Below are 44,232 nucleotides of genomic sequence, written 5' to 3' on the forward strand. Positions count from 1 at the left end.
CTGCTTGCAGTCTGCCCACTCTGCCTTGCTGCGAGTTAGCCGAAAACGACCTGCCCATAGGTATTAAGGCCACTGGTACGCCTTCAAATCTCCTCGGTGTACAGCACCACCGTCACATAGAAATAGCAACCCTGGAAATGCCGGGCGCCGCTGGCCGGATCGAAGGCGTTGCGCGCGTGCAGGGTGCGGCGGTTGTCGAAGCACCAGAGCTGGCCTGGATCCAGGCGGCGAATCACCTGGAACCTGGCCTCACGGGTCATGGCGATAAAGCGCCGGTAGGCGCGATACAGCACGGGCATCTGTTCCACCGAGGTGTCGAACGGGCCGCGCAGGAAGTTGGCCATGCGGATTTCTGCAACCTGGCCCTGGGCGTCCAGGGCGATGATCGGCGCCAGGCAGCGATAGTCGCTGTGGCGGTCCTTGTTGCGAAATTCCACGGGGATCTCGCACAACGCGCGAAACGCCTCTGGATTCTCCCGGCGCAGGGCATCGGCAATGGCAAAGCCGTCGACGAAAATGCTTTCGCCGCCCACCGCGTCATTCACCAGGCAGTGTAGAAACTGCAATCCCGGTTGCAGCTCGCGGGTGGGCAGGTCGCTATGCAAGGGCAGGTTGAAGGCGGTGTAGGCATTGCTGTCGGCATCGGCCTTGGATTGCACGTTGAACAGCACGCCGAAATTGCTTTCACGGATGAACGAGATGCGCCGGGCGATCAGGGCCAGGGAGCCGGGCTCGGTAGGCGCGCCGCGGACCTGGGTCAGTCCGGTGTCGCGCAGGGCTCGCAGCCACGCCAGGAGTACCGTGGGATCGTCCATCAGTGCCTGATAGTCGAATACCGGTAGTTGCAGGTTGCTGTCCCACAGCCGACTTTGCGCCTTGTTGGCGCGGCGCTCCTCGCGGGACTGCTGGTCATAGGCGTGGGCCCGCAGCCAGCCGGGATCGAAGCGGCTGCGGTGGCCGTCCGACCAGGTGAGGCTCAGGCAGCCGTGATCATCGATACGCGCCTCGTGGCAGTCGATGTCCTCGGCTACGTCGACGATTTCCAGCACTTGTTCACGGGTCACGCTGTAGACGCATTCCGCGCAGGGGCAGTTGTCCCGCAGCCACTGATGATGAAAGGGGCTGAGGCGAGCATCAGCCCAGTGCACCTGAACCCGGTCCGGCAGTACCTGGGCGGCGGTCAACGCGCTGATCAACGGGTAACGGCGATAGTCGGCAAAGGCGGCGGTGTTCACGGTGGTCTCCTTTTTCGGGCGGGTGGTTATTTTTCCGCTGGCAGGCCAATGACTCGGCCGAGGTACGTCGGACGTGGCAGGTCTGTCTGCGTGGCCGCGATGGCCTGCAGGCGTTGCAGCACCGGTTCGCTGAACGGCGCCGAGCGAGGGCCGGCCAGGTCGACGTGGAGCAGCATCTGTTCATTGCCGGCCAGCTCCTGCGGGTCGCCGATCTTGTGCAGGCGGTGATACAGGTGCAGCCGTTTGTGGTCATGGCCGATGATCTGGGTGTGCACTTCGACCTCGGTGTCGAGCTTCACCTCGTGCAGGTAATTGAGGTGCAACTCCAGGGTGAACAGCGAGTGACCGCTGGCCTCGCGGTTGTCGCTGTCCAGGCCCAGTCGGTCCATCAGTGCATCAGTGGCATAGCTGAAGATCAGCAGGTAGAAGGCATCGCGCAGATGGCCGTTGTAGTCGACCCAGTCGTTGATGATGCGGGTGCTGTAGGTGGTCAGGGCAGGCATAGGCTCACCAGATGTATGTAGGAGCCGGCTTGCCGGCGAAGGCGTCCTTCAGGGCGCGGCAGGGCTTGGCCGCCTGTTCGCCTGTTCGCTGGCAAGCCAGCTCCTACAGTGATTGGGGTTAGTCGTGAAAGTGCATGCCGTGCTTGGCCTTGGTGGTTTGCACCGCCTCTAGCACCGCCAGCAGGCAGTCATCACGATAGCGCTCCAGGGCCGCAATGCTGTGGCTGCCCAGTTGCTCGGCGGTGCCTTCGACTACATCATCGATCAGCTTGTCGGTCAGCTCCGGTGCTGGCAGGTAGGTCCAGGGCAGTTGCAGCGCCGGGCCGAACTGGGCCATGAAGTGGCGCATGCCGGCGTCGCCCCCCGCCAGCGTATAGGTGAGGAAGGTGCCCATGAACGACCAGCGCAAACCGGCGCCGAAGCGGATCGCATCGTCGATTTCCCCGGTGGTCGCCACGCCGTCATTCACCAGATGCAGGGCTTCGCGCCACAGGGCTTCGAGCAGTCGGTCGGCGATGAACCCCGGGACTTCCTTGCGCACGTGCAGTGGCCGCATGCCCAGGGATTCATAGACCTTGATCGCAGCCTGCACCGCTTGTGGCGCAGTGCGCTTGCCGCCCACCACTTCCACCAGGGGCAACAGGTACACCGGGTTGAACGGATGACCAACCACGCAGCGTTCCGGGTGAGTCGAGCCTTCGTAGAATTCGCTGGGCAGCAGGCCCGAAGTGCTGGAGCCGATCAGGGCATCGGGCTTGGCCGCGGCGCTGATCTTGCTGTGCAGTTCAAGCTTCAGTTCCAGGCGTTCCGGAGCGCTTTCCTGGATGAAGTCGGCATCCTTCACGCATTCTTCGATGGTGCTGACAAAGCGCAGGCGCTGTTGCGAGGCGCCGGGGGCCAGCCCTTGTTGCTCCAGGGCGCCCCAGGCGTTGGCGACACGTTTGCGCAGGGCCACTTCGGCGCCGGGGGCCGGGTCCCAGGCCACTACGTCCAGGCCGTGGGCCAGGGCACGGGCTACCCAGCCGCTGCCGATCACGCCGCTGCCCAGAGCGGCGAAGGTTTTGATGTTGGTGATAAAAGTCATCGCGTCTTCCTGGAAAAAGAGTCTGTAGAAGCGGGCTTGCCAGCGAAGCGGTTGGCGGCCTTGCGGGCCTCTTCGCCGGCAAGCCGGCTCCTACGGGGAGGGTGGGTTCGGCTTAGCCGCGTTGCTTCAGGCCCATTTTCTGGCGGCCCTCGGCCGGGGTCAGAACCCGGGCCCCCAGGCGGCTGAGGATCTCCGTGGCTCGTTCCACCAGTTGCCCATTGGTGGCGAGCACGCCGCGATCCAGCCACAGGTTGTCTTCCAGGCCGACTCGCACGTTGCCCCCTAGCAGCACCGCTTGCGCGGCCATCGGCATCTGCATGCGACCGATACCGAAACCGGCCCAGACCGCACCATCCGGCAGGTTGTCGACCATGGCCTTCATGGTGGTGGTATCGGCCGGGGCGCCCCAGGGAATGCCCAGGCACAGCTGGAACAGCGGGTTGTCCAGCAGGCCTTCCTTGATCATCTGTTTGGCGAACCACAGGTGGCCGGTGTCGAAGATTTCCAGCTCGGCTTTCACTCCCAGTTCCTGGATGCGTTTGGCGCCGGCGCGTAACTGGGCCGGGGTGGACACGTAAATGGTGTCGCCATCACCGAAGTTCAGGGTGCCGCAGTCCAGGGTGCAGATCTCCGGCAGCAGCTCCTCGACGTGGGCCAGGCGGGTCAGCGGGCCCACCAGGTCGGTGTTGGGACCGAACTCCATGGGGTTTTCGCCGCCACCGATCTCCAGGTCGCCGCCCATCCCGGCGGTGAGGTTGACGATGATGTCGACGTCCGCCTCGCGGATGCGCTCCATCACCTCTCGGTACAGCGCCACGTCGCGGCTGAACTTGCCGGTCTGTGGGTCGCGCACATGGCAATGGACCACGGTGGCCCCGGCTTTGGCGGCTTCCACCGCGGCGGCGGCAATCTGTTTCGGAGTGACCGGCACGTGGGGGCTCCTGGCGGTCGTGTCGCCAGCACCGGTGAGTGCGCAGGTGATGATGACGTCGTGGTTCATGGTGCGGGTTCCTTACAGGCGTGGTGAGCCACTGCGCAGCCGGTTGGCGCTGCGCAGATGCGTTCGAGGTGGTTATTTGCTGGTCAGTTTCAGGTGTTCAGCGGCGGGCTTGCCGTCGAAGGTAGTCACCCCTTCGAGCCAGCGCTCCTGGTCTTGCGGATGGTCGGCAAGCCATTGCCTGGCGGACTCCAGGGCGTCCTTGTGGTCGAGCAGCGGTTGCATCATGCGGCTCTCGTCCTCGGCGCTGAAGGTCATGTTGCTCAGCAGCCGGCTCACATTCGGGCACTGTTCGGCATAGTTCGGAGCGGTGACGGTCCACACCGTGGCCATGCCTTCATTCGGCCCCAGGGCGTCATCGCTGCCGGTGAGGTAGCTCATCTGTACGTTGACGTTCATCGGGTGCGGCGCCCAGCCGAAGAACACCACGGCCTCCTTGCGGCGCACGGCGCGATCCACCGCGGCGAGCATGCCGGCTTCACTGGATTCCACCAGCTGGAATTTGCCCAGGCCGAACTGGTTCTTGGCGATCATCGCCTTGATCTGGGTATTGGCGCCCGAACCGGGTTCGATGCCGTAGATCTTGCCGCCCAGCTCTTTCTCGAACTTGGCGATGTCGGCAAAGGTTTTCAGGCCCTTGTCGGCCAGGTAGGTCGGCACGGCGAGGGTCGCTCGGGCGTCCTTGAGGCTCGGCTCGGCCAGCACCTTGACCTGCTTGGCATTGATGAACGGGGTGATGGTCTGGGTCATCAACGGATTCCAGTAGCCGAGGAACAGGTCCAGGCGCTGATCACGGATGCCGGCGAAAATGATCTGCTGCGAGGCGCTGGTCTGCTTGGTCTTGTAGCCGAGGCCGTCGAGCAGTACTTGGGCCATGGCACTGGTGGCGATCACATCGGTCCAGTTGACCACGCCCAGACGCACGTTCTGGCAACTGGCGGCGTCGGCGGCCATGGCTGCGGGGGTGAGCAAGACGGTACCGCTGAGTGCAAGAACACAGCTGCTGATCAGTCGTTTCATGGGGGTTCCTCGGCAGGTCGTTATTGTCGGTCCCGGCGTCTTTGTGCGTCGGTGATGCCAAGGTACGCAGGCATCGCGCCAGGCAAACGCACAGCGGCGACCGACTCTTGCACTGCAGCGACCCCGACCCTTGTGAGGACCGGGCATTTGGCGTATCAAAGGCCCCACGCTGGCCGTCATGCGAGTGCGTTCCATGTCCCAGGATTTCTACTTTCTGCTGATGCCGGGGTTCTCGGCCATCGGCTTCATTTCCGCTATCGAGCCGCTGCGAGTGGCCAATCGCTTTCGCGGTGAGCTGTACCGCTGGCACGTGCTGAGTGCCGACGGCGGTCCGGTACTGGCCAGTAATGGCATGTCGGTCAATGTCGATGCGGCTCTGGAGCCGTTGAAGAAGGGCGCGACCCTGTGGGTGGTCGCCGGCTTCGAACCGTTGAAACTCCTCACTCCGGCCCTGGAGCACTGGTTGCGCCGGCTGGACCATGAGGGCGTGACGTTGGGCGCGATTGATACCGGCAGTGTGCTGCTGGCCGAGACCGGTTTGCTGGAGGGGCACCGGGTGACCCTGCACTGGGAAGCCATCGACGCCTTCAAGGAGTCTTATCCACAGCTGGGCGTGACCCAGGAGCTGTTCGAGATCGATCGGCGGCGCATTACCTGTGCCGGCGGCACAGCGTCCATCGACATGATGCTCGACCTGATCGCCCAGGCCCACGGCCCGGAGCTGGCGATCCAGGTCAGCGAGCAGTTTGTGCTGGGGCGCATCCGTCCGCGCAAGGACCACCAGCGCATGGAAGTCGCCAGTCGCTATGGCATCAGCAACAAGAAGCTGGTGCAGGTGATCGGCGAGATGGAGCAGCACAGCGAGCCACCCCTGAGCACCCTGGCCCTGGCCGAATCGATCAAGGTCACTCGGCGCCAACTGGAGCGGTTGTTCCGTCTGCACCTCAATGACACGCCGAGCAACTTCTACCTGGGGCTGCGCCTGGAGAAGGCCCGACAGTTGCTGCGCCAGACCGACATGAGCGTGCTGGAGGTGAGCATTGCCTGTGGATTCGAGTCGCCGTCCTACTTCACCCGCAGCTATCGAGCACGATTCGTGCACTGCCCACGGCAAGACCGGCGCCTTCTGGGAGGCGGCCGGGAGCTGGTTTGACAGGGTTTTACAGTCAATTATACTCGCCGCTATAAATTATAGTCCTGGCAATAATTGAGTATAAAACCATGTCGAAAAACACCGGCTTCGTGTTTCGTCGTCCTGCACTGGCGCTCAATATTGCCGATGGCCTGGTGGGCTCGGGGATTCAGGACTACAGCTCGGGGCTGTTCCTGGCGGCGCCACGGCGCACGGGTAAAAGTACCTTTCTGCGCGAAGACCTGCTGCCCGAGTGCCAGCGTCGCGGTTGGCTGGCGGTGTATGTCGACCTGTGGGCCAGTCGCGAAAAAGACCCTGCCGAGTTGATCGCCGGTGCCATCGCCGGTGCCCTGGTGCCCTTCGAGAAGGGCATTCGCAAACTGGCAAAATCCCTGGGGGTGGAGAAGCTCAGCTTCCTGCGCACCTTGTCCTGGGATTTCAGCAAGTCCCAGTTGCCCGAAGGCGCGACCCTGACCCAAGCCCTGGAGTTGCTGCACAGCGCGGCCGGCAAGACCGTGGTGCTGGTGATCGACGAAGCCCAGCATGCCTTGAGTTCCGAGGCCGGGTTGAATGCCATGTTTGCCCTCAAGGCCGCCCGGGACCAGCTCAACCAGGGGCGCGACATGGACACCCACGGCCTGCGCCTGGTGTTCACCGGGTCCAATCGCGACAAGCTGGCGCACCTGGTGTTGAACCGCAACCAACCTTTTTTCGGTTCGAGCATCACGCCTTTCCCGCTGCTGGGACGCGATTTCACCAAGGCCTATACCGCCCATCTGAACGCCCACCTGGCGTCCACCAACCAGTTCGACGCCGACGACCTCGACCAGGCGTTCGAATGGGTTGGCCGGCGCCCGGAAATGCTCCGCAGCATCATCGGCCAGGTGGCCCTGGAGTTGGGTGAGGCGAGCCAGCTCAACGAACTGCTGCGCAGCAGCGCCGAGATTCTTCGGGCCGGGGTCTGGAGCGAGTTCGAAAGCGCCTGGAATGGTTTGACCGCAGCGCAGCGGGCGGTGCTGGAAGTGATGGTGGCGCGCTCCAACAACAACCTGCCCTTCGCGCCCTTTACCGATGACACCCTGGCGGCGGTCGGCGAAGCGCTGAAGGCCTCCGGCAGCCATTCGACGCCCGGCACCCAGACCATCCAGGCCTGTATCGACGCCTTGCGGGAAAAGGAGTTGGTGTGGAAATCCAGCCGTGGCGCCTATGCCCTGGAAGACAACTCGTTCGCCGACTGGCTCCAGCACTACCGGCGTAAAGCCGCTGAATAGCGCTGGTCGGTAGCGGTTCGCAGGCTCCGATCACGGGCGGACAACAGGTCGGCAGGACCTTGCCCGTGACCCGCTAGCGGGGTCAAGGCAGGTGCCTCCAGCAGAGGAGGGATGTGGGGCAAGCGCAAGTTGCAATCTCTCGATGGGCCAGTGGTGACACCGGTCCATCGAGGGGCTTGGCGCCTTACCAGCTGTAGGCGACCGTCGCGGTCAGTGCCCGTGGGTTGCCATAGTTGCAGCGGAACTCGCCGTTCTGGCAGGTGGCGTAGCTGTTGTTGAGCAGGTTGCTGCCGTTGAGTTGCAGGCGCCAGCTTTCCAGGTCATAGCGGGCCATCGCATCGAACAAGGTGTAGCCGGGAACCCGCAGGGTGTTGGCGTCATCGCCGAAGCTGGAACCGACATAACGCGCACCGGCGCCGAACCCCAGTCCTTTCAATTCACCGCTCTTGAAGCTGTAGTCGGCCCAGAGGGAGGCGGTGTGTTCCGGCACGTTGAAGGGCCGGTTGCCTTCAAAGTTGGTATCCCTGGTGACCTTGACCCGGGTGTAAGCGAAGTTGGCGATCAGGTTCAGTTCTTCGCTGAGGCCGGCGATGCCTTCCAGTTCGATGCCCCGCGAGCGTACCTCGCCGATCTGGATCTGGTTGACGCCGCTCGGGTCGTTCGGGTCGGTGGTGGGAACGTTCTGCTTGCGCAGGTCGAACGCCGACAGGGTCACTGAACTGTTGCTGCCGGGTGGCTGGTACTTGAGGCCGACCTCATGCTGCTTACCGGTGGACGGCTGCATGATCTTGCTGGTCAGGGCGACGGTCGGCACGAAGGATTCGGAGTAGCTGTAGTAGGGCGCCAGGCCGTTGTCGGCCAGGTACACCACGCCCGCGCGCCAGGTTGGCTTGCGATCACTGCGCTGGCTGTTGCCCGCCGGATTGCCGGCTGCGTAGACGCCACTGCCGCCATCATTGTTCTGATTGATCCGTGCCCAGTCGACCCGGCCACCCAGGGTGAATGCCCAGTGCTCGTATTTCATCTGGTCCTGAACATAAGCCCCTAGCTGACGCACCTTGCTGACCACCTCGTTGGTGGTTTGCAGGTCGCTCGGCACCCAGCCGTAATTCGGGGTGAAGTAGTTGAAGGCATTCGGATCACCGTTCGGGCTGCCCTGGTTGAAGATGTCATAGGTGGTGTATTGCAGGTCGCCGCCCAGCAGGACTTTGTGTTCGAGGGCGCCGGTGTTGAAGTCGGCCTGCACCTGGTTGTCCAGCGCCCAGCCGGTGAGGGTGGTGGCCGAGGTCAGCGCACCGCGAAAGCCTTCAGCGTAGTCCGAGGGTTTCGATGGATAAGGGTAGGCCGAGTAGCCCAGGCCGTAGACGGTTTCGTAGTCGAGCTTGAGGTGCCGATAGCGGAAATTCTGGCGTGCGCTCCAGGTGTCGTCGAAGCGATGTTCGAACTGATAGCCGACGCTGTCCTGATCGCGGTTGAAATGATCGAAGTCCGGCTCGCCGGCAAACAGGCTGTCCTGGTAACGCCCCAGCGGGTTGCTTTTTACCGTGCCGTAATACGGCAGGTACTGGAACACCGAGCCGTAGCGCTCACGCTGGGTCTGCGCCAGGAGCGTCAGGGAGGTGTCGTCGTCGATGTTCCAGGTCAGGGACGGGGCAATGAACCAGCTGCTTTCGTCGACGTGGTCGATCTGCGTGGAGCCGTCCTTGACCTGTGCGGTCAGGCGACCCAGCCACTGGCCTTGCTCATCCAGCTTGCCGCCGACGTCGATGGCCGCGATCTTGCGATCGTAGCTGCCGTATTGCAGTTTCACTTCCTGGCGCATGTCCGCAGCCGGACGCTTGCTCACCTGGTTGACCAGGCCGCCGGGCGAACTCTGGCCAAACAGCACCGAACTTGGGCCGCGGATCACGTCGACCTGTTCCAGGCTGTAGGGGTCGACACGCCACATGGCGTAGTTGCGGTTGAGCAGGTTCAGGCCGTCGAGAAACAGGCCGTCGTTGGATTGATCGAAACCACGGATATAGATGTAGTCGTTGCGGTTGTCGGCACCGAACGGCTCGGAGTTGACGCCGGTGGTGTAGCGCAGCGCTTCGCTGAGGTTCTGCACGTTCTGCGTGTCGAGTTGCTCGCGGGTGACCACGGAGATCGACTGCGGGACCTCATGGATCGCGGTGTCGGTCTTGGTGGCGGTATTGCTGCGGCTGGCGAGATAACCCACGGGCTGGCTGGTGTTGCTGCCCTGGGACCGACCATTGATGGTGGTGGTGTCGAGGTTCAGCACATCGGCGGGCAGTTGCTCCAGGGTCAGGGTGCCTTGTGGCGTGACCCGGGCTACCAGGCCGGTGCCCGCCAAGGCCCGCTGCAGGGCCTGCTCGGTGCTCAGCTCGCCATGGATCTCGGGGGCTGTCAGGCCTTTGACCAGGCTCGGTACGTAGATGATCTCGCGTCCGCCCTGACGGGCAATACCGCTGAGCGTGGTCGCGAGGCTGGCGGCGGGCAGGTTGAATGTCCGGGGCGCCTGGTTGGCGTTGCCTGGCGCGGCCTGGGCCGCGACGGGCAGCGAACCGAGTAGCAGAGCGAGGCACAAAGGCGTGAGTTCAAAGCACGAGCGACGGGGCATGAGGGGCTCCAGTGGTCTTGGCAAGGCCGCATTTGCGAGCGGTTCATGGGCTATGTGCGATGAAGTCGGAAAAGCGATACAGGGCCGCGAAAATAAATTCAGCGCAGCTCGATGCGGGTCCACCAATCCAGGTAGCGAGTCACGCGCAGTGGCAGGGTCTGCTCCAGCGCCTGCAACGCCCGGTTGCTGTCATCCAGTGAAATCAACGCGGAAACCCGCAGTTCGGCGGCTTGTGGGCTGAGCCGCAGAATGCCCTGGCGATAGGGCCGCAGGGCATTGATCACGTCACCCAGGGGCCAGTCCTCGACATTCAGCCAGCCGTCGGCCCAGGAGCTTTCGCCTTGGCGGTTGGCGGCGAGCCGTTCGATCGCATGGGCGAAACGCGCGCCCTGGCCGGTTTGCAGCACGCGCTGGCTGCCGCTCAGGGTGTCGACGCGCACGCTCGATTCCAGCACCCAGACGTGGCTGGCCGCGGGCTGCTGAGCCACCATGAAGCGCGTGCCCAGGGCGCGCACGCTGCCGAATGGGGTGTGCACCGTCAGTGGGCGCGGATCGTGGCTGACCTGTATCAGCAACTTGCCGGCACGCAAGGTGATGCGGCGTTCGTTGCCGCTGAAGTCGATGTCCACTGCGCTTTGCGCGTCGAGGGTCAACTGGCTGCCGTCTGCCAGCCTGCGCTGCAGGCGCTGGCCAGTGCCGCTGCGCAGGTCCGCACCGAGTTGCGCCAGGGGCAGGCCCGGCTGGCTCAGCAAGGTGGCGCCCACGCCGGCACCGGCCAGTAGCAAGGCCCCCCGCAAAACCTGTCGGCGCCCGGGGTGCGCCGCCTGCAGAGCATGGCGTGCCGGGAGGCTGGAGCGATCGGCCAGGGGCGCCAGGGTCCGCTGCAAGTGATGCTGGACTGTGTCCCAGGCCTGTCGATTGGCCGGGTCAGCTTCCAGCCAGGCTGCGAATGCCTGCCATTCCGGATCATCGGATGAGGTGTCGCGCAGGTTGGCGGTCCACTCGATCGCCTGTTCGAGGCGCTGGCGTTCGATGTTCATTCGCTCAGCAGTTCCTGGCAGCAAAGCTTCAGGCCCTTGGCGACGTACTGGCGGACTCGGATCGTCGAGACGCCGAGCAACGCGGCGATGTCGGCGTACTTCATGCCGTCCAGTTGGCTGCACAGAAAGGCCGTGCGTGCTCGTGGCGACAAGCCGTCGAGCAAGGCGTCGATGGCCAGCAGGCTCTCCATCACCAATGCCCGTTCTTCCGGCGAAGGTTCCAGGGGCACGGGTTGTTGCGCCAGGGCCTGAAGGTAGGCTTGTTCCAGATCACGCCGGCGCCAACCGTCGTACATCAAGCGCTTGGCGATCGTGGTCAACAGCGCACGGGGTTCGCGAATGCCCTGCGGGGAGGGCAGGGCAACCACCTGGACAAAGGTTTCGGCGGCCAGGTCGGCGGCGTTGTGCCGGCAACCCAGGCGCGCCCGCAAACGGTCCAGCAGCCAGCCATGATGCTCGCCAAACAACTGGCTCAACACCTGTTGGCGCAACTCGAAGCTGGCTGGCGCGGAGTCCATGACGGCATTGGCTGAGGGCATGATCGAAGGAACTAGTAAGGTTAATGAAAACCATTATCAATAATTCGCTCGACCGAAACAACTCCTGACAGTTGCCCCAGAGGCACTCCCGGGCTTGTTTCATCTACCGAGGATTGAGTGCTTGCCGCGCGTGGGTCGGCTTACTTCTTCATCAGCGCCGAGCACGCTGCTTTGAACGCCTCATGCTGATACTTGTTCAGCGTCGCCGGCAGGGCGAAGTTGTGCTTCTTGTTCTGCGCATTGATGGTTTGCGGCGACAGCAAGGTCACCTCGCAATGCTCCAGCAACTGCAATACACCTTCGATCTTGAAGGTGGTCGGTCCGCCGGCAAATTCACCTTTCTTGCTGCGCTTCTTGATTGCGATGCGCTGGATGCCGTTGGCCTGGACAAAAGCGCCGACCTGAGCGGCAAAGGCCTTGACGTTGGCGGCCTCGTCGTCCTCTTCAAGGGCGATTTTCTTGGTGGTGATAGCCCGGTGCTGGGGCGTGCCGTCTTCCAGGGTGGCGATGGCGAAGATGGCTTCGCTGCCTTTGATTTCGATACCGCAGATGCTCATGTGCAGGCCTTTTCAATCAGTGAATGAAGCGCAGCTTACAGCTCCAGTTGGTCGGCGCGAATACCAAAGGCGGCGGCGATCTTTTCCCGAGTGGCCTTGCGCGGTTTGGCCACGCTTTCCTGCTGGGCGAAGGCCGGCTGGGAAACTCCCAGGCGCCGGGCGACTTCGTCCTGGGTCAGGTGCAGGTGCTCGCGCCAGGCGCGGATAGGGGTGGCCCCATCGACGATGCGGCTGACCACGGCATGGGGGATCAGGTCAGGCGCCTTCTGCTGCGCAAGGTACTGCGCGTAGGGAATCACCACGAACGCCGGCTTGCCGTCCGGGCCATGGATGATCTGGATGTCAGTAGGTGCGTTCATCACGTTTCTTGACCTCTTGAACACTGGCGATGTGGATAACGCCGTCCCAGTCGAACAGCACGCGGTACTGGCCAACCCGCAGGCTAGGCATAGGTGTGGCCGGACAGGGCTTTGACGTTGCCCCTGGCGGGCATGTCGGCCAGCAGGGAGATCGCGTCGCGAACCTGGATCTGGTGTTCGCTGTGCAATCGCAGCCGTTGCTTGACCGCTTTTCTACTTCAGAGGATCTCGTTCATGGCTGGCTGTATAAGTCTTTTATAAGGAACTCCAATCCTTGCTTATATTTTTCCCGCCGCCAACGCAAAAACCTTATCCCTTTGTTGCCTGAATACGGCTACCAGGTGGTGGATTGCCCGCGTCGGTCCACTTCATGCACCTTGTGCTGCAGCAGGCGTTCCTTGAGCCAGCGTTCGGCCTTGCCCATCACCCGCTGCCGCGCCCAGAGCAGGTCCACGCCCACCAGCCAGTCGGTGTGCGGGTAGGCATCCAGTTGCAGTTCCACCAGTTCGCCGCTGGCCAGTTCGCGCTGGATCAGTTGCCTGGGCAGGGTTGCCCAGCCCAGGCCCGCGCGGACCATCTCCAGCAGCGCCAGGTAGTTTTCCGCCTGCCACAACTGCGTGGCCCGCAGGTACTCGCTGCTGGGCAGTTTTTCCGCGTGGGCGCTGAAGGCCAGGCGCCGGTGCACATGCAGGTCGTCGAAGGTCACAGTGTCCAGGCGGGCCAGTGGATGGTCCGGATGACACACGTGCAACATGATCAGCTTGCCCAGTTGGCGGAACTCCAGTTCCTGGGGATAGCCCGGCTGGGAAAAGGCGATCCCCAGCACCGCCTCGCCCCGGGCCACCAGCTCGCTGGCGTCCCCCGAAAACGGGTGGCGGATTATCAGGTCGACGTAGGGAAAGGCCTGTTCGAACTCGCGCAACACCGGCACCAGTGGGCCGTAGGGCGTCTCGATGACCAACGACAGGCGCGGCTCGACAACTTCTGACAGGCACTCGGCATGGGCCTGCAAGGTCAGGCAGCGCTCCATCACTGCTTCGGCCTGCAGCAGCATCTTCTGCCCGGCGGCGGTCAGCACCGGAGTACGCGCCGAGCGGTCGAACAACTCCACCCCGAGGTCGGTTTCCAGGTTGCCGATGGCCACGCTGACCGTGGATTGGGTCTTGCCCAGCTTGCGTGCGGCCGCCGAGAACGAGCCGCTTTGCGCCGCTTGTACGAACATCTGCAGTTGATCCAGTGAAAAGCGCATCGGTTCGTCATCCCTGGGCGGCGGATTTATCCATCGCTAAAAACGATGGCTGCTCATTTGTTTCATCGTATTCAAGCACAGATTATCCGCTCCAGCGTCCGTACTTCCTGCCTTGGGGCTGATCCCCCGATACCTGCCAGAACAACAACAAAAGCTGCGCCTTCAGGAGACACACGACATGAGCCATAAGCGCGTTCACCCGGTGGACGAAATCCTGCCCTTGCGGCAACTCTTCACCTTTGGCCTGCAGCACGTGCTGGTGATGTACGCCGGCGCGGTGGCGGTGCCGTTGATCCTCGGCAGTGCCTTGGGGCTGACCTCGGCCCAGGTGGTGATGTTGATCAACGCCAACCTGCTGACCTCCGGTATTGCCACTCTGATCCAGACCCTGGGTTTCTGGCGCTTCGGCGCTCGCTTGCCGATGATCCAGGGCTGCTCGTTCATTGCCCTGGCGCCGATGATCATGATCGGCAAAGAGTTCGGCCTGACTGAAGTGTTTGGCGCGGTGATCGCCGCCGGGGCCATCACCATCGCCCTGGCGCCGGTGTTCAGTCGCCTGTTGCGTTTCTTTCCACCGGTGGTGATCGGCAGCCTGATCACCATCATCGGCATCTCGCTGATGCCCGCCGCAGCGATCTGGCTGGGAGGCGGGAATCCCTCGGCAGAAAATTTCGGCGCTCCGGCCAACCTGTTGCTGGGGCTGGCCACGGTGACGGTGACCCTGGTGATCTACGCCAAGTTCTCCGGTTTCATCGGCAACCTCAGCGTGCTCATCGGCCTGTTCGTCGGCAGCCTGATCGCCGCGGCCTTCGGCATGACCCACTTTGCCCAGGTGGGCAGTGCTGCCTGGTTTGAGCTGAGCCCGCCGATGGCCTTCGGTGCGCCGCAGTTCTCGTTGATGCCGATCCTGGTGATGACCCTGGCGATGCTGGTGATCATGGCCGAGACCACCGGCAACTGCCTGGCGATCGGCAAGCTCACCGGTAAACCCACCACCCAGTGCACCCTGGGCGATGCGTTTCGCGCCGACGGCCTGTCCACCATGCTCGGCGGCCTGTTCAACAGTTTTCCCTACAACGCCTTCACCCAGAACACCGGGCTGATTGCACTTTCCAACGTACGCAGCCGCTTCGTGGTGGCGGCTGCGGGGGCGATCATGGTGCTCATGGGCTTGTTTCCCAAGCTCGGGGCGTTGATTGCCGCGGTGCCGACACCGGTGCTCGGCGGCTGCGCCATCGTCATGTTCGGCATGACCACCGTGGCCGGGATCCAGGAGCTGTCGCGGGTGACTTTCGAAGGCACCCGCAACGGCATCATCGTCGCGGTGTCGGTGAGTGTCGGGGTCTTGCCGATGTCCTATCCGGCATTGTTCGAGCATGCCGGCGGGGCGCTGAAGCTGGTGCTCGAAAGCGGCATCTTCCTCGGCGCGATCACCGCCATCGTGCTCAATGTTCTGCTCAACCCCCAAGCCCGGGGCCCGCTTGCGGCTGCCGCGGAACTCAACGACTGAAAACTTTTATCTGCGGCCCTGATCGGGGGCGGGATTGTTGTGCAAACCCATAAGGAGGTCGACATGACCCGTTTCACTTCCCTTGTACCTGCCGGTGTCACCGAACTGGACTTGCAACTGCTGCGCCAGAGCATCGAACTGGCCGAAGCGGCCAAGGCCCGGGGCCGCCACCCGTTCGCCGCACTGGTGGCCGACCGTGATGGCCAGATCATCGCCAGCGCCGGCAACAACTCGATGCCTCCGGAAGGCGATCCCACCCAGCATGCCGAGCTTTCTGCGGCGGCCATGGCGGCCCAGGTCCTCAGCCCCGAGGCCCTGGGCCAATGCACCCTCTACACCAGTGCCGAACCCTGCTGCATGTGTTCCGGAGCGATCTACTGGACCGGCATTGGCCGGGTGGTCTATGCGCTATCGGAACATGCCTTGCTGGGCCTGACCGGTGATCACCCGGAGAACCCGACCTTTTCCCTGCCGTGCCGCGAAGTGTTCGCTCGTGGTCAACGGCAGATCCCGGTTTTCGGCCCGATGCTCGAAGAGGAGGCGGCCAAGGCCCATGTGGGGTTCTGGCAGTGAGCGGGGGGATTTCCATCCACGTGGTGGACGTAGCCAGTGGCAAAGTGGCCGAAGGCATGCGGGTGCAGGTACGTCGTCTGGGCGGGGAGGTGCTCTGTGCAGGACGCATCGCCGGCAATGGCTTGCTGACCGAGTTGAGCGGGTTGCTGGCGAGCTTCAGCCAGGACGTCTACGAGGTAGAGCTGGAAGTGGCGGCATTCTATCGAGAGCAGGGGCAGGCTACGGTGCAGGTGCCCTTTCTCGATGTGCTGGTGTACCGCTTTGGCCTGGATGATCCGCACCAGCATTACCACCTGCCGTTCAAGCTCACCGCCTGGGGCGTTTCCTGTTTCCGTGGCGGTGCCTGACCTGGCTCTGTAGGCGTGGGATTGTTGGCGAAGACGTGAGAGCGTCTTCGCAGACAAAACCGCTCCTGCAAGAGCTGGGTTATTGCTGGGCAATCGACTCGATGAACTCCGACCGTTCGTCGCTCATCCGTGCCAGGCAATCATGGGTGGCGATGGTGTAGGCCTTGCTGCCGGGCTTGGCCGGGAAGGACTCCACCGCGCAGTCGGCGTCACGTTGCTTCTGCCACAACTGCTGGGCGTTCTTGACCTTGGCGGTGATGTCACTCAACTGCGCCTTGTCGTTGCCATACAGAGTGCCCAGGCGCTCCAGCAGGCTCTGCACGTTGTCGCTCAGCAACTGTTCGGCGGTGGTCTTGTTGAAGGTTGCACACTCCAGGGTCTGCACGTCGTTCTCGACCGCATCGCAGGGGGAGCTGTCGGCCTGTTCGGCGGCTTGTACGCCAGCCGTCAGCAGTAGCAAGGCCAGGAAGATCGGTTTCATTGCGGCGCCGCCCTCAATCCAGTGAAGCATCCAGTAAAGCGGCGAATTCTGGCGTAAGCCTCGGGTTCTGAACAGAGGCCCCGGTTGCCCTTCATCGGGCCCTTTGTCGTCGCTTGACGCTTTCGGCAAACCCCCTGTCGTTTTTGCACCGAGGCGCCCTGGCCCTCAGGCATATGCTGGCCCCAAAGCGCCGGCAGACGATTCGGCGCATGAATCGCCAATAAGGGGACAGCCTGATGAGCCCAGCCGAATTACACGCCGACAGCATCGTTATCGACGGGCTGATCATTGCCAAGTGGAACCGCGAGCTGTTCGAGGACATGCGCAAGGGCGGCCTGACCGCTGCCAACTGCACCGTGTCGGTGTGGGAAGGGTTTCAGGCCACGGTCAACAACATTGCCACCAGCCAGAAACTGATCCGTGAAAACAGCGACCTGGTGATGCCGGTGCGGACCACCGCCGACATTCGCAAGGCCAAGGAAGTGGGCAAGACCGGCATCCTCTTCGGCTTCCAGAATGCCCACGCCTTCGAGGACCAGATCGGCTATGTCGAGGTCTTCAAGCAGCTGGGCGTAGGCATCGTACAGATGTGCTACAACACCCAGAATCTGGTGGGCACCGGCTGCTACGAGCGCGATGGCGGCCTGTCGGGGTTCGGTCGCGAGATCGTCGCCGAGATGAACCGCGTCGGGGTGATGTGCGACCTGTCCCATGTCGGTTCAAAAACCTCGGAAGAGGTGATCCTCGAATCGAAGAAGCCGGTCTGCTATTCCCACTGCCTGCCTTCGGGCCTCAAGGAACACCCACGTAACAAGTCCGATGCCGAGCTGAAGTTCATCGCCGACCACGGCGGTTTCGTCGGCGTGACCATGTTCGCGCCGTTCCTGGCCAAAGGCATCGACTCGACCATCGACGACTACGCCGAAGCCATCGAATACACCATGAATATCGTGGGTGAGGACTCCATCGGCATCGGTACCGACTTCACTCAGGGTCATGGCCAGGACTTCTTCGAATACCTGACCCACGACAAGGGCTACGCCCGGCGCCTGACCAGCTTCGGCAAGATCATCAACCCTTTGGGGATCCGCACCGTCGGCGAGTTCCCCAACCTCACCGAGACCCTGCTCAAGCGCGGCCACCCCGAGCGTGTGGTGCGCAAGATCATGGGCGAGAACTGGGTCAATGTCCTGAAGGATGTCTGGGGCGAATAAGCCTGCTTATCACACCTTATCCGATACCCCCTGCCGTCCTCGCAGGGGCACTCAACGTGTTTTCCGGAGTTAAGTTTCCATGGCCAAGATCGCCCCGCAATTGCCTATCGAAGTCGACAGCGAAACCGGTGTCTGGACCTCCGACGCCTTGCCGATGCTCTATGTGCCACGGCACTTTTTCGTCAACAACCACATGGGCATCGAGGAAGTACTGGGCGCTGAGGCTTATGCCGAGATCCTCTACAAGGCCGGCTACAAGTCCGCCTGGCACTGGTGCGAGAAGGAAGCCGAATGCCACGGCCTGGAAGGCGTGGCGGTGTTCGAACACTACATGAAGCGCCTGTCCCAGCGTGGCTGGGGCCTGTTCAAGATCCAGGACATCGACCTGGATAAAGGCACCGCCAGCGTCAAGCTCGAGCACTCGGCGTTCGTCTACGTGTACGGCAAGGTCGGGCGCAAGGTCGACTACATGTTCACCGGCTGGTTCGCCGGCGCCATGGACCAGATCCTGGGCGCCCGTGGCAGCAAGGTCCGCACCGTGGCAGAGCAGGTTTACGGTGGTTCCGAAGAAGGCCACGACGATGGCCTGTTCGTCGTCAAACCGTTGTAAGCGGAGTTAAGAAAAATGGCTTTCGAAGCGATGTTCCAGCCGATCCAGATCGGCAAACTGACCATCCGCAACCGTGTGCTCAGTACCGCGCACGCCGAGGTCTACGCCACCGACGGCGGCATGACGACTGAACGGTATGTGAAGTACTACGAAGAAAAGGCCAAGGGCGGCATCGGCCTGGCGATCTGCGGCGGCTCCTCGGTGGTGGCCATCGACAGCCCCCAGGAATGGTGGAGCTCGGTGAACCTGTCCACCGACCGCATCATCCCGCACTTCCAGAACCTGGCCGACGCCATGCACAAGCATGGCGCCAAGATCATGATCCAGATTACCCACATGGGCCGGCGCTCGCGCTGGGACGGTTTCAACTGGCCGACCCTGATGTCGCCGTCGGGTGTGCGCGAGCCAGTGCACCGCGCCACCTGCAAGACCATCGAGCCGGAAGAGATCTGGCGAGTGATCGGCAACTACGCCCAGGCTGCGCGCCGGGCCAAGGCCGGTGGCCTGGACGGGGTGGAACTGTCGGCGGTGCACCAGCACATGATCGACCAGTTCTGGAGCCCGCGGGTCAACAAGCGCACCGACGAATGGGGCGGCACCTTCGAGAAGCGCATGCGTTTCGGCCTGGAAGTGCTCAAGGCGGTGCGTGCCGAAGTGGGTGACGATTTCTGCGTGGGCATGCGCCTGTGCGGCGACGAATTTCACCCGGACGGCCTGTCCCACGAGGACATGAAGCAGATCGCCAAGTACTACGACGACACCGGCATGCTGGACTTCATCGGTGTGGTGGGCTCGGGTTGCGACACCCACAACACCCTGGCCAACGTGATCCCCAACATGAGCTTCCCGCCGGAGCCGTTCCTGCACCTGGCGGCGGGCATCAAGGAAGTGGTCAAGGTCCCGGTGCTGCACGCGCAGAACATCAAGGACCCGAACCAGGCCACGCGGATTCTCGAAGGCGGTTACGTCGACATGGTCGGCATGACCCGTGCGCACATGGCCGACCCGCACCTGATCGCCAAGATCAAGATGGGCCAGATCGACCAGATCAAGCAGTGCGTCGGCGCCAACTACTGCATCGACCGCCAGTACCAGGGCCTGGACGTGCTGTGCATCCAGAACGCCGCCACTTCCCGTGAGTACATGGGGGTGCCGCACATCATCGAGAAAACCACCGGCAGCAAGCGCAAGGTGGTGGTGGTCGGTGCCGGCCCTGCCGGCATGGAAGCCGCCCGCGTAGCCGCCGAACGTGGCCACGAGGTGACCCTGTTCGAGAAAAAAGAAGCCATTGGCGGGCAGATCACCACGGCTTCCAAAGCCCCGCAACGGGACCAGATTGCCGGTATCACCCGCTGGTACCAGCTGGAGCTGGCGCGGCTGAAAGTCGACCTGCGCCTGGGCACCGCAGCGGACACCGCGACCATTCTCGATCTGCGCCCCGACGTGGTGGTGCTGGCGGTGGGCGGTCATCCGTTCATCGAGCAGAACGAACACTGGGGCGCCGCCGAAGGCTTGGTGGTCAGCAGTTGGGACATCCTCGACGGCAAGGTCGCGCCGGGCAAGAACGTGCTGGTCTACGACACCATCTGTGAGTTCCCCGGCATGTCGGTCGCCGACTTTATCGCCGACAAAGGTTCGCAAGTCGAGATCGTCACCGACGACATCAAGCCGGGCATCGCTGTAGGTGGTACGTCGTTCCCCACCTACTACCGCAGCCTGTATCCGAAGGAAGTGATCATGACCGGGGACCTGACCCTGGAGAAGGTCTACCGCGAAGGCGACAAGCTGGTGGCGGTGCTGGAGAACGAATACACCGGCGCCCGGGAAGAGCGGGTGGTGGACCAGGTGGTGGTGGAGAACGGCGTGCGTCCTGACGAGGAACTCTATTACGGGCTCAAGGAAGGTTCGCGCAACAAGGGCCAGATGGACATCGAGGCGTTGTTCGCGATCAAGCCGCAGCCGTGCCTGAGCGAGGCCGGGGAGGGCTACCTGTTGTTCCGCATCGGCGACTGCGTGTCCCAGCGCAACACCCATGCCGCGATCTATGACGCACTGCGCCTGTGCAAGGATTTCTAAGCCACTTCCTGTAGGAGCCGGCTTGCCGGCGATCGGCACTGGCGAGATACCGCGTCCTGCCTGATCGCTGGCAAGCCAGCTCCTACAAGGCCCCAGGTCTTTGGGAGCTCCACCATGTTGAACACCCTTCTTCCCATTCTGTTGTTCGCCGCCGTCGGCCTTGCGGTCCTCGGCGCGCTGCGACGCGTGGCCATGTGGCGCCGCGGACGAGCCTCCAAGGTCGACCTGATCGGCGGCCTGCTGGCCATGCCCAAGCGCTACATGGTGGACCTGCACCATGTGGTGGCCCGGGACAAGTACATGGCCAACACCCACGTGGCCACGGCGGGCGGTTTCGTCCTGGCCGCGGTGCTGGCGATCCTGGTGCACGGCTTCGGCCTGCATAACCGCATCCTCGGCTACGCCCTGCTGCTGGCCACCACGCTGATGTTCGTCGGCGCGCTGTTCGTCGCCCTGCGTCGGCGCAATCCTCCTGCGCGGCTCTCGAAAGGCCCGTGGATGCGCCTGCCGAAAAGCTTGCTGGCGTTCTCCGTGAGCTTCTTCCTGGTGACCTTGCCGGTGGCCGGGATCCTTCCGGAAAACTTCGGTGGCTGGCTGCTGGCGACGATCCTTGCGGTCGGTGTGCTGTGGGGTGTGTCCGAGTTGTTCTTCGGCATGACTTGGGGCGGGCCGATGAAGCACGCCTTCGCTGGCGCCTTGCACCTGGCCTGGCACCGCCGTGCCGAACGTTTTGGTGGTGGCCGTTCCACCGGCCTCAAACCCCTGGACCTGGAAGACCCGAGCGCGCCCCTGGGGGTGGAAAAGCCCAAGGACTTCACTTGGAACCAGCTGCTGGGCTTTGATGCTTGCGTGCAGTGCGGCAAGTGCGAAGCCGTGTGCCCGGCGTTTGCCGCCGGGCAACCGTTGAACCCGAAAAAGCTGATTCAGGACATGGTGGTTGGCCTGGCCGGCGGCACCGACGCGCAGTTCGCCGGCAGCCCTTACCCATCCCTTGACGGCGGGGGCAAGGCCATCGGCGAACACGGCGGCAACCCGCACCAGCCTATCGTCAATGGCCTGGTGGATGCCGAGACCCTGTGGTCCTGCACCACCTGCCGTGCGTGTGTCGAGGAGTGCCCGATGATGATCGAGCACGTCGATGCCATCGTCGACATGCGCCGTTACCTGACCCTGGAAAAAGGCGCCACGCCGAACAAGGGCGCGGAAGTCCTGGAGAACCTGATTGCCACCGACAACCCCGGCGGTTTCAACCCGGGCGGGCGGATGAACTGGGCGGCGGACCTGAACCTGTCCCTGCTCAGCGAGAAGCAAACCACCGACGTGCTGTTCTGGGTCGGCGACGGCGCCTTCGACATGCGCAACCAGCGCACCTTGCGGGCCATGGTCAAAGTGCTCAAGGCGGCCAAGGTCGACTTCGCCGTACTCGGCCTGGAAGAACGCGACAGTGGCGATGTGGCTCGGCGGCTGGGTGACGAAGCAACCTTCCAACTGTTGGCCAAGCGCAATATCCAGACCCTGGCCAAGTACAGTTTCAAGCGCATCGTCACCTGCGATCCCCACAGCTTCCACGTCCTGAAAAACGAATACGGCGCCTTCGACGGCAACTATCAGGTACAGCACCACAGCACCTACCTGGCTGAACTGATCGGCGCCGGCGCGCTGAATCTTGGCCAGCACAAGGGCAGCAGCGTGACCTATCACGACCCGTGCTACCTCGGCCGCTACAACGGTGAATACGAGGCTCCTCGAGACGTACTGCGAGCCTTGGGTATCGAGATCAAGGAAATGCAGCGCTCGGGCTTTCGCTCCCGTTGCTGCGGCGGTGGCGGCGGGGCACCGATCACCGACATCCCGGGCAAGCAGCGGATTCCCGACATGCGCATGGAAGACATCCGCGAGACCGGCGCCGAGCTGGTGGCCGTGGGTTGTCCTCAGTGCACGGCGATGCTCGAAGGGGTCGTGGAGCCGCGGCCGATGATCAAGGACATCGCTGAACTGGTGGCCGACGCGCTGCTCGAAGACGCAACGCCGGACAAAGCGCCAGCGTCGGTGAAACCTGAACCTGCGGAGGTGCACTGATGAGCGAAATTATCCGCCGCGATCCTCGCGCCGAATGGATCGCCCGTAACCGCCTGCACCCGTTGCATGCCGCCATGCAGCCGGCGCAACACAGCTGGATGGGCCCCAATGGCCTGATCCGCAAGAATCCCCATGGCGTCGGTTTCATCGGTCCCAACGGCCTCAAGCGCATCGACCGCAGTGGCGCCCAGCAGGGCGGCAGCGCCAAGCGCACGGCGGCGGCCGAGGTGCAATTGCCGCTGCATCAAGTGGCGCAGCCGGCGTTCTACATCAGCGTGGTGCCGGACATGGTCGGCGGTCGCCTGAGTAGCCACGACCGCGACCTGCTGGGCCTGGCCCACCAGTTGGCGGGCGAGGACGGTGCGGTACTGGCGGTGGTGTTTGGCGAACACAAGGAATCGGCCTTTGCCACGGCTGGCGTCGATCGCTTGCTGGTGCTGCAAGGTGTGGAGTTCGACGGTTATGCACCGGAACAACGGGTGCAGGGCCTGCGGGCTGTGGATAACCAGTTCAGCCCACGCCACTGGCTGCTGCCTGACAGCCGCACCGGTGGTGGCGAACTGGGCCGGCGCTTTGCCGCGGCCCTGGGCGAACGCCCGGCGACGCGGGTCTGGCAGGTCAAGGACGGGCAGTGCATTGGCCGTGCCGGTGCCGGTTTGCAGGACCTGGCGCGGCCGGTGGCACGCTTGATCCTGGCCGCCGCTGAATGCGCCGAGCCGGTCAGCGACACCCGCCATGAAGCCTTGCCGGTGGAGTTATCCACAAGCATGGCGCGCAGTCTGGCGCGGATCGACGATTTGGGCGCGGTGGCGGTGGACCCCGCGGCAATTCCCATGGCCGAGGCGGAGTTCATCTTTTCCGGGGGCAACGGGGTCAAGGACTGGCCACTGTTTCACCAGGCCGCCGTGGCCCTGGGCGCGACTGAAGGCGCCTCGCGAGTGGCGGTGGACGACGGCTTCATGGCCCGTGACCGGCAAGTGGGGGCCAGCGGTATCTGGGTCACTGCGCGGGTCTATGTGGCCGTGGGGATTTCCGGGGCGATCCAGCACCTGCAGGGCATTGGTGCCTGCGACAAGGTGGTGGCGATCAACCTCGATCCGGGTTGCGACATGATCAAACGGGCCGACCTGTCGGTGATTGGCGACAGCGCCGAGATTCTCAAGGCCTTGATCGCGGCGGTAGCGGCTTACCGTGACGGCGCCAAGCGCGATGCGGCTTAAGGAACACGTGTTATGAACAGCAATGTGATCAGCCTGGTATCGATTGGTGCACACCCCACTTCCGGCCGCCCGCGACGGGCCGAGCAGGATGCCCGGGCCGTGGAACTGGGCCTGCAACTGGCCGGCGAGCAGCTGCAGGTGCTGCATGCCGGCGACGTCGCCGAACCGGCCTTGCGCGCCTACCTGGGCATGGGCCTGGAACAGTTGCACGTGCTCGAGCAACCGGCGGGCGCCGATGCGCTGCCGGCCTTGACCCAGTACCTGCGGCAGGCCGGCGCCCAAGTGGTGCTCACTGGCAGCCAGGCGGAAACCGGCGAAGGTTCGGGCATGCTGCCGTTCCTGCTGGCGGAGAACCTGGGCTGGCCATTGGTGGTGGGGCTGGCACAAGTGGAGTCCCTGGCCGATGGCGTGGCCCTGGTCCTGCAGGCCTTGCCCCGGGGGCAACGGCGTCGGCTGAAGGTGCGCCTGCCGTTCCTCGCCACTGTGGATAACGCCGCGCCCAAGCCGCGCCAAAGTGCCTATGGCCCGGCACGTCGCGGGGAGTTGCAGGCAGACCAGGTCGTGGTGGTGGAAGACGAGTTATTCACAGCCAGCAGCCTGCAACCGGCCAAGCCCCGGCCCAAGCGCCTGAAAGTGATCAAGGCCAAGAGCGGTGCGGATCGCATGAAGGCCGCCACCGCCAAGGCCAGCGGCGGCACCGGCCAGGTACTCAAGGGCGTCAGCCCGGAAGCCGGCGCCGAAGCCATTCTCAAATTGCTCATCGAAGAAGGCGTCGTTCGCTGAACTCAGGTTCATGCAAAGACCTCGAGCCGCGCACCCAGCGTAGGAGCCGGCTTGCCGGCGAAGGGGACGCCAAGGTTTTGCACCGCTCGGCGGCGCTGTTCGCTGGCAAGCCAGCTCCTACAAGGGAAATCGCGCTTGCACCCAGCGTAGGAGCCGGCTTGCCGGCGAAGGGGACGCCAAGGTTTTGCACCGCTCGGCGGCGCTGTTCGCTGGCAAGCCAGCTCCTACAAGGGAAATCGCGCTTGCACCCAGCGTAGGAGCCGGCTTGCCGGCGAAGGGGACGCCAAGGTTTTGCACCGCTCGGCGGCGCTGTTCGCTGGCAAGCCAGCTCCTACAAGGGAAATCGCGCTTGCACCCAGCGTAGGAGCCGGCTTGCCGGCGAAGGGGACGCCAAGGTTTTGCACAGCTCGGTAGCGCTGTTCGCTGGCAAGCCAGCTCCTACAAGGGAAATCGTGCTTGCACCCAGCGTAGGAGCCGGCTTGCCGGCGAAGGGGACGCCAAGGTTTTGCACCGCTCGGCGGCGCTGTTCGCTGGCAAGCCAGCTCCTACAAGGGAAATCGCGGCTGCACCCAGCGTAGGAGCCGGCTTGCCGGCGAAGGGGCCGCCAAGGTTTTGCACAGCTCGGTAGCGCTGTTCGCTGGCAAGCCAGCTCCTACAAGGGAAATCGCGCTTGCACCCAGCGTAGGAGCCGGCTTGCCGGCGAAGGGGCCGCCAAGGTTTTGCACAGCTCGGTAGCGCCGTTCGCTGGCAAGCCCGCTTTCGCAAGAGTAGCGCTGGGGTTACTCACAATCCCTGTGTGCGTACCTGTGGATAAGGTGTTCGCGCCTTGCTCAAGCCCATGTGGAACAAGCCCTGCAGCCATCTGTACGAAATTTGAACAGCCTAAGCTGGCGATTTTTATGGCTTTTTTTCCAGGGTAGAGAAATATCCGAAAGGACTTTTGCACAACACTTGCCCCCAAAGTCTGTTGGTGCTTCTGTGGATAAGATGTTCGCTTAGCGCTGCAGGCCTTGCAGATCGGGTGTTTCATAGGGTTGATCAAAAAACACTCAAACACCCTCTTTTCTGTCGATAATCCAGGTAAAGCCCCGACGATTCGTGGCTTTCAGGGGTTTTCCACAGTGCTTGCCGTTCTCGGCTGCAGTTGCCCCCAAAGTCTGTTGGCCGTTCTGTGGATAAGGTGTTCGCCTTCCGCTGGGCGCCTTTAAAGACGTGGCTTGCAGATGATTGTTCAAATATTGATCAAGTGCGGCGAAAACTGCTGTTTTCCTATAAGTCACGGATTTTCTTGGGGTTGTCCGATGAAATATCCCTAAGCGTCGGGCACTTGCCCACAGTTGCTGTGGGTCAAGCTGTGGATAACATGTTTGCTGAAGGCTGCATCCCTTGTAATCCATAGCGTGTGCGGCAATAGATCAAATTTCATACAGTTCTAATGGCTTTCTTGACAGCGCCAAGTGGCCTGTCTTCACTGACTCCACAAGGACTTAGCAGTTACTTATCCACATCCGGATCAGGGGGCGCAGGCAATGGACTGTCGTGTATCGCAGGTTTCCCCGGCTTGGACTTCCCTTCCTAGACGCACCCGTCGTCGTACCACCAACCAGCGCGCACGCTCATAACCCTATCGGCGGATTGTTGGCTGCACCCTCACCATTGACTCCACCTCCTATGTTTCTGGCGCACAGGCTTGCCTGTTCGGCTGCCTGGCGCCTGATCGGCTTTACCCATTAGAGGCAACCCCAGAGTTGCCCCGCCTGCCTGAGAGGAACCCCGTCATGACTCGGATCGCGACCCCCATCAGCGAGATCCAGGAACACTACGACGTTATCGTTATTGGCTCGGGTTATGGCGGTGGTATCGCTGCCTCCCGCTTGTCCCGTGCCGGGCGGCGGGTGTGCCTGCTGGAACGGGGGCGGGAGATGCAGCCCGGCGAGTACCCCAACACCCTGGCGACTGCCACCGAGGAGTTGCAGGTGCATGACCCCGAGGGCCACATCGGCTCACGCACCGGGCTCTTCGACCTGCACGTCAATGCCCAGCAGAACGTAGTGGTCGGCTGCGGCCTGGGAGGCACCTCGCTGATCAATGCCAACGTCGCCCTGGAACCCGAACCCGGGGTGTTCGACGATCCGCGTTGGCCGCAAGCGGTACGTGAACACCGTGACACCCTGCTCAAGGAGGGTTATGCCCGGGCCCGGGAAATGCTCAAGCCCACGCCTTATCCCGATTCAGCGCCGACCTTGGCCAAGCTCCAGGCCCACCGCAAGTCTGCGGAGTTTCTCCAGCAGGGCGCGCACTTCTACAAGCCACCGATCAACGTGAACTTCGCCAAACTGGCGAACAACCTCAACCATGTCGGGGTCGAGCAACTGCCCTGCAACCAATGCGGTGACTGCGTCTCGGGTTGTAACAACAAGGCCAAGAACACCACCCTGATGAACTACCTGCCGGACGCCAGCAATCATGGGGCAGAAATTTTCTGCCAGGCCGAGGTGCGTTACCTGGAGCGCGACGGCGACGGCTGGATCGTGCACTTCCAGTACCTGGACAGCGGCCGCGAAAAGTTCTCGGCGCCGACCCTGTTCGTCAAGGCCGATATCGTCGTGTTGTCCGCCGGCACCCTGGGCTCTACCGAAATCCTCCTGCGTTCCCGGGCCAAGGGCCTGGCCACTTCGGCGCAGTTGGGCGAGCACATGAGTGGCAATGGCGACATCCTCGGCTTTGGCCACAACTGTGAGCAGACCATCAACGGCATTGGCTTTGGCACTCACTCGGCCAGCGAGTTGGAGCCTGTGGGGCCGTGTATCACCTCGATTATCGACATGCGCACCGAAGGCGACTGGCGCAGTCGCATGGTCATCGAGGAAGGCTCGATTCCCGGTGCACTGGGGCGGGCCATGGTACCGAGCATGGCGTTGTTCGCCGGCACCCTGGGCAAGGCCACTGACGATAGCTTCGGCGCCAAGCTGGGGTACAAGGAGCGCGAGGCCGAAAGCTTTCTGCGCGGGCCGTATCACGGCGCGCTGCACAACATGCAGACCTACCTGATCATGAGTCATGACAATGGCCGCGGGCGCATGGTGCTCGACGCTCAGGATCAACTGCGCATCGACTGGCCGGGCGTCGGCGAACAGCCCAACGTGATCCTCGGCAACGAGCGCCTGTACCAGAGCACCAAGGCCCTGGGCGGAATCTGGGTGGAGAACCCGATCTGGACCCAACTGCTCAAGCACAGCATTGTCTCGGTGCATCCGCTGGGCGGCTGCGTGATGGGCGAGGACGCTGGACAGGGCGTGGTCAATCACAAGGGACAGGTGTTCAGCGCCAGCAGCGGCAGCGAGGTTTATCCCGGGTTGTACGTGGCCGACGGCGCAGTGATTCCTACCTCGCTGGCGGTCAACCCGCTGCTGACCATTTCCGCGGTCAGCGAGCGCAACATGCGCCTGCTGGCAGAGGATCGCGGCTGGCAGATCGACTATCGACTGCCATCGGCCCCCAGCAAGGCGGTGCCGGCGCCGACCCTGGGCGTGCAGTTCACTGAAACCATGAAGGGCTATTTCTCCAGCGCCTTCACTCAGCCCCAGGGCACCGACCTCAATCTGTACCAGGAAGCGGCCAAGCGTGGCGAAACGGAAAACTCGCCGATCGAATTCACCCTGACCATCACCGCCGATGACCTCAACCGCATGATCAAGGAGCCGGAGCACGCCGCGACCCTGGTGGGCACCCTCAACGCTCCGGGATTATCGGCGCAGCCGTTGGTGGCCAGCCATGGTGTGTTCAATCTGTTCGAGGAGTATCAGCAGCAGGTTGGCGTGCGCCACATGAACTACGACATGCGCCTGACTGCCGAAGACGGCAACGACTATTACTTCAGCGCCTTCAAGACCGTGCCCGAAGACCACGGCGTGCTGAACATCTGGCCCGACACCAGCACCCTCTACGTGACCCTTTACCGGGGGACGGACAAGAACGGTCCCGTGTTGGGGTCCGGGGTGATGCACATCCTGCCGGCGGACTTCGCCAAGCAGATGACCACCATGAAAGTGCTCAATGCACGCAACGAGCGTGAGCGCATCGAAGGCCTGGCGCGCTTCGGCAAGTTCTTCGCCGGGATCCTCTGGGAGAGCTACGGCGGGGTGTTCGCCGGGGACATCTACTTCAACCCCGACGCGCCACCGCGGATCAGGCGGCCCCTGGATGCGCCGGTGCCGACCGTGCATTTCTTCGAAACCGAAGACCAGGTGCAACTGCGCCTGACCCGCTACCAAGCCGGCAGCAAAGGCCCGGTGATGCTGGTCCATGGTTTGGGCGTGGGGTCCAACATCTTTTCCACCGATACCATCCAGAGCAACCTGCTGGAGTACCTGTGCAAGCACTACTATGACGTCTGGCTCCTGGATTTCCGGGTCAGCATCCTGCTGCCGGCGAGCAAGCAGGAGTGCAATGGCGACCAGATTGCCGCCTATGACTTCAAGGCCGCCATCAGCCAGGTCAAGCAAGCCACTGGGGCGCGGGATGTGCAATGCGTGGTGCATTGCTATGGCGCCACCACCTTCTTCATGTCGCTGCTGGCGGGCCTGCAGGACGTGCGTTCGGTAGTCTGCTCGCAGATCGCCGCCGACACCGTGGTCGCCACTGCAACCGGGATCAAGGCCGGGTTGCATCTGCCCGGCGTGCTCGATGCCATTGGCATCAAGTCGTTGACGGCCTATGCCGACAGTAAGGAGAGCTGGTTCAACAAGCTCTACGACAAGGCCCTCAATGGTTACGCGCGGATCGAGGCCCAGGGTTACTGCACCAACCCAGTGTGTCACCGCGTGACCTTCATGTACGCCTCGCTGTACCGCCACGACACCCTCAACCAGACCCTGCACGACAACCTGCACGAGCTGTTCGGCGAGTCGAACATCCAGACCCTGGAGCACCTGGCACTGATCTGCCGCAAGGGCCACCTGGTGGATTTCAAGGGGCGCGACGTCTACATGCCGCATTTCGACCGGCTGAAGTTGCCGATCTGCTTTATCAGCGGCGCCGACAACCAGTGCTACTTGCCGCAAAGCACCCAGAAGACCTATGAGCGCCTGTGCCAGCTGCATGGCCCGGAACTGTTCAGCCGCCATGTGGTGCCGGGTTATGGGCATATCGACTGCATCTTCGGCAAGGACGCGGTGGTCGACGTGTACCCGCTGATCCTCGCGCACCTGGAGAAGACCGCCCAGGGCTGACGGCTGCTGGAGCGAACGTCGCGGCGCACAGGGATGCTTAGGGAAGGCTGACATGAATACTTATATTCGTTGGTTCCAACGCTTTATCTGGCTGGGCATTGCCATGAACATGGTGTTTGCCCTGCCAGCGTTGTTTGCCCCGGCACTGCTGACCGCGGTGGTCGGCCTGCCACCGGTGCTTTCCAATCCCTGGCTGGAAAACGCCGGGATGTTGCTGGTGGGCATCAGCCTGTTCTACATGCCTTCGGGGTTCAACGCGCCGCGATTCGTGGTGCATTCCTGGCTGTGCGTGTTGTCCCGGTTGATCGCCGTGGCGTTCTGGATCTACCTGATCGACACCAGCAATCAATCCCAGGTGTTTGTGCCCATGCTGATGGGCGACCTGAGCATGTTGCTGATCCTGGGCATCCTGCTGTACCTGGGTTGCGATCCGGCCAATCGGCCCTGGGCCTTGCTCAGTGCCGGCCTGCACGCCTGGTGCGAGTGCTGGGCGGCGTGTTGGCGCCGGCACAGCTTTCGCGTGGGGGCGCTGCTGGTCCTCCTGGTGCTGGGCTTTGTCGGATACGAGACCTGGGTCAACATGCTCCGTGAAGTGCCGCAGCCGGTGGAAGCTTCCGATGAGGATCACTTCAAGTACGCGGCCATCGGCCTTGGCATCGAGGCGCGCATCCCTTACTACCTGTTCGCCGTGTTGCCGCAGATGTGCCCGGAAAAACTCCCCCGTCCCGGCGGCTATGAGGTCTTTGGCTTTCTCTACGAGAATGGCAGGGACCTGCCCGTGGGCATGGCCAAGCGGCAATTGGGCTATCCCACCGTGGAGCCCAACTGCGCCCTGTGCCACACCGGTGCCTACCGAGCCAGTGCCAATGACGTGTCGCAGATCGTGCCCACCGCGCCGGCCAATCTCATGCAACTCCAGGCGTTCCAGTGGTTCGCCTACGATTGCGCCAGCGATCCGAAATTCACCGTGGATGCGGTGATGAATGCGATCAACGCCAAGTTCCAGCTGGGCTTTATCGAGCGCCTGTACAACCGTTACCTGATCATCCCCATGGCCAAGAGCGCATTGCTCAAGCAGAAGCAGGACTATGCCTGGCAGAAGCTGCGGCCGCAGCAGGGGCCGGGGCGCACCGACACCTTCAACCCGACCAAGATGGTGGTGTTCGGTTTCCCCGACGACTCCACCATTGGCACCGTGGACTTGCCGCAGATCTGGAACCAGAAGCCCAGGGAGTCGATGTACCTGCACTGGGATGGCAACAACAACCAGATCCGCGAGCGTAACTACGCGGCGGCGATGGCGGTGGGGGCGACACCGGAGTCGGTGCTGCCGCAGAGTTTCAACCGGGTCACCCAATGGTTGCTGGGGCACCAGCCGCCGGCCTGGCCGTTCCCCATCGATCAGGCCAAGGCTGCACAAGGCAAGCCGCTGTGGGAGGCCAATTGCGCCGGTTGCCATGATTTCGGCAAGGCCGACACCGGTCAGGTCACCACCCATATCCAGGAACTGGGCACTGACTCCCATCGCCTGGATTCCTTCACCACCGGGCTGGTACAGGCTTTCCACGGCTTCAAGAAACCGCCGTTCGACTTCAGCGCCTATCGCAAGACCCAGAGCTACAGCAATACCCCCACCGACGGTGTCTGGCTGCGGGCCCCTTACCTGCACAACGGCTCGGTACCGAGCCTCTGGGACTTGTTGCAGGTACCGGAACTGCGACCCCAGGTGTTCTTCACCGGCTCGGACGTCTATGACCCGCAAAAGGTCGGCTTCATCACCAGCGGTCCGACGCTGCAGGGGCCGGGCTACTTCAGGTACGACACCCACCTGGAAGGCAACAGCAACAGCGGCCATCGGTATGGCACGCAACTGTCCGACCAGCAGAAATGGCAGTTGATCGAATACATGAAAACCCTGTGACGCCCGTGGGACGTCAGCGCCAATGGACCATCAAGAGGGATGCCAATATGTCATTAGTAAGCGATGTGGAGCACGAGTTCGACCAGGTCAAGGCCCGGGTCGACGGCCTGTTCGCCAGGCTTGACCTGGCCTGGAAAAAGCTCCGCAACCAGCTCCAGCCCAAAGAGCTGGAGGCCATTGTCAGTCTGCTGCAACGGGCCCACGACCAGGCGCAATACGCGATCATCCATGGCGACCTGCCCCCCGGCCAGCCCCCGGTACCCTGGGAACTGGCCCACGGTCTGTCGGTGCTGCACCTGGGCAACGCCTCACCGTTGCCGCAGAGCGTGGCCGAGTTGCAGACCCAGGTGATGAAGGACGGCACCCTGCTGGGCTGTCGCCAATGGGAGTTGCTGGACCTGCGCTGGAGCGAAGCCCTGCTCAAGTGGATCGAGAACCTGCGCGATCACGCCCCGTTCGGCAGCACTCCGGCGCTGATCGAGATGGCTGACGACGTGCTGCTGGACATGGCCGGGGACTGGGGCACCGGGTACTTCGATAGCCAATCGGCGGCGCAGCGGGTGGCGAACCTGATCACCCAGGACCGGCCGGACTTCACCATCCACCTGGGAGATGTGTATTACGCCGGGACCGGCACCGAGGAAAAAGCCGACCTCACGGGCTGGCCCCAGGGCACCCAGGGCTCATTCAGCCTCAACTCCAATCACGAAATGTACAGCGGCGCCCATGGCTACTTCGCCGAGATCGCAGAGTTGTTTCCCAAGCAGCAAGGCACGAGCTATTTCGCCCTGTTCAATAGCCACTGGCTGATCATCGGCCTGGACAGCGCCTATGCCTCTGATGCGATGAACCTCTACATGGATGGCAACCTGGGCCCGGCGCAGCAGCAATGGCTCAAGGACCTGGTCGCCAGCAAGGGGCAGGGGCGCAAGATCATGCTGCTCAGTCATCATCAGGGGCTGGATATCAGCGGGCAGCAGCAGACGGTGCTGTACGGGCAAGTATTGGCGGCCCTGGGGCGTGCACCGGATTACTGGTATTGGGGGCACCTGCACAATGCCATCTGCTATGCGCCCATCGGCGGCATGTACGGGCGCTGCATCGGCCATGGGGCGATTCCCTACGGCCCCACTCGCGAATTGCAAGGCAACCCCCTGGTGCAATGGTCGGAAGTGCTGTCGGCGGATGACCCGAACTACCCCCTGCGGGTGCGCAATGGCTACTTGAAGGCGAAGCTGCAGGGCGCAACGATCACCGAAACGTTTGTTGGCGAGAACGGAGTGGTGAGTTGGACGCGTTGATCGGACTGGCGAGAACCGCGTCCAGCCTGCTGCAACAGCCATGATCCAGGGGCCATCAACCGCTCAGGGGAGGGCTCGAGGGCTGGAGAAGGACTGGCAACAGTTCCAGAAACGTTCGAGAGCGGGTGAGACGAACTTGTCGCGATGACGCAGAAGATAAAAGTGCCGCGTCAACCGGGGCAAGTCACTGCTGAGGGCGATCAGCGAGCCGGAGCCCAGTTGCTCTTCGACCACCCAACGTGACAGGCAGCTGATTCCCAGGCCTGCGGCCACGCTGTGCTTGATCGCCTCGGAGCCGCCCATCACCAGGGTGTCCGGCAAATAGTGCAGATGCGGCAGCAGTAGGTGGTTGACCTCCTCACGCGTGCCGGAGCCGTCTTCGCGCAGCAACCAGCGAGTCTGGCGCAGTGCTTCGAGTGACACTCGGCCTTGGCTGGCCAATGGATGGAGGGGGGCCGCCACCAGGACCAGGTCATCCTCAAGCCAGGGCTCCACCAGCAGGTGGGATGCACGGCACGGTCCTTCGATCAGGCCTGCGTCGGCCTCGAATCCCTGGACCTGCTCGATCGCCGTGCTGGTGTTGGCAATGGTGATATTGACCTGAGTGTTCGGATTGGCCTGCTGGAATGAGGCCAGCAGCCGCGGCAGTACGTAGTTGCCAATGGTACTGCTGGCCGCCACTGCAAGATGGGCCGGCATGCTGGCAGCGCTGCCGAACTGCTGTTGCAACTGATGCACGTCATCCAACAAGCGCAGCGCCTGCGGCAGCAGGGCCCGGCCTACTTCGTTGAGGTGCAGGCGCTTGCCTACTCGTTCGAATAGCCGGCTGCCAAGTTGCGCTTCCAGCTCGTTGACGGCGGCGCTGGTAGCGGACTGCGACAGTGAGATGGACTCTGCCGCGGTGGTCGTGCTGCCGGTACGGGCGACCGCACAGAATATCTGTAGCTGACGGAAGCTGATGGCCATGAGCGTTACCTGTTTTTCAGGTATTTGATACTGGAATTATCCATTTAACAAATTTACTGCGTCGGACTAAGGTTTCTACGTGATCTCACCAGAGAAACATTCCATGGATAGCCTCTGCATCAAGACCGGGAACGGACAACCGGACCATTGTCTCCTGCCTCTTTTCTTGCCTGCTGCCGGGCCTTGTCTGGGCCGACTTGGCCTTTCATTGACCTGCGTCCCGTTGTTGCGCCGTCTGCCGGTGCGGCGTGCTGTGCATTGACCCGCAGGCTGTTTTGTTGATCGTCCTTTGCCCGCCTCTGATCCTGGCATGAGCCGGGGTCGCCCATCCGGAGACACACCATGAATCCCTTCGACAAGCGCGGCGGTCTTGACCGCCGACACTTCCTGCAGGCGAGCTTTCTCGCAGGCCTTGGTCTGGCCACTCAACCCTTGCAAGCGCTAGCCGCGAGTCTGGAGCAACAGCCTTTTGCCAACGGCGAACGTGAGCTGATCAGCTACCCGCAGAAACGCCCACTGATGCGCATCACCACCCGTCCACCGCACCTGGAGACCCCGTTCGAGGTTTTCAATCAGGGGCTGTTGACCCCCAATGATGCTTTTTTCGTGCGCTACCACCTGGCCAATATTCCAACCCGAATCGATTCGCAGACCTATCGCTTGAAGGTGTCTGGTTGTGTGCGCCAGCCGCTGGACCTGAGCCTGCAAGCCCTTAAGGCACTGGGCGAGCCGGTGGAGGTGGTTGCAGTGAACCAGTGTTCCGGCAACAGCCGCGGTTACTTCGAACCCCGGGTTTTTGGCGCGCAGCTGGGGCATGGCTCGATGGGTAACGCGCGCTGGGTAGGCATGCCGCTGCGCAAGGTGCTGGAGCATGCGGGGGTTGAGGACAATGCTCGTCAGGTAACGGTTCGTGGCCTCGACCAGCCGATCCTGCCTGCGACGCCGGCGGTGATCAAGGCGCTGGATATCGGCCATGCACTGGCCCCGGAGCCGTTGATTGCCTGGAGCATGAACGGTGAGGATCTGCCCTTCCTCAATGGCTATCCGATCCGTCTGATCGTGCCGGGTTACTACGGCACCTACTGGATCAAGCACCTGAGTGAAATCGAAGTCATTGACCATGATTTCGAGGGCTTTTTCATGAGTAAGGCCTATCGAGTGCCAGACAACGACTGCCAGTGTGTACCGCCGGGTAGCGAACTGACGGCCAGTCGCCCCATCGGCGTACTGCCGGTACGCTCGTTCGTCACCAGTGTGCACAGTGGACAATCCCTGCCGTTGGGGCAGCCCCAAGCCTTGCGTGGCATTGCCTTCGACGGCGCCGGTGCCGGTATCCAGAGCGTGGAGTTCTCCGACGACAACGGCCGGACCTGGCAGGCCACCCGCCTGGGTGAAAACCTGGGGGTCTATTCGTTTCGCGAATGGCTGGCGGACTGGAGGCCGCGCCAGCGCGGTATCGTCCAGCTGCTGGTACGAGCGCGCAATGTCCAAGGTCAGACCCAGCCAGCGACGCCGACCTGGAACCCCGGTGGTTATGCCCGGCACTCCATCGAATCGCTGCCATTGCACATCATCTGAAAGGGTCTGATTCCATGAATAGAGTTCGTTACGTCGTGGTCATCGCCCTATTGGCCGCGGCTGTTTTGCTGTCGCGCTCACAGATGAGCTGGGCTGAATCACTGAGCATCGAGTTGCCACCAGAAACAGCTCGCTTCGAGCCTTCATCCTTACCGGGTTATGCCATTGCCAATGCCAAATGCAGCATTTGCCATTCAGCGGACTATATCCAGTTGCAGCCCCCTGGCATGAGCCAGCAACAGTGGCACAACGAGGTTGCCAAAATGCAGCATGCGTTCGGTGCGCCGATCGATGATCAAGAAGGGGATGCGATTGCCGCCTACCTGGCGGATACCTACTCGGGAAAACCCCGTGCCAAGGTCGCTGAGCCGCCAGTGGCAGGAGTGCAGGGCGGAGCCCAGCAGGGCGCCATGGGCCTGCTCAATGCCAACGGTTGCCTCGGTTGTCATGCCATTGATCGCCAGGTGGTCGGCCCGGCCTATCAGGCAGTCGCCGAACGTTACCGTAACGATCCCAAGGGCGTGTAGACACTCGTCGAGCATATTCGTGAGGGCGGCGTGGGGCGCTGGGGGGCGATCCCGATGCCGCCTTTCTCGACCCTGAGTGAGGTGCAGCTCAAGACCTTGAGCGAATTTATCCTCGGGCAACCTGAGGCGGCGCCTTAGCAGCACTGTCCGTATGCCGGGATGCTCGTGTGGACGATTTCAACCGCTCGCAGCCGAGTTGTGGCGAGGTCCACCCGATCACATTTCATGGTGCAAGTCCCCTGCAGGAGCGAGCAGCCTCGCTCCTGCAGGAAAGCCTCAGCCGTGAACCGGCACGCCCTTGAGATAAGGCGCCGGTTCTGCACCGAGGTTGTTCAACAAGCGCTCGCTGTACCAGTCGACGAAGTTGACCACGCCGAACTCATAGGTCTTGGAGTAGGGCCCGGGCTGGTAGGCGGTGGAGTTGATGCCGCGCTGGTTTTCTTCCGCCAGGCGCCGGTCCTGCTGGTTGGTGGCGTCCCACACCTGGCGCATGCGCTCGACGTCGTAGTCCACGCCTTCCACCGCGTCCTTGTGCACGATCCACTTGGTGGTGACGATGGTTTCCTGGGCGCTGATGGGCCACACGGTGAACACGATAATGTGATCGCCCATGCAGTGGTTCCACGAGTGCGGCAGGTGCAGGATGCGCATCGAGCCCAGGTCCGGGTTCTTGATCCGGCCCATCAGCTTGGCGCAGCCCTGCTTGCCGTCCAGGGTCATGGACACGGTGCCCTTGAGCAGCGGCATGCGCACGATACGGTTGCGCAGGCCGAAACTGGCATGGGCGTAAGGGATCTTCTCGGCTTCCCAGGCGGCAGCGGAAGCGGCCACGTGGTCCTTGAACGCCTGGTCGGCGCGCGGGTCGGTGACGTCGTCCCACTCCAGCAGGGTTTTCAGCAGTTCCGGGTGCGAGCCGCCGCAGTGGTAGCACTCGCGGTTGTTCTCCAGCACCAGCTTCCAGTTGGCCTTTTCGTGCAAGGTGGTCTGCACCGCCACCTTGGTGTTCTCCATGTCGTAAGGCTCCATGTAATGGGCCAGGGTCGCCAGGAAGTCATCGATGGCCGGCGGGTTCTCGGCCAGGGAGATGAAGATGTAGCCGCCGGCGGTCTTCACGTTCACCGGTTTCAGGCCGTACTGCTTCATGTCGAAGTCGGCGCCCATCTCGGTGCCGGCGAACAGCAGGCGCCCGTCCAGCTCGTAGGTCCACTGGTGGTAGTGGCAGACCAGCTTGGCCACCTTGCCCTTGTCGCTGGTGCACAGGCGCGAGCCGCGGTGGCGGCAGACGTTGTGGAAGGCATGGACCACGCCGTCGGCGCCGCGGATGACGATGATCGGGTTCTTGCCGATCTGCAGGGTGATGTAGTTGCCCTTGGTGGGAATCTCGCAGGTCATGCCGGCAATCAACCATTCTTTCTGGAAGATCTCCTGCATATCGATATCGAACAGCCTTTCATCGCAGTAGAACGGTTGCGGCAGGGAGTAGGTCCGCTCGCGTTCCTGCAGCATCTGTGCAGTGGCCTTGCGTGCAGGTTCCAGTGGATCGCCCAAGCTCAGGGTTGCGGTGACGTCCATCGTTAAAGTCCTCATGGCCGTTCGGTGCGGCCGGCGAATTGAATAGTGGCTACGGTGGGTGCTACGCAAGTCACGAAAAATCGGCTGTCGTGGTTGAGGCGAGTGTGGGTCCGCAGGCGTCTTTAACCTTATCCATGGGCGACATGGCCCAATCTGTTCCCGACGCTTGCGCCCCTGTAAACGGGGGCTGGTCGCGATAAGCATGTGAATGTCGCAGATAGATAAATGGGCGCCAGGCGCCTTACGCAGAATCGCTGACAAGACGCCGACCGTCGGCCGTGGAGAACAGCATGTCCAACACCTTCCTCAACCCGGTAACCACCCAGACCTGGGCCAACGGCCGTCACATCGTCCGTTGCGTCAAAGTCATCCAGGAAACCTGGGATGTGCGGACCTTCTGCTTCATGGCCGACCAGCCGATCATGTTCTTCTTCAAACCGGGGCAGTTCGTCACCCTGGAACTGGAGATCGAAGGCCTGCCGGTGATGCGCTCCTACACCATCTCCAGCTCGCCGTCGGTGCCCTACAGCTTTTCGGTGACCATCAAGCGGGTGCCCGGGGGCAAGGTTTCCAACTGGCTGCACGACACCCTGCATGAAGGCCAGGAGCTGGCGGTACACGGGCCGGTGGGGCTGTTCAACGCGATCGACTTTCCCGCGCCGAAGATCCTCTATCTCAGTGGCGGCGTCGGCATCACCCCGGTGATGTCCATGGCGCGCTGGTTCTACGACACCAACGGCAATGTCGATATGGTGTTCATCCACAGCGCCCGCTCACCCAAGGACATCATTTACCACCGCGAGCTGGAGCACATGGCGTCGCGGATCGATAACTTCAGCCTGCACCTGATCTGCGAGAAACACGGCCTGGGCGAGCCCTGGGCCGGTTACCGCGGTTACTTGAACCACAAGATGCTGGAGCTGATGGCTCCCGACTTCCTTGAGCGTGAAGTGTTCTGCTGTGGGCCTACGCCCTACATGAGTGCGGTCAAGCGCCTGCTGGAAGCCGCCGGTTTCGACATGACGCGCTACCACGAGGAATCCTTCGGCGCGACCCCGGCCGAAGCCCGGGCCGACGCCGTGGAGCATGCCGAACAGGCCGCCGAAGCGCCGGAAGTGGATGTTGCCGACCTGCATCAGGTGGAGTTCACCACCTCCGGCAAGAGCATTCGCGTGGCCCCGGGGGAAACCGTGCACGCCGCGGCGGCCAAGCTCGGCCTGATGATCCCCAAGGCCTGTGGCATGGGCATCTGTGGCACTTGCAAGGTGCTCAAGCTGGGAGGCGAGGTGGAAATGGAGCACAACGGCGGGATCACCGAGGAAGACGAAGCCGAAGGCTACATCCTGTCCTGCTGCAGCGTGCCCAAGGGCGACGTGCGGGTGGAGTTCTGATCGCTGGCCGGCCGGCTCCGGTATCGGAGCCGGCTGGCCGGTGAACAACGACCATGCGGTTCCCGGCTACTGATACAACGCCGGCCGGCGGTCCAGGTGCACGTGGTTATGTTCGCTGATGGACTTGTGCCAGGCATCGGCCAGGGGCAGGTCCGCCAGCAGCAGCTGCTCGGTGGTTTGCCGATCCTTGCCGGCCAGGGGGTAACCGTCGGCATCGACAATGGTCGAGCCACCGACCCAACTCACTCCCCGTTCCTCGCCACAGCGATCGCAAGCGGCAATGAACATCCGGTTGACCGCTGCGTTGGCTTGCACCCGGACCATCTCCGCCGGGCGCTCGCCGGCCGGGCGCGGGCCATCCGGCCAGTTCACCGGCGCACACAGCAGGGCGGCTCCGGCCAGCGCCGGCAGGCGCACCCACTCGGGAAACTCGAGGTCGTAGCAGATCATCATCGCAATCGGCCCGAAGCGAGTGGCCACCACCGGCGGCGGTTCTTCACCGGCAGTGAAGATCAGGTTCTCCCGGTCCCACAGGTGCGCCTTGCGATACACCGTCAGCGTTCCTTCCGGTTCGACCAGCGCGGCACTGTTGGCCACCTGGCCTTCGTCCAGGCGCTCGCAGAAGCCACCGACGATCACCACCTGCAGTTCCTCGGCAAGGGTTTTCCACAGGCTCAGGGTTGGCCCGTCGAGGGTTTCCGAGAGCGCCAGGGCCTCCGCCAGGTCGTTGAACACATAGCCGCTTTGCACCAGTTCCGGCAGCACCACTACCTGGGCGCCGCGGGCGGCGGCCTGACGGATCGCCGCAGCGCTCAAGCTGCGGTTGTAGTCCAGGTCGCCGACCCGTGGCGCCAACTGCTGGCAGGCCACTTTCAGGGATGGCTGAGGGATCATTGCGTGCCTCCTTCAAGCTGTTGTTCGCTGGCCTTGATGGCCAGGCGTTCCGCTTCCAGGTCGAGGTTGCGGGTCAGCACCCAGTAAACCAGGCAGGCCACCAGCAGGCCAATCACAAAGGCAATGTCGGCGCCGCCCAGGGCCACGGACAGCGGGCCCTGATAGAAGCTCAGGGACATGAACGGCACCATTGCCAGTAACCCGAGGAAGTAAGCCAGCAGACCGGCCTTGGACCAGCGGCCGTAGATCCCGGCGGAGTTGAAGATGTCGCTGATGGCGTATTTGCCTTTGCGCACCAGGTAGAAGTCCGCGAGGTTGACGGCGGTCCAGGGCACGAGGAAATACAGCATCAGCAGCACGAAGGTATTGAAGCTGCCCAGGTAGCTCTCGGGAATGTTCATCGCGATCAGGAAGATCACCACCGCCACCAGCAGGATGCCGACCACCCGGCTCTTGAGGTTGGGCTTGATCGACTTGAAGCCGTCGATGGCGCTGATGCCGGTGAGCATCGCGCCGTAGCAGTTGACCGCCATGATGCCCACCAGCGCCGGCACCGCGATCAGCACGGTGAAGGTGCCGAAGCCTGGAATCACCTGGTTGCCGACTTCACGCACACTGGCGATGGCGTCGGGCGAAGGCAGGGCCGAGGCCAGGAAGGCGCCAAGGGACATCAGCCACAGGGCCGAACCGGCGGCGCCCAGGTAGGTCCAGAAAATCACCTGGCGCGATGGGGTCTGGTGCGGCAGATAGCGCGAGTAGTCGGAGACATACACCGAATAGCTGATCTGGTAGCCGGCGGCGGCCGACAGCTGGATCAGGAATGCCGACCAGGAGAAATGCGCGTTGGCCACGGCGGCGTCGGCCTGCAGGGTCAGCAGGGCACTGACGGTGAGCACCGCAAACACGCTGATCATCACGTAGGTCAGCCAGCGCTGCACGGTGTGCAGCAGGTCATGGCCGATCACCGCGATCAGTACCGCCACGGCGATCATCAAGGTGTACCAGGGCGCGCGAGCGCCGGGAATCACCGTGTTGATGGCATCGGTGGCGAGAATCACGTTGAACACGTTGAAGCCGATGTAGACGAACACCACCGCAGTGAAGGGCACGATGGCGCCGCGCAGGCCGAACTGGGCGCGGGACTGGATCATCTGCGGCAGGCCCATGCGTGGGCCCTGGTTGGCGTGGAAGGCCATGCAGAAGGTGCCCAGGCAGACGCCGATGACGATCGCCAGGATCGCGTATTGCAGGCTCAGGCCCAGGGCGGCACCGGTAAAGCCGGTGACCATGGTGGTGAGTACAAAGTTGCCGGTGAACCAGAAGGGTCCCTGGTGCCAGACCTTGCCGTGACGCTCGTTGCGCGGCACGTAGTCGATGGAGCGGGTTTCGATCTTGAGGGTCGCAGGCGAGGCTCTCTCGGTGACGCAAGACTGGATCGTCATGGGGTCATTGCCTTGTTTTTATAGGTCGACCCGGGAGTCTCGGACATACGCCGCGGTTGTTGAATCAGTGGAGGCAAATAATCAGTTCAGGAATCTGTGAACTGATGGCGGCCGGAGGAGGCGTTGCTGGGATCGACGCCGGGCTTGCGGGCCTCTTCGCTGGCAAGCCAGCTCCTACGGGAGGGGAGCTGGCGCGGGGCCTTGTAGGAGCCGGCTTGCCGGCGAAGGCGTCGGCGGGATCGACGCCTGGCTTGCGGGCCTCCTCGCTGGCAAGCCAGCTCCTACGGGAGGGGAGAGGGTACGGCCCTTGTAGGAGCCGGCTTGCCGGCGAAGGCGTCGGCGAGATCGACGCCTGGCTTGCGGGCCTCTTCGCTGGCAAGCCAGCTCCTACGGGAGGGGAGAGGGTACGGCCCTTGTAGGAGCCGGCTTGCCGGCGAAGGCGTCGGCGAGATCGACACCTGGCTTGCGGGCCTCTTCGCTGGGAAGCCAGCTCCTACGGGAGGGGAGCTGGCGCGGGCCCTTGTAGGAGCCGGCTTGCCGGCGAAGGCGTCGGCGAGATCGGCGCCTGGCTTGCGGGTCAGGCGCTCATCACGGTGCGGATGTCCGCTGCCAGTTCGCGCACGCGCTCTTCCTCGGTGTCCCAGGAGCACATGAAGCGCGCACCGCCCTTGCCGATGAAAGTATAGAAGCGCCAGCCCTTGGCGGTTAGCGCGGCAATCGCCGGTTCCGAGAGTTGCAGGAATACGCCGTTGGCCTGCACCGGGAACATCAGCTCGACACCCGGGATGTCTTCCACCAGCTTGGCCAGCAGTTGCGCGCAGTGGTTGGCATGGCGGGCGTACTTGAGCCAGGCGTCATGTTCCAGCAAGCCAACCCAAGGCGCCGAGAGAAAGCGCATTTTCGAGGCAAGTTGCCCGGCCTGCTTGCAGCGGTAGTCGAAGTCTTCCGCCAGCTTGTGGTTGAAGAACAGGATCGCTTCACCGACCGCCATGCCGTTCTTGGTACCGCCAAAGCACAGCACGTCGACCCCGGCTTTCCAGGTCAGCTCTGCTGGCGTGCAGCCAAGGAACGCGCAGGCGTTGGAGAAGCGCGCGCCGTCCATGTGCAGGTTCAGCCCCAGTTCCTTGCAGGTGGCGCTGATGGCGCGGACTTCTTCCGGGGTATACACGCTGCCCACTTCGGTGGCCTGGGTCAGGGTCACCACCCGTGGCTTGGGGTAGTGGATGTCCTGGCGCTTGAGAGCGACCTCGCGGATCGATTCCGGGGTCAGCTTGCCGTTGTGGGTGCCGGCGATCAGCAGCTTGGAGCCGTTGGAGAAAAACTCCGGGGCGCCGCATTCGTCGGTTTCGACGTGGGCGGTTTCCGAGCAGATCACGCTGTGGTAACTCTGGCACAGCGACGACAGGGCCAGGGAGTTGGCGGCGGTGCCGTTGAAGGCGAAGAACACTTCGCAGTCGGTTTCGAACAGTTTGCGGAAATGATCCGAGGCGCGAGCGGTCCACTGATCGTCGCCGTAAGCGCGCTCGTGGCCGTGATTGGCCTGCTCCATGGCGGCCCAGGCTTCGGGGCAGATGCCGGAGTAGTTGTCGCTGGCGAATTGTTGGCTCTTGTCGGTCATGGCCGGCTCCGTGGTCGATGATGGTGCGCACTTTACCCAAGAATAATGGCCGAGCACACGTCCTGTTTATGCGGGAATAATGCATGGCCTATAAGGATTTATGCGTGATGCGATGCTGAAGCCCAATACCCGCCAGCGCGATGGGGCGCTGGATGCGCTGAAGTGGCTGGCGCTGCTGAGCATGGTCCTCGACCACCTGCGGTATGTGGGCCTGAACCTGGATGGACTGTATGTGCCAGGGCGCCTGGCGTTTCCCTGGTTCTGTCTGGCGATGGCAGTAAACCTGACGCGGGTTGGCGATAAAACCGACCCTCAGGCCGGACAATGGCGTTACCTGGGCTGGCTGCTGTTATTCAGTGGGCTCAGTGAGATTCCCTATCGCTTGTTCATTCCCGACCCCGACACGCTGAATGTCCTGCCGACTCTTGCCCTGGGTTTACTGGTCGCCCGGGGCTGGCAACGGCGCGACGGCCTGGCGATCGGGCTGGGGCTCCTGGCGTTGCTGCTGGCGCTGGTGTTTTCCCAGCACCTGATGTTCGGTGCATTCGGTGTCTTGCTGCCGCTGGCCCTGGTGCTGGTGATTCGTCGTCCCTGGTATTACAGCCTACTGCCCGGGGTACTGTGCCTGGCGGCCAACCAGTGGCAAACCTTGTTCCCAGCGGTGCGCCTGGGCAATCAGGTAGCGACTTACGGTATTGCCGCCTGTCTGCTGGCGCCGCTGCTGGGCGTGTTGCTATTGCGCGTACTGCGCGGTTGTACGGTGCCGGCGATGCGCCGTTGGGCGTATGGACTGTACCCCCTGCATTTTCTTTTTCTGCTGGCCCTGCGTGCATCCCTGTAGGAGCCGGCTTGCCGGCGAAGGCGTCGCTGGGAATTGCGCAGGGCTTGAGGGCCTCTTCGCTGGCAAGCCAGCTCCTACGGAGGGGGGAGGCGCGCGGCTTTTGTAGGAGCCGGCTTGCCGGCGAAGGCGTCGCTGGGAATTGCGCAGGGCTTGAGGGCCTCTTCGCTGGCAAGCCAGCTCCTACGGAGGGGGGGAGGTGCGCGGCTTTTGTAGGAGCCGGCTTGCCGGCGAAGGCGTCGCTGGGATTTGCGCAGGGCTTGAGGGCCTCTTCGCTGGCAAGCCAGCTCCTACGGAGGGGGGGAGGCGCGCGGCTTTTGTAGGAGCCGGCTTGCCGGCGAAGGCGGCGGCGGGATTTGCGCAGGGCTTGAGGGCCTCTTCGCTGGCAAGCCAGCTCCTACGGAGGGGGGAGGCGCGCGGTGTTTGTAGGAGCCGGCTTGCCGGCGAAGGGGGC

35 protein-coding genes and 1 pseudogene are annotated in these 44,232 nt (G+C 63.0%); 18 read left to right on the top strand and 18 right to left on the bottom strand.

Annotation, left to right across the window (positions count from 1 at the left end; all coding sequences use genetic code 11):
• Positions 1 to 83: 83 nt before the first annotated feature.
• The 5 genes from GV818_RS29560 to choX all read right to left on the bottom strand — a co-directional run bounded on the left by GV818_RS29560 (position 84) and on the right by choX (position 4,839).
• On the bottom strand, positions 84 to 1,235 hold the full coding sequence (locus GV818_RS29560; protein ID WP_161778249.1) for a gamma-butyrobetaine dioxygenase: 1,152 nt from the start codon (positions 1,233 to 1,235) through the stop codon (positions 84 to 86).
• A 26-nt stretch (positions 1,236 to 1,261) separates the two neighbouring features.
• The gene (locus GV818_RS29565; protein ID WP_161759883.1) at positions 1,262 to 1,738 is read right to left on the bottom strand and encodes a thioesterase family protein; all 477 of its coding nucleotides are present in this window, start codon (positions 1,736 to 1,738) and stop codon (positions 1,262 to 1,264) included.
• Between the two features lie 118 nt (positions 1,739 to 1,856).
• On the bottom strand, positions 1,857 to 2,822 hold the full coding sequence (locus GV818_RS29570) for an L-carnitine dehydrogenase (protein WP_161759884.1): 966 nt from the start codon (positions 2,820 to 2,822) through the stop codon (positions 1,857 to 1,859).
• A gap of 112 nt (positions 2,823 to 2,934) precedes the next feature.
• Positions 2,935 to 3,822, bottom strand: a complete 888-nt coding sequence (locus GV818_RS29575; protein WP_161759885.1) for a 3-keto-5-aminohexanoate cleavage protein — start codon at positions 3,820 to 3,822, stop codon at positions 2,935 to 2,937.
• Between the two features lie 72 nt (positions 3,823 to 3,894).
• Complete coding sequence (gene choX / locus GV818_RS29580) at positions 3,895 to 4,839, bottom strand: choline ABC transporter substrate-binding protein (protein WP_161778250.1); 945 nt, start codon at positions 4,837 to 4,839, stop codon at positions 3,895 to 3,897.
• A gap of 193 nt (positions 4,840 to 5,032) precedes the next feature.
• On the opposite strand from choX, the gene GV818_RS29585 reads away from it, so the two are divergent.
• The gene (locus tag GV818_RS29585) at positions 5,033 to 5,992 is read left to right on the top strand and encodes a GlxA family transcriptional regulator (RefSeq protein ID WP_161759887.1); all 960 of its coding nucleotides are present in this window, start codon (positions 5,033 to 5,035) and stop codon (positions 5,990 to 5,992) included.
• A gap of 68 nt (positions 5,993 to 6,060) precedes the next feature.
• The gene (locus tag GV818_RS29590) at positions 6,061 to 7,242 is read left to right on the top strand and encodes an AAA family ATPase (RefSeq protein WP_161759888.1); all 1,182 of its coding nucleotides are present in this window, start codon (positions 6,061 to 6,063) and stop codon (positions 7,240 to 7,242) included.
• Positions 7,243 to 7,426: 184 nt separating this feature from the next.
• On the opposite strand, the gene GV818_RS29595 is transcribed toward GV818_RS29590, so the two are convergent.
• The 7 genes and pseudogenes from GV818_RS29595 to GV818_RS29625 all read right to left on the bottom strand — a co-directional run bounded on the left by GV818_RS29595 (position 7,427) and on the right by GV818_RS29625 (position 13,606).
• Entirely contained in the window at positions 7,427 to 9,862 is a 2,436-nt protein-coding gene (locus tag GV818_RS29595) for a TonB-dependent siderophore receptor (protein WP_161778251.1), read from the bottom strand.
• A gap of 98 nt (positions 9,863 to 9,960) precedes the next feature.
• Positions 9,961 to 10,902 (bottom strand): FecR domain-containing protein, encoded by a 942-nt coding sequence (locus tag GV818_RS29600; protein ID WP_161778252.1) that lies wholly within the window; start codon positions 10,900 to 10,902, stop codon positions 9,961 to 9,963.
• Positions 10,899 to 11,441: a sigma-70 family RNA polymerase sigma factor gene (locus GV818_RS29605; RefSeq protein ID WP_161759891.1), complete on the bottom strand. Its 543-nt coding sequence runs from the start codon at positions 11,439 to 11,441 to the stop codon at positions 10,899 to 10,901. Before GV818_RS29605 ends, GV818_RS29600 begins: the two co-directional genes overlap by 4 nt.
• A 140-nt stretch (positions 11,442 to 11,581) precedes the next feature.
• Positions 11,582 to 11,998: a DUF3010 family protein gene (locus GV818_RS29610; protein WP_161759892.1), complete on the bottom strand. Its 417-nt coding sequence runs from the start codon at positions 11,996 to 11,998 to the stop codon at positions 11,582 to 11,584.
• Between the two features lie 35 nt (positions 11,999 to 12,033).
• Positions 12,034 to 12,357 carry a helix-turn-helix domain-containing protein gene (locus GV818_RS29615; RefSeq protein WP_161759893.1) on the bottom strand — a complete coding sequence of 108 codons (324 nt, stop codon included), beginning with the start codon at positions 12,355 to 12,357 and terminating at the stop codon, positions 12,034 to 12,036.
• Positions 12,341 to 12,551: pseudogene (locus tag GV818_RS29620) on the bottom strand (type II toxin-antitoxin system RelE family toxin). The gene GV818_RS29615 and the pseudogene GV818_RS29620 overlap by 17 nt, the downstream one beginning before the upstream one ends.
• A 140-nt stretch (positions 12,552 to 12,691) precedes the next feature.
• Positions 12,692 to 13,606 (bottom strand): LysR family transcriptional regulator, encoded by a 915-nt coding sequence (locus GV818_RS29625; RefSeq protein ID WP_161759894.1) that lies wholly within the window; start codon positions 13,604 to 13,606, stop codon positions 12,692 to 12,694.
• A 178-nt stretch (positions 13,607 to 13,784) separates the two neighbouring features.
• Between GV818_RS29625 and GV818_RS29630 the strand changes: the two genes are divergently transcribed.
• The 3 genes from GV818_RS29630 (at position 13,785) to GV818_RS29640 (ending at position 16,036) form a co-directional block, all read left to right on the top strand.
• Positions 13,785 to 15,116 carry a nucleobase:cation symporter-2 family protein gene (locus GV818_RS29630; RefSeq protein WP_161759895.1) on the top strand — a complete coding sequence of 444 codons (1,332 nt, stop codon included), beginning with the start codon at positions 13,785 to 13,787 and terminating at the stop codon, positions 15,114 to 15,116.
• Positions 15,117 to 15,179: 63 nt separating this feature from the next.
• The gene (locus tag GV818_RS29635) at positions 15,180 to 15,689 is read left to right on the top strand and encodes a nucleoside deaminase (protein ID WP_161759896.1); all 510 of its coding nucleotides are present in this window, start codon (positions 15,180 to 15,182) and stop codon (positions 15,687 to 15,689) included.
• Positions 15,686 to 16,036 (top strand): hydroxyisourate hydrolase, encoded by a 351-nt coding sequence (locus tag GV818_RS29640; protein ID WP_161759897.1) that lies wholly within the window; start codon positions 15,686 to 15,688, stop codon positions 16,034 to 16,036. Before GV818_RS29635 ends, GV818_RS29640 begins: the two co-directional genes overlap by 4 nt.
• Positions 16,037 to 16,115: 79 nt before the next feature.
• On the opposite strand, the gene GV818_RS29645 is transcribed toward GV818_RS29640, so the two are convergent.
• A complete protein-coding gene (locus tag GV818_RS29645; RefSeq protein ID WP_161759898.1) occupies positions 16,116 to 16,517 on the bottom strand; it encodes a lysozyme inhibitor LprI family protein in 402 nt (133 codons plus the stop codon).
• A gap of 236 nt (positions 16,518 to 16,753) precedes the next feature.
• On the opposite strand from GV818_RS29645, the gene GV818_RS29650 reads away from it, so the two are divergent.
• From GV818_RS29650 to GV818_RS29690, 9 genes are all read left to right on the top strand, one after another.
• Complete coding sequence (locus tag GV818_RS29650) at positions 16,754 to 17,731, top strand: dipeptidase (protein ID WP_161759899.1); 978 nt, start codon at positions 16,754 to 16,756, stop codon at positions 17,729 to 17,731.
• A gap of 79 nt (positions 17,732 to 17,810) precedes the next feature.
• On the top strand, positions 17,811 to 18,341 hold the full coding sequence (locus tag GV818_RS29655) for a 4-vinyl reductase (RefSeq protein ID WP_161759900.1): 531 nt from the start codon (positions 17,811 to 17,813) through the stop codon (positions 18,339 to 18,341).
• 15 nt (positions 18,342 to 18,356) lie between these two features.
• The gene (gene dgcA / locus GV818_RS29660; protein ID WP_161759901.1) at positions 18,357 to 20,417 is read left to right on the top strand and encodes a dimethylglycine demethylation protein DgcA; all 2,061 of its coding nucleotides are present in this window, start codon (positions 18,357 to 18,359) and stop codon (positions 20,415 to 20,417) included.
• 114 nt (positions 20,418 to 20,531) lie between these two features.
• Positions 20,532 to 22,496: a dimethylglycine demethylation protein DgcB gene (gene dgcB, locus GV818_RS29665; protein WP_161759902.1), complete on the top strand. Its 1,965-nt coding sequence runs from the start codon at positions 20,532 to 20,534 to the stop codon at positions 22,494 to 22,496.
• Positions 22,496 to 23,716: an electron transfer flavoprotein subunit alpha/FixB family protein gene (locus GV818_RS29670; protein ID WP_161778253.1), complete on the top strand. Its 1,221-nt coding sequence runs from the start codon at positions 22,496 to 22,498 to the stop codon at positions 23,714 to 23,716. The genes dgcB and GV818_RS29670 overlap by 1 nt, the downstream gene beginning before the upstream one ends.
• 12 nt (positions 23,717 to 23,728) lie before the next feature.
• A complete protein-coding gene (locus tag GV818_RS29675) occupies positions 23,729 to 24,499 on the top strand; it encodes an electron transfer flavoprotein subunit beta (protein WP_161759904.1) in 771 nt (256 codons plus the stop codon).
• A gap of 1,778 nt (positions 24,500 to 26,277) precedes the next feature.
• Positions 26,278 to 29,730 (top strand): GMC oxidoreductase, encoded by a 3,453-nt coding sequence (locus GV818_RS29680; RefSeq protein ID WP_161778254.1) that lies wholly within the window; start codon positions 26,278 to 26,280, stop codon positions 29,728 to 29,730.
• A 52-nt stretch (positions 29,731 to 29,782) separates the two neighbouring features.
• Positions 29,783 to 31,651, top strand: a complete 1,869-nt coding sequence (locus tag GV818_RS29685; protein ID WP_161778255.1) for a cytochrome c — start codon at positions 29,783 to 29,785, stop codon at positions 31,649 to 31,651.
• Between the two features lie 47 nt (positions 31,652 to 31,698).
• The gene (locus GV818_RS29690; protein ID WP_161759907.1) at positions 31,699 to 32,952 is read left to right on the top strand and encodes a metallophosphoesterase family protein; all 1,254 of its coding nucleotides are present in this window, start codon (positions 31,699 to 31,701) and stop codon (positions 32,950 to 32,952) included.
• Between the two features lie 63 nt (positions 32,953 to 33,015).
• Here the strand turns inward: GV818_RS29690 and GV818_RS29695 are convergent, their stop codons facing one another.
• Positions 33,016 to 33,918 (bottom strand): LysR family transcriptional regulator, encoded by a 903-nt coding sequence (locus GV818_RS29695; protein WP_161759908.1) that lies wholly within the window; start codon positions 33,916 to 33,918, stop codon positions 33,016 to 33,018.
• 342 nt (positions 33,919 to 34,260) lie between these two features.
• On the opposite strand from GV818_RS29695, the gene GV818_RS29700 reads away from it, so the two are divergent.
• The gene (locus tag GV818_RS29700; protein WP_161759909.1) at positions 34,261 to 35,496 is read left to right on the top strand and encodes a molybdopterin-dependent oxidoreductase; all 1,236 of its coding nucleotides are present in this window, start codon (positions 34,261 to 34,263) and stop codon (positions 35,494 to 35,496) included.
• A gap of 14 nt (positions 35,497 to 35,510) precedes the next feature.
• Complete coding sequence (locus GV818_RS29705) at positions 35,511 to 36,023, top strand: cytochrome C552 (protein ID WP_306108709.1); 513 nt, start codon at positions 35,511 to 35,513, stop codon at positions 36,021 to 36,023.
• A gap of 276 nt (positions 36,024 to 36,299) precedes the next feature.
• Here the strand turns inward: GV818_RS29705 and gbcA are convergent, their stop codons facing one another.
• Positions 36,300 to 37,595: a glycine-betaine demethylase subunit GbcA gene (gene gbcA / locus GV818_RS29710; protein WP_161759910.1), complete on the bottom strand. Its 1,296-nt coding sequence runs from the start codon at positions 37,593 to 37,595 to the stop codon at positions 36,300 to 36,302.
• Positions 37,596 to 37,885: 290 nt separating this feature from the next.
• Here gbcA and gbcB point away from each other — a divergent pair, with 290 nt between their 5' ends.
• Positions 37,886 to 38,986: a glycine-betaine demethylase subunit GbcB gene (gbcB, locus tag GV818_RS29715; RefSeq protein WP_161759911.1), complete on the top strand. Its 1,101-nt coding sequence runs from the start codon at positions 37,886 to 37,888 to the stop codon at positions 38,984 to 38,986.
• A 66-nt stretch (positions 38,987 to 39,052) separates the two neighbouring features.
• Here gbcB and GV818_RS29720 read toward each other — a convergent pair whose 3' ends face one another.
• The 3 genes from GV818_RS29720 to GV818_RS29730 all read right to left on the bottom strand — a co-directional run bounded on the left by GV818_RS29720 (position 39,053) and on the right by GV818_RS29730 (position 42,940).
• On the bottom strand, positions 39,053 to 39,880 hold the full coding sequence (locus tag GV818_RS29720; protein ID WP_161759912.1) for a nitrilase-related carbon-nitrogen hydrolase: 828 nt from the start codon (positions 39,878 to 39,880) through the stop codon (positions 39,053 to 39,055).
• Positions 39,877 to 41,322 carry a purine-cytosine permease family protein gene (locus GV818_RS29725; RefSeq protein WP_161778256.1) on the bottom strand — a complete coding sequence of 482 codons (1,446 nt, stop codon included), beginning with the start codon at positions 41,320 to 41,322 and terminating at the stop codon, positions 39,877 to 39,879. Before GV818_RS29725 ends, GV818_RS29720 begins: the two co-directional genes overlap by 4 nt.
• A gap of 577 nt (positions 41,323 to 41,899) precedes the next feature.
• Positions 41,900 to 42,940: a low specificity L-threonine aldolase gene (locus GV818_RS29730; protein ID WP_161759914.1), complete on the bottom strand. Its 1,041-nt coding sequence runs from the start codon at positions 42,938 to 42,940 to the stop codon at positions 41,900 to 41,902.
• A 100-nt stretch (positions 42,941 to 43,040) separates the two neighbouring features.
• On the opposite strand from GV818_RS29730, the gene GV818_RS29735 reads away from it, so the two are divergent.
• On the top strand, positions 43,041 to 43,781 hold the full coding sequence (locus tag GV818_RS29735) for a TraX family protein (RefSeq protein ID WP_161778257.1): 741 nt from the start codon (positions 43,041 to 43,043) through the stop codon (positions 43,779 to 43,781).
• The last annotated feature ends 451 nt before the right edge of the window (positions 43,782 to 44,232 follow it).

It is taken from the genome of Pseudomonas sp. Fl4BN1, assembly GCF_009908285.1.
In the GTDB taxonomy this organism is placed as follows: Bacteria; Pseudomonadota; Gammaproteobacteria; order Pseudomonadales; family Pseudomonadaceae; genus Aquipseudomonas.

Bases quoted from the DNA above. Each gene is read 5' to 3' on its own strand.
- GV818_RS29635 (WP_161759896.1), top strand. From the start codon at position 15,180: ATGACCCGTTTCACTTCCCTTGTACCTGCCGGTGTCACCGAACTGGAC.
- GV818_RS29655 (WP_161759900.1), top strand. From the start codon at position 17,811: ATGGCCAAGATCGCCCCGCAATTGCCTATCGAAGTCGACAGCGAAACC.
- GV818_RS29670 (WP_161778253.1), top strand. From the start codon at position 22,496: ATGAGCGAAATTATCCGCCGCGATCCTCGCGCCGAATGGATCGCCCGT.
- GV818_RS29615 (WP_161759893.1), bottom strand. From the start codon at position 12,357: ATGAACGCACCTACTGACATCCAGATCATCCATGGCCCGGACGGCAAG.
- GV818_RS29600 (WP_161778252.1), bottom strand. From the start codon at position 10,902: ATGAACATCGAACGCCAGCGCCTCGAACAGGCGATCGAGTGGACCGCC.
- GV818_RS29700 (WP_161759909.1), top strand. From the start codon at position 34,261: ATGAATCCCTTCGACAAGCGCGGCGGTCTTGACCGCCGACACTTCCTG.
- choX (WP_161778250.1), bottom strand. From the start codon at position 4,839: ATGAAACGACTGATCAGCAGCTGTGTTCTTGCACTCAGCGGTACCGTC.
- dgcA (WP_161759901.1), top strand. From the start codon at position 18,357: ATGGCTTTCGAAGCGATGTTCCAGCCGATCCAGATCGGCAAACTGACC.
- GV818_RS29610 (WP_161759892.1), bottom strand. From the start codon at position 11,998: ATGAGCATCTGCGGTATCGAAATCAAAGGCAGCGAAGCCATCTTCGCC.
- GV818_RS29650 (WP_161759899.1), top strand. From the start codon at position 16,754: ATGAGCCCAGCCGAATTACACGCCGACAGCATCGTTATCGACGGGCTG.
- dgcB (WP_161759902.1), top strand. From the start codon at position 20,532: ATGTTGAACACCCTTCTTCCCATTCTGTTGTTCGCCGCCGTCGGCCTT.
- GV818_RS29645 (WP_161759898.1), bottom strand. From the start codon at position 16,517: ATGAAACCGATCTTCCTGGCCTTGCTACTGCTGACGGCTGGCGTACAA.
- GV818_RS29705 (WP_306108709.1), top strand. From the start codon at position 35,511: ATGAATAGAGTTCGTTACGTCGTGGTCATCGCCCTATTGGCCGCGGCT.
- GV818_RS29735 (WP_161778257.1), top strand. From the start codon at position 43,041: ATGCGTGATGCGATGCTGAAGCCCAATACCCGCCAGCGCGATGGGGCG.
- GV818_RS29695 (WP_161759908.1), bottom strand. From the start codon at position 33,918: ATGGCCATCAGCTTCCGTCAGCTACAGATATTCTGTGCGGTCGCCCGT.
- GV818_RS29575 (WP_161759885.1), bottom strand. From the start codon at position 3,822: ATGAACCACGACGTCATCATCACCTGCGCACTCACCGGTGCTGGCGAC.
- GV818_RS29565 (WP_161759883.1), bottom strand. From the start codon at position 1,738: ATGCCTGCCCTGACCACCTACAGCACCCGCATCATCAACGACTGGGTC.
- GV818_RS29625 (WP_161759894.1), bottom strand. From the start codon at position 13,606: ATGCGCTTTTCACTGGATCAACTGCAGATGTTCGTACAAGCGGCGCAA.
- GV818_RS29570 (WP_161759884.1), bottom strand. From the start codon at position 2,822: ATGACTTTTATCACCAACATCAAAACCTTCGCCGCTCTGGGCAGCGGC.
- GV818_RS29595 (WP_161778251.1), bottom strand. From the start codon at position 9,862: ATGCCCCGTCGCTCGTGCTTTGAACTCACGCCTTTGTGCCTCGCTCTG.
- GV818_RS29730 (WP_161759914.1), bottom strand. From the start codon at position 42,940: ATGACCGACAAGAGCCAACAATTCGCCAGCGACAACTACTCCGGCATC.
- gbcA (WP_161759910.1), bottom strand. From the start codon at position 37,595: ATGGACGTCACCGCAACCCTGAGCTTGGGCGATCCACTGGAACCTGCA.
- GV818_RS29630 (WP_161759895.1), top strand. From the start codon at position 13,785: ATGAGCCATAAGCGCGTTCACCCGGTGGACGAAATCCTGCCCTTGCGG.
- GV818_RS29605 (WP_161759891.1), bottom strand. From the start codon at position 11,441: ATGCCCTCAGCCAATGCCGTCATGGACTCCGCGCCAGCCAGCTTCGAG.
- GV818_RS29725 (WP_161778256.1), bottom strand. From the start codon at position 41,322: ATGACGATCCAGTCTTGCGTCACCGAGAGAGCCTCGCCTGCGACCCTC.
- GV818_RS29720 (WP_161759912.1), bottom strand. From the start codon at position 39,880: ATGATCCCTCAGCCATCCCTGAAAGTGGCCTGCCAGCAGTTGGCGCCA.
- gbcB (WP_161759911.1), top strand. From the start codon at position 37,886: ATGTCCAACACCTTCCTCAACCCGGTAACCACCCAGACCTGGGCCAAC.
- GV818_RS29590 (WP_161759888.1), top strand. From the start codon at position 6,061: ATGTCGAAAAACACCGGCTTCGTGTTTCGTCGTCCTGCACTGGCGCTC.
- GV818_RS29690 (WP_161759907.1), top strand. From the start codon at position 31,699: ATGTCATTAGTAAGCGATGTGGAGCACGAGTTCGACCAGGTCAAGGCC.
- GV818_RS29685 (WP_161778255.1), top strand. From the start codon at position 29,783: ATGAATACTTATATTCGTTGGTTCCAACGCTTTATCTGGCTGGGCATT.
- GV818_RS29585 (WP_161759887.1), top strand. From the start codon at position 5,033: ATGTCCCAGGATTTCTACTTTCTGCTGATGCCGGGGTTCTCGGCCATC.
- GV818_RS29680 (WP_161778254.1), top strand. From the start codon at position 26,278: ATGACTCGGATCGCGACCCCCATCAGCGAGATCCAGGAACACTACGAC.
- GV818_RS29675 (WP_161759904.1), top strand. From the start codon at position 23,729: ATGAACAGCAATGTGATCAGCCTGGTATCGATTGGTGCACACCCCACT.